Below are 57,671 nucleotides of genomic sequence, written 5' to 3'. Positions count from 1 at the left end.
AAGGCTGTCGAGGCAGTAGTCGCCCATCGCCAGGGTGTTGGCCAACAGCCCCTCGGCCTCGATGATCCGCATGTTTTCCAGCGCGGCCGCCGGGCCTGCGGTGCAGCCGCCAAAGGTAGAGATGTCGCGGAAGTAGCTCATCGGGTCAGCGGCATCGTCCTTGAACATCTCGAAGACCTTTTCGGTCGTCACGGTGCAGGAGATCGCCGCGTAGCCCGAGGCGACGCCCTTGGCCATGGTCACGAAATCAGGCTGGACGCCGTAATGCTGGTAGCCGAACCAGGTGCCGGTGCGGCCGACCCCGCAGACGACCTCGTCGATGTGCAGCAGGATGTCATACTTGCGGCAGATTTCCTGCACGCGCTGCCAATAGCCCGTCGGCGGCACGATCACGCCGCCGCCTGCGGTCACCGGTTCCAGCACCAGACAACCGATGGTGTCGGGGCCTTCGCGCAGGATGACTTCCTCGATGGCATCGGCGGCGCGTTCGCCGTAGTTTTCCACGTCCCACTGCTTGCGGTATTCCAGACAGTGCGGGACACTGACGAACCCGTCCGGGAACGGCCCATACTGGGCGTTGCGCTGCTGCTGCCCGCCCGAGGCGAGGGCGGCGATCGTGGTGCCGTGGTAATCCCGGTCACGATACAGGATCTTCCATTTCTTGCCGCCATGGTGGCGATGCGAGATCTGGCGAACCATCTTGTAGACCTTCTCGTTCGCCTCGGACCCCGAGTTCGAATAGTAGACGCGGGTAAGACCCGGCATCTTCTCGATCAGGCGCTTGGCGAAGATCGAGCCGGGGATCGAGCCTGCCGCCCCGGCGAAGTAGTTCATCCGCACCAGCTGGTCACGCACGGCGTCGGCGATGGATTCGCGCCCGTAGCCGACGTTGACCGTCCAGACGCCACCCGAGACCGCGTCAAGGTGTTCCTTGCCCTTGGCATCCCAGACCCGCATCCCCTTGCCCTCGACAATCACGCGGGGATCGACGGTTTCATACTGCTTGTGCTGTGACAGGTGGTGCCAGACATGGGCGCGGTCGGCCTCGACCACGGCACCGATGTCGTTCAATCCGCTGAAGCCTTCCATGTGGCGTCCTTTCATTCGAAGATTACCCCCTATATTCGGGGATTGCCGCCATCCGCCTTAGGGCCAGAGGCGGCCACACGCTATAGCCAGACCGCAGCATTCTGCGACATTCTGCGAAACCTTTCGTCAGCAAGACGGGTTGAGGCTGGCGATGCAACGCTAGATACCATGAACCGGGAGGCCAGAACAGGAAGACCGCTGTGCTGCATGTCAACGATGTCCGCAAATCCTATCCGACAGCCGAAGGGCTGGTGTCGGTGCTGGCGGGCGTCAGCCTTGACCTTGATGCTGGGCAAAGCCTGGCCCTGACGGGCGAATCCGGCAGCGGCAAATCCACGCTTCTGCACCTGGTGGCGGGGCTTGATGCGGTGGACGGTGGCACGATCTCTGTTGCGGGGACCGCGCTGGAGGGGTTGGACGACAAGGGCCGCGCAGAGTTGCGGCGCGACCGGATCGGGTTGGTGTTTCAGCAGTTCAACCTGATCCCCTCGCTGGACGTGGGCGCGAACCTTGCCTTTCAGGCGCGGCTTGCCGGGCGGCATGACCGGGGCTGGTCAACCCATCTGGCAGAGGCGCTGGGGCTGGCGGGTTTGTTGAACCGCTATCCCGAACAGCTTTCCGGCGGCCAGCAACAGCGCGTGGCGATTGGCCGGGCGCTGGCCGCGCGCCCCGCGCTGATCCTTGCGGACGAGCCAACGGGAAATCTTGATGAGGCGTCGGGCGATGCGGTCATGGGCCTGATGCTGGGTCTGGTGGCCAAGGCGGGGGCAAGCCTGCTGATGGTCACCCATTCCGAACGGCTGGCCGCGCGGCTGGACCGGCGACTGCATCTGCGCGCCGGACGGCTGTCGGATCGGGTGCAACCGTGATCCGCGCCAGCCTTGCCGCGCTTTTGTCGCACTGGTGGCGCCATCCGTTGCAACTGGCGATGCTTCTGGCCGGGCTGGCGCTGGCGACGGGGCTTTGGTCCGGCGTGCAGGCGATCAACGCCGAGGCGCGCGCCGCCTATACCCGGGCGGAAACTGTCCTGGGGCAGGACCAGCTTGACCGGATCGTTGCCACCGATGGCCGCCTGACCGTGGCGCGCTTTGCCGAGCTTCGGCAGGCGGGCTGGCCGGTGTCGCCGCTGCTGGAGGGGCGGCGGGCGGGCTTGCGAATCCTTGGGGTGGAACCCCTGACCCTGCCGCGTGCAGCGGCGGTGCCGGGGATGCCAATGCTGGGTTCGGATGATCTGGGGGAATTTCTGGCCGGGCGGCTGGTGCTGGTGGCTCCTGAAACGCTGGACCGGCCCGGGGTGGCCGAGGCTTTGGCCGGGCTGAAGCCACAGGCCGCGCCTGATCTGCCGCCGATGACGGTGCTGGCCGACATCGCGGCAGCCGAAACGCTGCTGGGCGCGCGAGGCGAGGTGACGGCGCTGCTGATCGACCCCGGCCGCCCCCTGCCGGGGCCGCTGCCTTCGGGGCTGGAACGGCGCGTTGCCGTTGCCGATCAGGGTCTTGCCCGGCTGACCGACAGCTTCCATCTGAACCTGACCGCCTTTGGCTTTCTGGCCTTTGCCGTTGGCATCTTCATCGTGCATGCCGCCATCGGGCTGGCCTTTGAACAGCGCCGACCGATGTTTCGCACGCTGCGGGCGCTGGGGGTTCCGGCGCGAACCCTTGGCGGGCTGGTGCTGGCCGAGCTTCTGGGCTTTGCGCTGATCGCGGGGCTTTTCGGGGTGGGGTTGGGCTACGGGGTGGCCGCGGCGCTCTTGCCGGATGTCGCGGCGACGCTGGGCGGGCTTTACGGGGCCGCGGTGCCGGGGGTGCTGGAGCTGCGCGCAGGCTGGATCGTGGCGGGGCTGGGCATGGCGGTGGCTGGCACGCTGGCCGCCGCCGGACAGGGCCTGTGGCAGGTCTGGCGCTTGCCCCCCCTTGCCAGCGCCACGCCGCGGGCATGGGCGGTGGCGGCAGGTGCCACGCGGCGGCTGCAAGCGCTGTGCGGCTTGGGGCTTCTGACGCTGGCCGGGGGGGCGCTTGGCTTCGGTTCGGGGCTTTGGGCCGGGTTTGCGGTTCTGGCGGGGCTTTTGCTGGGGGCGGCGCTGGTGTTGCCGGGGCTTATGGCGCTGGTGCTGGCGGCGGCGGGGGCGCGGGCGCGGGCGCGGGGCGTTCTGTCCCAATGGTTCTGGGCCGATGCGCGCCAGCAACTTCCGGGGTTGTCACTGGCGCTGATGGCGCTTTTGCTGGCACTGGCCGCGAATGTCGGCGTCGGCACCATGGTCGGCAGTTTCCGCGCCACCTTCACCGGCTGGCTGGATCAGCGGCTGGCCTCTGAACTTTACCTGACCGCCGAAACCCCCGCCGAAGCCGCCCGGCTGCGTGAGTGGCTGGAACCTCGAGTGCTGGCGGTCTTGCCGATCGTGTCGACCGAAACCAACCTTCTGGGCCAGCCCGGCGATATCTACGGGATTGCCGATCATGCCACTTACCGCGACCACTGGCCGCTTCTGTCGGCCCTGCCAGAGGTCTGGGAGGCGGTGGCGCGTGGCGAGGCTGCATTGATCAACGAACAGCTTTCCCGCCGGGCGGGCCTTGGCCTTGGCGCGGTGCTGGATCTGCCGGGCGGGGCCTTGCCAGTGGCCGGGGTCTATTCCGATTACGGCAACCCATCGCCGCAAGCGATCATCGGGCTGGAGGCTTTCGGGACGCGGTTCCCGGAGGTTCAGGTGTTGCGCTTTGCGCTGCGTTTGCCTGCGACCGAGGTGGAGGCCCTGGCCACGATCTTGCGGGCGGAATTCGGGCTGAGAGAGACGGCAATCGTCGATCAGGCCGGGATCAAGGCCTTTTCGCTGCGGGTGTTTGAACGGACCTTTGCGGTGACCGGCGCGCTGAACACGCTGACGCTGGCAGTCGCGGCGTTGGCGATGCTGGCAAGCCTTGTCACTCTTTCGGCGTCAAGGCTGCCGCAATTGGCGCCGGTCTGGGCCATGGGGCTGACGCAGGCGGGGCTGGCGGGGCTGGACCTTGCGCGCACCGTGATGCTGGCGCTGTTGACGGCGGTGGCGGCGCTGCCCCTTGGTCTGGCGCTGGCTTGGGTGCTGCTGGCGGTGGTCAATGTCGAGGCCTTTGGCTGGCGTCTGCCGATGCAGGCCTTTCCCGGCGACTGGTTGTGGCTGTTTGCGGCAGCGGGGCTGGCCGGGGGGCTGGCCGCGCTGTGGCCTGCCGTCACCCTGATGCGACGGCGGCCCGCCGATCTTTTGCGGGTCTTTGCCAATGAACGCTAAAACGATCCTTGTAGGGGTATGGCTGGGGCTGGCGCTGGCAGGTGCGGCCGTGGCGCAAGGCTTTGCGGATCTGGGCGCCACGGTTGAGGGCTTTGCCCTGCCGGACCGCGACCGGGTGCTGGAGTTTCCCGAAGATCACGCCGCGCACCCCGATTTTCGCATCGAATGGTGGTATCTGACCGCCAATCTGACAGGGGATGATGGGGCGGAATACGGGGTGCAATGGACGCTCTTTCGCAGCGCCACCGCTCCGGGCGAGACTGAAGGCTGGCAAAGCCCGCAAGCCTGGATGGGTCATGCGGCTGTCACCACCGCAGATGCGCACCACGTCGCGGAACGGCTGGCGCGCGGCGGGGTGGGTCAGGCGGGCGTGACGCTGAATAGCGGTGCCGCGTTCCGCGCCTGGATCGACGACTGGGAAATGCTGTCAGATACCGCGCCGGGCGAAGATGCGCTGGACCGGCTGGCCCTGACGGCGCGGGGCGATGATTTCGGCTATGCGCTGGACCTGACCGCCGAGGGGCCGCTGGTCCTGCAAGGTGACGGCGGCTATTCGGTGAAATCGGCGGACGGTCAGGCGAGCCACTATTATTCCCAGCCGTTCTACGCGGTGTCCGGCACGCTTGATCTGCCCGGCGGGCCGGTGGCGGTGACGGGCCATGCGTGGCTTGACCGCGAGTGGTCGTCACAGCCCCTTGCCGAGGATCAGACCGGTTGGGACTGGTTTTCCCTGTCCTTCGAGGGTGGCGAAAAGCTGATGGGCTTCGACTTGCGCGATGGTGGGGAAGGCTTCACCTCCGGCACATGGATTGCGGCAGATGGCACACCTTCCCGGCTGGTCCCCGGGGCGTTGCAGGCAGACCCCCTGGAATACGCCACCGTTGCGGGCCGCGAGGTGCCGGTGGTCTGGCGGCTTCGGCTGGACGACCGCGCGTTTGATGTCACGCTGCGCGCGGTAAACCCCGGGGCATGGATGGCGACCCTGGTTCCATATTGGGAGGGGCCGGTGCGGGTGACGGGCAGCCATACCGGGCGGGGCTATCTGGAGATGACCGGGTATTAGCTTGCAAGGCCCGGTTTTCGTGGCCTGGGCTGATGAAAAAGAGCGCGTGCCGCGCATGCTTTTTGTCTCGCCTCTGGCGCGTTCCGCGGCTACCGGCTCGGGCGTGCGCTCCGCGCGGGGAGTATTTGGGAAAAGAGCAAATGGGGCGCAGCTCAGGGCAGTCTGGCGGCGGTCACCTCGACCTCCACCAGAAATTCTGGGCGGGTGAAGCCCGAGACGATGACAAGGGTCGAGGCCGGAAGGCGCGTCACGCCTGTCAGCCATGCATCGCGGGCGGCCATGTAGCCGGGCATATGGGCGCGGTCGGTCACGAAGGCGTTGATGCGGATCACATCTTGTGGCCCCATCCCGGCCTCGGCCAGAATTGCGGCGCAGTTGTCAAAGCATAGCCGGGCCTGCGCCATTACCCCTTGCGGCACAGAGCCATCCGCCGCCAGCGCCAGTTGGCCCGAGGTCATCACCAGCCGCGCCCCCGCCGGAACCTCGACCCCATGGGCATAGGCGGCGAAAGGCGGGGCAATGGTGGGCGGCGTCAGCATACGCATGGCGGGTTTCCTTTACCGGAGGGTGGCGACACTGGCGCTGGCTGCACAGTTGTGCCGACGATTTCCTTGCCTTGCGAGGGGTTTTGCGCAAGTTTTCAGCACAGGATGAGAGGACTTGCCCAGTGTCAGGGCATTTCGCTCTGAATTGCACGCTGTAACGGCATCCACCTTCATTGTCCGCTCGCCTTGGCAGAGAGGTGTTCTAGGCTTTCGGTGAACCAAAAACCGACCAACCCGACAGGAGAACCGAACATGTCGCTGAAGGCCCGCGCTGCCTGCGCAACTGCCCTGACCGCCGGCCTTGGGCTTTGCGCCCCGGCGCTGGCCGAGAACGCCCCCGTCGTCTTCGGCTCCAACTGGCTGGCGCAGGCCGAACATGGTGGCTTTTACCAGTCGGTCGCTGACGGCACCTATGCCGCCTGTGGTCTTGACGTGACGATCCAGCCGGGCGGGCCACAGGTCAACAACCGCGCGCTGATGATCGCCGGCAAGGTGGACTACCACATGGGCGGCAACCTGCTTGAAACCTTCAGCGCGGCCGAGGAAGGCATCCCGATCGTCGCCGTGGCCGCAAGTTTCCAGAAAGAGCCGCAGGTCATCATCACCCATCCGGGCAAGGCCCAGACCTTTGAAGACCTGAAGAAACTGGACGAGATCCTGATCGGGGATCAGGGCTATGCCAGCTTTTACCAGTGGATGAAGGCCGCCTATGGCTTCACCGATGAACAGCGCGAGGTCTATACCTTCAACCCCGCCCCCTTCATCACCAATGAGAACTGGGGGATGCAGGGGTATCTATCGTCCGAGCCGTATTTCGTCGCCAAGGAAACCGGGTGGGAACCCGATGTGTTCCTGATCGCGGACGCAGGCTATTCGACCTATTCGACGCTGATCGAGACCATGGCCGACACGGTGGCGACGAAGCCTGAGCAGGTGACCTGTTTCGTCGAAGGCTCGATCAAGGGGTGGTATACTTATTTTTATGGCGACAACTCTGCCGCCAATGCCATGATCAAGGCCGACAATCCGGAAATGACCGATGAAGCGATCGCCTATGCGATCGACAAGATGAAGTCGGCCGGAATCGTGGATTCAGGCGATGCCGATACCTTGGGGATCGGGGCGATGACCGAGGTGCAGGTGAAGGACTTCTTTGACAAGATGGTTGCGGCGGGTGTGGTGTCCGGCGATATCGACTGGGCGGCAACCATCAACACGACCTTCGTGAACAAGGGCGTGGGGATGGACCTGAAGCCGAAGATGTAAGGATGGCGCAGGGTGGGCGGCCATGCCCATCCTGCACCCAGCCCGATGACAGAGCTTGCCCATAGACCGATCAAGCCACTTGGCACCCGACCGCCGCTGATGGAACTTCAGCAGGTCGGCAAGGTATTCAATGGCACGGTCACGGCGCTGCGGGACATGTCGCTCAGCGTGCATGAGGGGGATTTCATCTCGCTTCTGGGGCCATCCGGTTGTGGCAAGTCAACGGCGCTGCGCTTGATTGCGGGGCTGTCCATGCCCACGGCCGGACGGATCGCATGGGATGGCGGCAAGGCTGCGGGGGATCTGGGGGTGGTGTTTCAGGAACCCACGCTGATGCCTTGGGCGACTGTGGCCGAAAATGTCTTCCTGCCGTTCCGGCTGCGGGGGCGCGGCTTTGCCGAGGTGCGGGGCGAAGTGGAAGAGGCCTTGTCGCTGGTCGGCCTGTCGAATTTCGCCAGCGCCTACCCGCGCGAGCTTTCGGGCGGCATGAAGATGCGGGTGTCCATCGCGCGGGCGCTGGTGACAAACCCCCGGTTGATCCTGATGGACGAACCCTTTGCCGCCCTTGACGAAATCACGCGGCACAAGCTGAACACCGACCTTCTGGCCTTGCGCGAACGGATCGGCTGCACGGTGATCTTTGTCACCCATTCCGTCTTTGAAAGCGTGTTTCTTTCCGATCGGATCATCGTGATGGCCGCAAGGCCGGGCCGGGTGATCGAGGAAGTCACCGTGACCGCCCCCTATCCGCGCGACGAGGTGTTTCGCACTTCGGTCGAATATGCCGCGCATTGTCAGGTGGCATCGCAGGCCTTGCACCGCGCGATGGGAGAGCCGGCATGAGCCTGACCCAACCGACCCCGGCACCCGCCACGCCGACACTGGACGCCGAGGAAGCCCGCCGGCTACGCGATGCCCGCATCGACCGGGTGGCGAAGTGGGTGCTGCCGGCGCTGGTCTTCGTGATCATGATCGTCGGCTGGGATCGGCTGGTCGTGTGGAACGAGATCCCGCATTACATCCTGCCAAGCCCCGGCAAGGTGATCGAGACATTGATCAAGGACTGGGCCATGCTGTTCGAGGCGCTGCTGGTCACGCTTCAGATCACGCTGATGGCGCTTGCGGTCGCGGTCATTGGCGGGGTGGGTCTTGCCGTCCTGTTCAATCAAAGCCGCTTTGCCGAGATGTCGTTCTACCCCTATGCCGTCATCTTGCAGGTCACGCCGGTGGTGTCGATCGCGCCCCTGATCTTCATCTATGTCGACAGCCGGACGGCGGGTTTGCTTATGTGTGCCTGGATCGTGGCCTTCTTCCCGATCCTTGCCAATACCACGCTTGGCCTCAACTCCACCGATCACAACCTGCGCGATCTGTTTCGCATCTACGGGGCAAGCCGCTGGCAGCGGCTGCGCTATCTGCAACTGCCCTCCGCCCTGCCCAATTTCCTTGGCGGCCTGCGGATCGCCGGGGGGCTGTCGCTGATCGGGGCCATCGTGGCGGAATATGTGGCGGGAACCGGTGGCATCGGGTCAGGCCTTGCCTTCCGGATCCTTGAGGCAAGCTACCGGCTGAACGCTCCGCGCATGTTTGCGGCCCTTTTGCTGATCGCCGTTACCGGTGTGGTGATCTTTGCCGGACTGTCGTTCCTGTCGCACATGCTTTTGCGCAAGTGGCACGAAAGCGCACTGAAGCGCGAGGTCTGAGGGATGGCAAGGGCATTGATCGTCTATTGCCACCCGTCGCCTGTAAGCTTTACCGCTGCGGTGCGCGACACCGTGCTGAACCGGCTGGCCGCCAGCGGGGCCGAGGTCCGCGTCATCGACCTTTACGCCCGGGCCTATGATCCGACCCTTGGTCTGGCAGCGTGGGAAGGTTACCTTGACACCTCTCGCAACCGGGACGGCGTTGCCGAGGATGTGGCGGCGCTTTTATGGGCCGACACGCTGATCTTCATCTATCCAACCTGGTGGTACGCCCTGCCCGCCGCGCTGAAAGGCTGGCTGGACCGCACGCTGCTGCCCGATGTGGCATTTCTGATGCCCGATGGCGCGAACCGCACCATCCTGCCGGGGCTGACCCATATCAAGCGGCTGGGCGTCTTTACCACCTGCGGCGCAAGCTGGTGGCTGACCACCTTCGTCGGCGCGCCGGGCAAACGGATGCTGACCCGCGGCATCGGCCTTCTTTGCGCGCCCCGCCACCGCCGAGCGTTCGCTGCGCATTACCTGATGGACAGTTCCACCCCCGAAAGCCGCGCCCGCCATCTGGAGCGGGTCGCCCGGAAGACGGATCGCCTTCTGCGCTGACCCGGCCTGCGCTTTGATCAGCCTCTTGCAGGCGCACCGATCATCCGCTATCCCCACCACACTCATCGCGGCGGGTTGGCGGAGAGGTTACGCAGCGGATTGCAAATCCGTGAAGACCGGTTCGATTCCGGTACCCGCCTCCATTTCCTTCTAAATCAGTGACTTAGGCTAGCAGCCGTCGAGTGTGGCACCAAGTGGAGCACACGACCCATGAAGCTGTCAGCTTACCTAAGCCTATCCAGGCACGGCGTTTTCTACTTTCGCTGGCCCCTACCTCGCACGGATCGGGACTGCCGTCCCATGGTCCGCATATCGCTGCGGACACGTTGCCCGGATCGGGCGGGCACTTTGGCCCGGTATCTCGCATCTTGCGGCCAAATCACACGGGACAACAAAGAGTTGGCACGACTAAGGCAGGACAAGTTGCGAGAACTGGTGCGGGCCTTCTTTCAGGCTCAGCTCGACCAGTACCTTGAGTGGCTCAACAATCGCGGCTTAACCCCTAGAGCACTGGAGGACGCCCGTTGCGAGATGCTCGACCACCAAGACCACCTCGACAGTCATCGGCTGACGGAGATGTATCTTCCCATCGAACGCTTCAAGCGTAAGAGTGGTGTGTCTGATGAGGACTGGTTCGACAGCTTACCAAACGCAATCACCGAACTCCGCAAGGGAAGGCGGGACATGCTGCAACTAGTCCTAGAGGCAGTTCAGCAACTTGAACCGTATAACTACAGGGACGGAAAGTTGGCCCCTAAGGCCGAGAAGCCCGTCCCTCAGAGCAGCGCGCCCCCACCCTCCTCAACAACTCTCGGAACGGCAGTCAAAGACTTCGTTGCAGAGCATTCGAGGCAGTGGCCAGCGAAGACAGCACAGCAGGTACAGGCATACCTAAACATCCTACTTGAGCACTTTGGCAACGATCGGCCTCTCGCGACGATTTCAAAGGCTGACGCTAGCGAGGTCAAGAAGATACTGCAGTCACTACCGGCTAGCAGGAACACAAAGCCCTCATTGCTGGACCTGCCCCTGAGCGAGGTCATAAAGATTTCAGGGCACAAGACCATCGCACCCAAGACGATTAACGCACACATCGCCGCCTTCCGCCGTCTTTTCGACTGGGCGGAGCGACACGGGCATTCACCACACAAGCTTTTCGAGGGCATGAAGGTGCCAAAGGCCAAGGATGCGGCAACAGAGCGCAAACCGTTCACTAGAGAGCAAACACGACTTATGTTCTCTCACCTGACAGAGGACACTGCAGGTCTGATCCGGTCGGAAAGCCACAAGTGGGGATCGCTTTTGGGAATGTTCACTGGCGCAAGGCTCAACGAGATTTGCCAACTTGGGATAGCAGACGTGCAGCAAGAGGACGGGGTGTGGCTTCTAAACGTTACTGACGAAGGAGAAGACAACAACAAGCGTGTGAAGGCCAGAGCCAGCAGGCGCAAGGTGCCAATCCACTCGGAGCTTCTTCGCTTGGGCTTTATCGACTTTGTAACTAGCCGTTCGCATAACAGCCGCTTATTCCCAGACTACAGCTTCAACCAGAATGGCGGCTACGGTCGCAACTTGGGCCGCTGGTTTAACGAGACCACCTTCTTGCCGAAGCTTGGCTTAAAGGCTCCCGGTATCGTGTTCCACTGCCTGCGGCACACGATGGTGACACGGCTTGGGCAAGCCGGGGTAGCAGAACCTATCATTCAATGCGTTGTTGGACATGCCCGGGAGGGTGTAACTCAGCAGGTCTACTTGCGTGAAGGCTACACTGTTCAGCAACTAAAGGCCGCTATCGATCAGTTCACTCTATGAGTGGACTGGTAGTCCGCTACTTGGAAGCTGTAATACTCACTGCAGTACTATTAAACTACTAAGTTAGTTTTCAGCTTATCTCAGGCCGGATTTATAAGAGTAGATAGTTTCACTATAAACTCCGGCCTCCAGGTCCTTTGTTTCTCAATGCATCAACCTGTTCATTGTCTACTCTACCTATTAATGGCAGGTAATGCCGGGTGCTACCTACTGTGTTAAATTGCATCGCATAGATGCTAGATAAGCCGACCAAGACTAAGCTCTAATGTTCGTTTCTCATTCAGTTATATAGGTTACTATGTCGGCTTCATAACACTCGGCCTATACTCTACTCATGAGTTTCATTGTTATGTATACTTAGATAATCTACTCGGGTATGTATCTAGGAGGTAATCTATTTTGGAACAGATACCGTAGTCTTTATGTCTGATAGACGGAGGGGTAAGCAGTTAGACACAGCACATACATATTTACCTAGTATTGCAGTGGGGCCGCGAGGCTTCGGCTTTAGGCCTACGCATCGCAACCCATGTAGTTGGGCAGGCCGCGGAGCAGCTTTTCTAGGGTTTAATCTAGTTTGGAACAGATGCAGTTTCTTTGCTCTGATAGACGAAGGGCTAAGGACGCACTGGTATTGTCCGGCGCATCAAGGCCTGAGCCAAGCAGCAACAAGAAGCCTAGCATCCGGCATGTACGGACGATGTCCGCTTGCTGCAGAAGCGCCAAATGCGGCTGCGTTCGTCAGGCACTCCTTGCAGAGTAAAGCGAATAGATACCCTCATGGATATGCCCCACCAACAGTGCTCGAAATAGGCTCGCCAGTGGCCATCTAGGATTTGGCTACCTTGGTTACCTAGCGACAGCGAAAGGCCATGTGGCGGGCCTCCTGAGGTCTCTTCCGTTGCTTTCGTCCGGGACGGGCCGGAAGGGAATGAGTATCGGCAGAGCGCGGTCAAATAACGACCAATCGCGAAGACGAAGTCTGCCCCGCGTTGCGTGACGACATGGTGAGGGTTAAGCCCGAGATCTTCAACACGGATCAGGGCAGCCAGTTCACTCGACCGACTTCATCAAGGTGCTGGCCGCCCGCGAGATCAAGATCAGCATGGATGGCAAGGGCGCTTGGAGGGACAACGTCTTTGTCGAGCGCCTGTGGCGGAACATCAAGTATGAGGAAGTCTATCTGCGGGCCTATGCCAGCGTGTCCGAGGCCCGGGCCGGGATCGGCCGATATCTGAGCTTCTACAACAGCCGCCGCCCGCATTCAGCGCTTGACGGGAAAACACCCGATCAGGCCTACTTCAACCAGCCGATGCCCGATGCGGTGGCGGCGTAACCAAGGCGGAAAACCACTTAGAAATCGCCCGGAACCTGTTCAGATCAACCGAACCACCTCTTTCGCGCCACGCGATTATCCATCTCTGTCAGTCGTGTGCCACCTCGGCAGCTTCTCTTGCATTTTGGCAGTTTCGTGGCGGTGCGACCGCACTCCTTGTGGCTACCCTTAAAATGAGCAAAAATCCCGTAGAAAGAGCCAGTACCCGAACCATCAGTCACCGTCCGAGGTCATCCACATGGAACATTTGATAGAACGGCTAAGGAAGTTTCGAGATGAAAGGGACTGGGGCCAGTTTCACAATCCCAAAGACCTCGCGATTTCGGTTTCAATAGAAGCTTCGGAGCTATTAGAGTTGTTTCAATGGCGTCCGGAAAATTCGCCGATTGACAAGGAGTTGAAGTCAGCACTTGAGGGTGAAATTGCGGACGTATTCCTCTATCTGCTCCTCCTATGTGAAAAAGTTGGTGTAGATTTAGAAGAGATCGCGCGGAAAAAAATAGATCTTAACGAAAAGAGATTCCCGGTTGCCAACAGTCGCGGCATAGCCAAGCCGTAGGGAGACGTACATCATGCTTAATGCTGACCCTTCAGCCTTTGAAGTTTTCTCGCGCTGGAAAGACGCCCCTGCCAATGCATTTGGGAGTAAGAACAATCCCGGAGTAATTCCTGCGCAGGACAAGGCGCGCTACACGCTAATTTACAATGAGTTGATGAGTGCCGCTACGGCTGCAAAGGCCAGTCTCGCCAAGCCGGACACCACCCAAATCAAATCAATGAATTACTCATCGGAGTTTGGCTCTCGCGGGCACAGGCCCGTAGATATGTGGGTGTCATTGTGCGGCGCGGGGTCTGAAGAGTTTGCGCGTATGCCACAGATTTATGCAATAGCTTCTGATCGCGGCGTTGAAATTGGCTTCGCGATCAGCATCAACGAGGATGACTATCACGATATTTCGGTAAAGTTACGAAATCGGACAATAGTTCCTTTGATTAATCGAAAGCTACCAAATCCCAGTGATGAAAGCACTCTCGAACTCGCTGAGCAACTCAATGTGAATGGAGACTGGGTTTTCAACTCAAAGGCCCGACTGTCACCGGGAGACGATGGTTACGCTACATGGGCGTCGCTCGGAGAGATGATTGCCTCGATAAAGCAATCTGGGACAAGTAGGGGGGGTGGTTCCATATGCAAATTATTCCAGCCAAATCAAGTCCCCGAGCTAGACCTCGAAGGTGAGTTTACACGTGCAATTCAGTTGTTTTACCCAGTTCTTATGGGCTGTTTGCCAAGCGCATGGGAAAGTGAGCTTGTCTTAGCTCAGGTTTCTGTAGACAAGTTTGGCGATCAGGTCGCCTTTGACCCGACAAACCTAATAGATGCGCGTGACAAAGTGCTCAGGCAGATCGCACAGAGGAGAGGCCAGAGCAAGTTCAGGCAATCTCTTTTTAAAGCGTACAACGGGACATGTGCAGTAAGTAGAACGCAGGTGGACGCTGTCCTAGAGGCAGCGCACATTTCGCCTTATTTAGGGGATTATACTAACCACATATCTAACGGAATTCTCCTAAGAACCGACCTTCACACATTGTTTGATCTGCATCTGATGAGGATCAACCCCAATAACCATAGAGTTGAGATATCCCCAAGTTTATCTGAAACACCTTACTGGGTTTATAATGGCAAGAAGATACGCCTGCCAGAAAAGCCTGATGAGCAACCAAGCAAGAAGGCGCTGGAACAGCATTTCAGCTTTTCGAAGCAGGATTAGATGGCAGGACATTTTGGAAGCTGTAGGGTTACAGTGCTACCAACCAACAGTCACTGACCAGCGGGCAGAAAACCATGGTAGTACCCTCACTGGGTCCCCGGACGCCTTATCTTGTGATCACTGAACACGGGCGCGAACTGCCTAGATGGGCCGAGGCACAGGCCAGGACCATCGTTTCACCGACGCCCTTAACTATGCCGCGACATAGGTTCTCAACTTCTCCATTCGCATCGGCGATGCTGGCCAGACGTGCTCTACTGCAACGCTGGTCTGCTAGGTCACATTGAGGGCCTTTGCTCACCTAGGCGCTCCAGTATGCGCATGACCTGTGAAGCTTGCCACTGGCCGCCCCTTGCAGTTGGAACGCCAGCCCGGTTCAGGTGGCCCGCTATCTCTCTAAGTGGTGTCCCAGCTTTCCTCATTGGTAGGACAATGCCGGCCACCCGCTCAGCTCGTACTTCGGCGTCTGCCTGCACGACAGCGTTGCGCTTCATAGTCTTGTCCCGTAGTCCGCCTAGCTGTGTTCCTCGGGCTTTTGCCTCTGCCAATGCTGCCCTAGTTCGCGCCGATATGAACTCACGCTCTTGCTCAGCAAGGGCAGCGTAGATGTGAAGCTGGAACTTGTCCGCATAAGGCATAGCAGCCACCCTGAGCCTAACCTTGGGATCGTCCATCACAGCGGAAATGAACGACACCTTGCGGCTCAGGCGGTCTAGCTTTGCCACCAGTAGGTCCGCTCCTGTCTTGCGCACCAGAGCGAGGGCCTCCCCCAGTATCGGCCTATCATTGGCCTTCCCTGTCTCGATCTCTGTGTAATCAGCCAGCACTTCATAGGGAACTTCCGTAAAGCCAGTCAGGAAAAGCTGGATATCCCTCTCTTGTGCAGCCAGCCCTAAGCCAGACTTGCCCTGATCTTCTGTGCTTACTCGCTTGTAGATGACGTACTGCTTCACGACTTAGACCCCCAACACTCGCCTGCAGCAGTACATGGCACACCATGTTGCTAACGTCAACGATGGTTGTGCATGTAACACTGGGGCGAAAGTGGTGTGGCGACAGGGGGGGGTGCGGGGGGTTTGCTCAGCCAGCGACCAGTAAGATAGCCCCTCAAGAAAATGTGCCGAAAATTTATGTCAGCGTGCGCCCTACCTGACCTCATTTTTTGGTGGTGACCTTGTCAGGTATGGTCTTACTTGCTTAGGCAGATCTTGTAGGAGGCTCTTGCGTGCGTGTTTCTGACTACTTCAATCTCGGGCGTTCACAGCCAACACTTAGCTTTGTGGACGTAGATGTCCTTGGCGACACTCGTCTCTTCATTAGCCCCAGAGCTGTCCGATTGCTTCCCTCTCAATGGGGGGACGAGTGTGTGTCGCTCATTCAGAGTTTCTTTAGCCAAGTACTGCATTTGATACACTCTGGTGACGACGAGACAGCGGTTGGGTTGCTGGAGCAACTCAGAGAGCCAAATGAAACCCATTTGGGTTTGTCGCAGGGCAAATCCCAGGGTCGGGCGTTAGGTGTACAATCAGCTCGTTCGGTTTGGCGTGCCTTGTCAAAGAGCGAGGCTGCCAAGTCTGGCTTACTTGTCGATCTAGAAGATACGGTCCTAATGATAGATGGCATCTCCGTCGACGTAGTCTCCGACATGGTGACCAATATAATACGTGGCCCCCTCATTCAGTACACCCAAGAAGCAAGCGGGCAATATGGTATACCTCTGACTGAGGGTGTTGCGTCCGGACCACTATGGGACGCTAAGACCCGGTCTTGGCAGGAGCTTTTTGTTAGCTTGCCCCTCGTTGATGGCGAGAAGCTCCTATTGGTTCCGAAAGAGATTGTCCGCCAAGACATGGACTATGATGTTGACAAGTACTATCGCCACTTCATTCTCGAACACCTTCGACAGCAAGAGCTGGCGTCGAACTCCGAACTTGTTCATGTAATCAAGAGCGGCAAGAACAAGGGGAAGCAGAAGGTCTATATCAAGGACCTCAAAGAAAAATATGGCACAGGAAAAGCGGCTGTAGTCGAGCAGACCTTGGCAAACCCAGGCCTGCTCCAAGCCTACCGAGAAGAACTCAAGAACCCTAGTCGACCGCTTACGCATGCTACTATTGCTGACATCGAGGGAACTGATCAACCTGACTGGGACAGCCTTCTAGCGGACGTGATCAATGTACGCAGCGGCCCTCGAGATGCGCACGCTTATGAGAACGCTATAGAAAGTCTATTGTCGGCGTTGATGTATCCGGCCCTTGCACACCCAAGGGTGCAGCATGAGTTGCACGACGGTCGTAAGCGCGTTGATATCACGTACTCCAATATGGGGCACTCAGGCTTCTTCCATTGGCTTGCACAACACTACTCCTGCGCGCACATATTCTTTGAGTGCAAGAACTATACCTATGAACTCGACAATCCTGTACTGGATCAACTCTCAGGCAGGTTCTCACCGAGCCGTGGTCAAGTAGGGTTTATTGTATGCCGACAGCTTGAAAAGCTCGACCGGTTTTCTGCTCGCTGTCGAGATACGGCAAAAGACCAGCGCGGTTATGTGATGGTGCTGCAGGACAGTGACCTAAGAGAGTTGGTTGAGAGCAAGAAGCGCAACTCTCTTAGGTTTTTTGACCTACTGCTGATCAAAAACAAGTTCAGCTTCTTGGTGGATTAAGCTGGGTTATTCGGAAGACCAAGTGGCTGCGGCCTCATTCGGCGACAACGTACTTGACCATCAAGCAAGTGAGGCACAATGTGTGGCACACCGAAGCAACGTCACGCTGGACGGTTTAGCCCGGTCAATGGCTTAGAAGTATGGTAGCGGGTCCGGTACCCGCCTCCACTTTCCCCTCAAGAGAACCAGGTGTTTGGCCCGTTCACAGCGGCCGAAACGGCTGTTGCGCGGTCTGGCTGGCATTCCTTGGGTGCCTGGCTGTGGATGGCACAGGATTGGAACGGCTGAGAAAACAGACTGAGGCAAGACGTCCGGGCCTTGAAGCTGGCCCGACCGGACGGACCGCAAGCAAGGCGTGACAGGTTCATTACTGGCCTGGCTCATGATGGTCCTCCCCGATTGGAAGTTGAAGCCAACGGGAAAACTGGCGCGGCTCAAACCCGGCACGGTCTTCGGGCGATGTGGCCATATCGGTCGATAGAACGGGACCGAAAGGCACAGGGGGAAAGCCCCCCGTGACAGCGGCGGAAGATCGCTTCCCCGGTTCGATGCAGCGGACCTTTGGTGTTGCCCAAGGCAATCAACCCTTGATCAACGGGCAAGACCAAATACAGTTCAGATCAAGCATTGTATATATTGGAAGATTTGGATGCATTCGTCGGCAAATCCTTCGCTTGAGCCATCCGCGACAACCGAACGCGCGGTCATGATGGATACCTGGTCCCACGCTCCCTTGGCCGACGAAAGCAGGTTCGACGCCATCGTCGTCGGCTCGGGCGCGGCCGGGGGGGTGGCTGCCGACAGTCTGTGCCGGCAAGGACTCAGGGTGGCGGTGTTCGAGGCGGGATTTCCCGCGCCGCAAGCGGTTCATCCCATGACAAGGGCGTTGGGCGGGATGGCCCGGTTTCTGGCGTCAGTCGACGCCCAAAGACGGCTTCCCCCCCGCCTTGCCTACCTTGGAGAACGGGCGTTCCGCCTTCTTGGCAGGGCGCGGCAGCCCATTCAGTCAAGGTGCTTTGCCTGGGCGCTGGCACCGGGAACCTTTGTCGATGATGTCGATTGCCCCTACCGAACCGAGGCCGACAGCCGGTTCCACTGGTTTCGCGCCCGACAACCCGGGGGGCGGATGCTGGTTCCCGGACACGGCATGCAATACTACCGGCTGGCAGGGATGGAACGGACGGCACCCGACAGTGGCCTGCCCGGCTGGCCAATCGGGCTGGATGATCTGGACGCATGGTACAAGCTTGTCGAGGACCGCCTTGCGCTGAAGGGTAGCGCGCAGGCTTCCGGGGATCTGGCGTCCAGCAGTCTTTCCACGATCCTTGAGCCAACCGGATCGGAGCAAAGGATCATGGAGGTGATCCGCGCGAAATGGCCACAGGCCCGACCGATGCTGGGAACCCATGCACCAGCCGTTGCGTGGCTCGATGACGCCGCAGCATCGGGAAATCTGACAGGCCAGGCAGGGGCGGTCGTTCGACAAGTCCTGCGGGACGGAGCGGGGAACTGCAACGGTGTGGAGTGGTTCGACCGCAGCAGCGGCGTTGCGCGCAGGGCGATGGCACCGATCGTATTTCTGTGCGCGTCGTCGATCGAGACCACGCGCATACTGCTGTCCTCGCGTTCCGGCAGTTCAACTGTCGCCATCGGAACTCAATCAGAGGCTCTTGGCAGCTACCTGATGGATCACGCCGTCATGAGCGGATCAGGCTACCGGTCCGATCTTGCCGATGTCTTGCCGGAACAAAGTCTGCCGGGGCGCTGCATCTATCTGCCTCCACATGAGGCGACCGGCGGAAATGTGGGTTTCCAGATTTATGTTACGGCCAGAAAGGCGAATGAAGTCGGGTTCGTCATCGTCTCATTCGCAGAGATGCTGCCCGACAAGTGGAACCGCGTGACCCTTGACCCTACGCGCCTTGACAGGTTTGGCATGCCGATCCCGGTCATCCGTTTTCGACATTCGGACGAGCAGCACGCCATTGCAGGGCAGCAGGCCAGGATCATCCAGGAGATTGCCGAGGCGTCGAAGTTGACCGGGGTTGCCGTCAACGCAAGACTGTCACCCGGCGGCACCAGTATCCATGAGTGCGGCACCGCCCGGATGGGTGAAGATCCGGCAACCTCGGTCGTGGATCCGAACAACGAGTGCTGGGATATCAAGGGCCTCTATGTCACGGATGGTGCGTGCTTTCCCCGTCAGCATGTCCACAACCCCACCTTGACCATCATGGCTCTGACCGCACGCGCCGCGGCGCATGCTGCATCGAAAAAACGCTGAACGCCGCGCCGTCTAGCCGCGCCGTCTAGCTGACCAGCTTACGGGCGACCATTCGCATCAGCGGCGCAGGATATTGCAGGCCGAGTGTCACGACGCAGGTCCGCTCGAGGATATCGAGCGTCCGCTGGCACATGTCTGCCGTGTAGTTGATCTCACGTTTGGCCCAGTCCCACGGATTCATCTTGGGATGAAAGGTCCGCTTGGCAAGGATCGGTTCCCAATTCGTGTAGACATGCTTCGAGCTGTCGAGAAGCCGATTGTGAATGCCACGGCGCTTCGTCAGGGCGATGGCCTCTTCCCGGGTTGGGGCGATGATCGACAAGCTGACTGCCGTATCGGGGTCGTTGTGAGGAGTGACCCGGAAGCCGGCGCTTTCGGAAAGGATCCCGGCAAGCATCGCGCGGCGCTCTTGCATCCTGCGCATTTGTGGAAACAGCTTCTTAAGCTGGACCCGCAACATGGCCCCTTCGATTTCGTTCGACTTCAGGTTCATGCCCACGAACGACGGAACGCTCAGATTGTCGAGATGCCCGCGCATCGTGGCACCCAGATCGTGAAAGCTGCGCGCCCGAATGAAATAGCCTTCATCATTGGTCAGGACTGCCCCGCCTTCGCCAATGTTCATGTTCTTCATCCGGTTGAAGCTGAAGGCACCCAGATCACCGATCGTGCCACAGTAGCTGTTCCTGTAGCGCACTCCGACAGCCTGGCAGGCGTCCTCTATGACGACGAGACCATGTTCCCTTGCGATCGACATGATCGCCTCCATGTCGCAGGGCGCGTTGACCATGTGTACTGGCATGATGGCACGCGTGTGGGGCGTGATCTTCCTGAGGATGTCCTCGGGGTCGATGGTCAGTGTCTCGTTGATGTCGACAAGAACCGGCACCGCGCCGACGTGGATGGGTGCTGCTGCCGTGGCCATCCAGGTATAGGCCGGCACCAGCACTTCATCCCCGGGGCCGATGCCCGCCGCGGCAAGCGCGGCAATCAGCGCACTGGTACCCGAGTTGACCGTCAGCACATGCCTGGTGCCGATGGCTTCTCCCAGTTCACGTTCGAAGCGAGATGTCAGGTGTGCCTTGCCGGCGTAGCGCATCAAATGGCCATCCGTGATGGCGCGGCCAATCGCAAGCCATTCCCTGAAACCAACTTCCGGCATCGGACCCTCCAAAGACAATCGGCTGAGCATAAAGCATCAGGCGATTCTGCAAAGGCAACTTCGCGCCCGATCTTCCAGGAAACAGCAAGTTTCCGATACTAAAACAATACGATGGCCGTGGCGTACCATGACATCCGGGATTTTTTGCAGAGTCAGCGCGGTTCGAAAGGCAACGTTACCTGTCAAGCGCTCAAGACCATTTTTGCGGGCATGGCATCGAGCGGTTACAGCCCAGGAAAGCCAGGGTGGAGACAAGGCTTGGGCTTGCATCAGTGTTGGCATTGATTGTGTTTGTGTGCCGGTTTGCGAAGACCGTGTTGACCACTGGGGCGGGCGTAAAGCGCGCACAGGCGGGCTGGTTCACACCTTTGCCCTGTAGTGGTCAGGAATATCTGCGAAAGGAGGTTTCAGTTCTTGCCCAACAGTTTCATTGCATCGGCCACGGTCACGACGCGGATCAGATCCTGACCCTGCATTCGCCTGGCGCACGCAAGGATGCGGCGGAAATCGGCGATGGCGTATTGATATTCGCCCGGGGTCTGGCTGACGAATTCGTGGAACATCAGGACCAGCCAGACACCGTCACGCGCGGCTTTGGCAATTTCGCCGCAGATCTTCGCCGGGCTGACTTGATGTGAAACCTCCAGCCGTCCGATCTGGCTGGCGTCCACCCCTTGCATCGGATTGCGGCCATGATTGCCGCCCCATGCCAGGACGTGAAAGCGGTGGCGCTCCAGAACCCGTTTTACCGTCCTTTCGTTGAAATCCCCGAAAGGGGGCGCGAAAGACACCGGCGCGGTGCCGGTCCTTGCCGTGATGATCGCCTTGGCTGTGTCGATCTCGGCGACCACCTGGCTGTCAGTAAGTTGGGTCAGATGCGGATGCGTGTGGCTGTGTGACCCGATTTCCCATCCCGCGTCGCGGAATTTCCGGATCTCGGACCAGCCCATATACCATCCATCCTCCTCTGACGTCGCTTCCTCCGCGAAGGACGTGGCAACGAAGAGAGTGCCGACCAGGCCGTAGTCCTGTGCGGCGCGAAGCCCAAGGTCACGCTGCGATCTGGATGCGTCGTCAAAGGTGATGCTGAGCAGGCCTTTGCCCTGTGGCTCTGCCAGAGCGGGTGATCCCAAGGCTGCGACCGCTGCCATCGCGCCGGCAAGCAAGCCTAATCGCATCTTCTGCTGTCCATGCTTCTCTTCTTCAGCCTGTCCGGCGCGCGCCGGTTGCACTGGGCCGGAAACGCGGATTCATCAACCGCAGACCTGAAATTCAACCACGCCGGACCCGGACCCGAACCGTTCTTGCGTGAATTTCTCGATGTCGATCAGATGGCCATCGCCACCGAGATTCCTGGTGCAGCATCCATTGCAGTCCGAGTCGGAGCACAGATCAAGCACCTCGACGACAATCTCGCGTTTGCCCTGGCGCAGCCGCAGCGACTTGCCGCCAAATTTGCGCCAGTCCTTTTCGTGGACGGCAGCGATGTTCTTGCCTGCCACCCATTTCTCGGATTTCTTGCCATTCACGCCGTAGAACTGGCCGGCCCATTTGCAGCCGTTATACTTCACGCATTCCTCGCTGCCCGGATCAGGGTAGCTTTCGTAATTGGTCAGGGCGGCACGCAGCCAGTCGCCTTCGCAGGTCTCCTTGGCCGTTGCCGCCGATGCGAACAACAGCAAGGTCAGGAAAAAGATCTGTCTTGCGACCCTTGTCATCATCATGGTCCTCTCGTCAGCCAGGAAATCCGCTGGCTTTCGGTTGTCTGGTCGAAAACTGACAAGCGCGTGGGCTACCTGCCGTCCGGTTCACTTTGCGCATCGGCCTGATCACGAAGGTCAGGCCTTGCGGCCACCTTCGAAAGGCCCGTTCATGCGCCTGCCCCTCGCATCCAGTCATATTGCGAAAAACGAATGGAACATAGCGCAGACTCGACCTCCGCGCAAGCGACGCGTCCGCGTTGCCCGCGGATAGGCGCCCATATGCCGACTGGTGCTGTTCATCGTCAGGTCAATCCGAATTTCCAGCGCGGCGTTCGGCCCGTCTGCCTTGCAGAATGCTGACAGCCAATGCACCGAGGCCCGGTTCACGGAGTGCACTTCCGTCAGCCGGGAAGGGGCAGTGGAAAATCGGGCGCGGTGACGCGGCGACGCCGTCCGCGCAGCACGAAGGCCACTGTCTCCAGCACGATCGCATTTGTGTTCACGTCGGTATAGCCCGCCATCGGGTTGCCCGTTGCCATATAGATACCGGTCGAGAATCCTCCGCCCGCAATGCGCGCCCGGTCCCGGACGTATCCGAGCAGTCCCGCCGTATAGGCACCGGGGCGCAGCGCCCACCACAGGAAGGCGGCCTTGGTGCTGACCCGCAGCGTGGCCTGCATCGCTTCGGGGGTATTATATGCAGGATCGGACGAATTCGCCCGCGATTCCCAGCGTGTTGCGGCATCATTCAGCCGCAGGCCATCATAGGCAAACCACGGCGCCTGATCGAGCGGGCCTTCCGACACGGCATGGTAGATCCCGGTTGCGCCATGGGCGCGCCGCTGGGCGGCATGCAGCACATCGGCCAGAACGGACGCGGCGTCCGAGGCCCCCATCTCCATGATCTCCAGCAGCAGGGGCTCGGCCCCGAAGGCCCCGACTGCCGTGACCGCGGTCAAAAGGCGCATCTGCCGGTCAGTCTCGGAGCCGTCTGACGCAACCATATAGGGCGAGGCGGCGGCCAGTCCCCAAGCGCCGAAGGCGCGCGCCACATAGTGGGCCGCCTGCGAGACATGCGCCTCGACGGGGCGGCCCCGCTTGAACGAGTGGAGCCGTCCGTCGGTCAGTGTCCCAGCCAGATCCCACCGCGCCACCACAGGTGCGGCCTTCCCGTTTGTGGCCGGATGGGCATCGACCTCGGCCAGTGCAGACAACAGACGACCCGTGTCAAAGGCGTTGAAATCGGGCGACATCGGCTGGGCGGTGTCCGAGCTGATCAGCTCGCTCGGCAGGCGCTGATCACCAATGCGCGCCACCGGAAGCACCGACAAGATGCGCTCGATCCTTGCAACCATCACCGGGGCCTTGATCAGGCCCAGTTCGCCCGCCGCCAGAACTGCGCGCAGCAGGCTGCCACATTCCCACATCGTCAGCGTGCCATAGGCAATGCTGCCATCTGGCGTGCTGTGCATCGTGGCAGGGCAAAGTCCCGTCTGCGCGATGGTCGACGTATCGATCGCCATCCAGGCGTGGCGCGCGTCATCCAGCAGGCCCGCAGCATCGGGCGCGGTTTCCTCGGCCGGCGGTTCGGGCTGGCGCAGGGTGCGCCGCGTTTCGCGCAGGATCGCAAAGACGGGATCGGCGGGCAGGATATCGCCCGCCCAAGCGGCAAGATCCTGCATGATGGTGCGGCCATCCGTTGCTGCCGCCGTGATCTCGGCGAGCGTAACCTCCCGCCGGGCCGGATCGCGATAGCTGTCAGGCCCGAGCGCCAGGATCAGGTCGGCGCCGGGCGGGGTCGCGGCCAGAAGGGCCGCGTCGCGGATTTCGTCACGACGGATCAGGCCATGGTCGTCGAAGACGGGCGCGCCCGGCACCTTCGGCTCCACGAGAACCGACAGCCCTGCGGCGGCCAGCGCCCCGGCCTCGGCCGTGCTGGCGGGTGTGCCGACCGCACAGGGCATCGCGCCCCCGTCGGCCCGCGCCGTGGCCCAATCGGCCATATCCGCGACCGCATCGCCCAGACGCAGCACATCCTTCGGGCCGGTGGCCTCGGCGGCGGCGAGGGTCTGGGACACCGGCCAGCCCTGGGCAGCCAGAGCCTCGGCCATGGCGCGCAGACCCGCCTCGGCCTCGGTATCGCCCGGCTCAGGCGGGTCAAGGCGCAGCGCGATCCGCCGCGCGGCCTCGGGCGCGGCCCATCCCAGATGCGCGCGGGGTTGCACGGCGAAGGCAACCCCCGACTGCACGGCACGCGTCATCGTTTCGACCAGCGCCTCGGCCCGAATGCGCAGGTCCGGCAGGGGCAGCGAGGTCATGGCGGCGGCGTCGATCACGGCCAGAAGGGGGGTATCCCCCGCTTTCCGGTCGGACAGACGGGCCGCAAGCTCGGCGGCATCGCTGCCCAGCGCCACGCTGCCTTCAAGGCAGATGGCCGCGCCGTCGCAAGGCAGGATCCGCGACCCGCCCTTTTGCGCCGAACCCTGCTGCAACGGCCCCAACAACAGGACATTGCGCAGACCCAGCGCCCGCAAGGCGTCGAAGGACACAGGCCTCGCGGGCGCATCCGTCGCCAGTGACAGGATGACGGGCAGCGGCCCGGCAGGGACGAGAGCGCCTTCCAGCGCCGCCAGTTCACGTGCGACGACGCGCATTTGTGCGTAGGGAGACAGGCCTGCCAGCGCATCTACACGCAAGACCGGTTCAAACAGCGCCGGAAAGCCCGTCATCGCGCCGGAAAGAAGCGTCAGCAGATCAGGGCCGAACCCGTCCGGCCCCGGCCGCAGGCCAAGGGCCACCGGCGTCATTCGGGCAGCAAAGGGTTCGAGGAACTGGCGCAGGTGTTCGGCAGAGATGGCAGGACCGATCCCGTCGACCATCAGGAACAGGCCGCGCCCGCCCGGTGCCGCAGATTGGCCCGCAGTCTGGCCCGCAGTCTGGCCCGCAGTCTGGCCCGCAGTCTGGCCCGCAGCCCGACCAAGCGGCACGAGGGTTCCCAGACCCAGCGACCCCAGAAGCGCCAAAAGGCTGCGCCGATCCATCTGCATAAGCATTTCCCCTCTGCCCCGGATTCTGTCCGGGACCAACGTTAGAACATTTTTCCTTCAGTCAGCATTGCGCACCTTGATGTCGGTCAAGGTTTACCTTTCGATCAGGCATTCTAAAGAAGGAATGCGAATGACGCGAAAGCTTGGACGGATCAGGGTTGGATGCCAGTAAGCAAACAGCACCAGAATGATCCTGCGCCCATCTTCCTTGATCCCACGCGGCGCAGGGCGCGCATTGCCGGATGGCTGGTCACGCTGACCACCGGGACTGTGGCGGTGTGGGCCGCCGTCTTCTGGTTCAGCATCTATGTGCTGGGCACCTTGCCCCTTGGTGCTGATCTGACCAGTGTGGCGCAGCGACCGGATGCGGGCCCCGGCGTCCCCTTGCCAGAGCAACCCCAGTGCAGCGGGGTGCCGCTTGCCATGACGGATGCACTATCGCCCGCAGCAGGGCTGTCGGTTCACGCGATGGTACGGATATGGCCCGAGGGGGCGGTTGACACGCTTGCTCTGCATTGCGGGGATCTGGTGTCGGTCATGGTGGAATCGCATCGTATCGATCTGACCTCGGCACAGGTTCTGCCGGTCAGCACGGCCCTTGCCACGGCGACAAGCCCCTCTGGCCCGCTGCGCGGAACGGCGTTGCGCACGGTGGTGCGGCTGCCCCTGCCCCGGCTGCCCGGCGCGGATCCCTTGCTGGATCCGACCAGTCGCGGCCGGATCGTGGCGGGGTTGACGGGCATCGCCGCAACGGCAGGCAGCCGCGCCCTCTGCCTGAACCCCGAAGGCTATCTTCCCCGCCACCGCGAGGGCCTGCTGGCACTGATGCGAGAACTGCGCGCAAATCTGGGCGCTCTGGGGCGCGAAAGTTGCCTCGTGGCCGCAGGTGATGGGCCGCTGTGGCAGGACGAGGCCGCGATGGCCCTGACCGACCGGGTGATAATCACGGTCTTTCGCACCCCTGAGGCGGGTGCCGCCGCCGCACCGCCGGCTCCGCTCGACTGGACCCGCGCTCTGATCGGGGAAAGCGCTGCGCGGTTGGGTCCGGAGAAGGCGATCCTGGCGGTGGGAGCCTTTGGCACCTTCTGGCCCGCAGGCGGCGGCCCGGCGCAATTGATCAGCCATGCAGGTGCCATGCAGATGGCTAGTGCTACACCGGGGAGCGTGATGCAGTTCGACCCAGAAGCCGGCGCCACCAGAGCGGTGCTGCCGGATGGGGGGGTAATCTGGCTTCTGGATGCGGCCTCGGTCTGGAATACATTGCTGATCCAGCAAGAGGCCGGGTTGCGGGATGTGCTGCTCTGGCAGGTCGGCACCGAGGATCCGGGGGTCTGGCCGCTGCTTGTGTCCGGCCCGGGTCCGGCGGCGGCCCACGAAATCGAGACGCTGCGCTATGATGACGTGGTGGCCTACCGTGGAGACGGCCCTTTCATGCGGTTGGCAGATGCCGGATCCGAGGGGCAGCGGACGCTGTTCGTCGACCCCGACAGCGGTCAGATCACGGGGCAGATCCATGCCAAACTCGGGCGTCCCCCGATGCTGGAACGCTATGGCCGACCGGATGGGCGCGTCGTGGCGCTGACCTTCGACGACGGGCCTGACCCGGTGCATACCGCAGCCCTGCTGGACATCCTGCGCGACAGGGGCGTGCCGGCCAGCTTTTTCGTCATCGGGGACAATGCGCTGGCGGCACCGGACATGTTGCGCCGCATGTTGGACGAAGGCCATGAGATCGGCTCGCATACCTTCTTTCACCCCGAAACCAGCCGCATCGATGGCCTGCGCCTGCGTCTGGAACTGAATGCCGTGCAACGGCTTGTCGCGGCGATCACGGGTTACTCGATACGGCTTTACCGGCCCCCCTATGGGCGCAGCGACGGCCCGGTGACGGGCGCAGACCTGCGCGCCCTCCTGCCGGTTATGGCTGAGGGCTACATCGTGGTGGGGGCCGACAGCGTGCCGCGCGACTGGGAGAGTATCACGCCTGATGCGCTGGTGGACGAGGTGCGGCGCGATCTGGCAGCGCTTTGGGGCGGTGGCGTCGTGGTGCTGCATGACGCCGGCGGCGACCGGACGGCGACGCTTGCCGCGCTGCCGGCGCTGATCGACGCGCTGCGCGCCGACGGCTACACGTTCGACACCTTGGGCGGGATCCTGGGACTGGACCGGGCGGTGGTGATGCCGCCTGCCATTGACCCCCTGACGCGGCTGGACGCGCTGTCCTTCCGGGTGCTGGCAGTTGTGGGGCAGGCTTTGGTCTGGATCTTCTGGATTGCGGTCGCGGCAGGCACGCTGCGGGCGGTGGCGGTGCTGGTGCTGGCGCATCTGCGCCGCGCGCGCGTGCCGCCTGCGGGGCCTCTGCCACCGGTGACGGTCGTGATCCCCGCCTACAATGAAGCGACGGTGATCGTGGCATCTGTCCGGGCGGCGCTGGCATCGGACCATCCCGACCTGCGAGTGATCGTGGTGGATGACGGATCGACCGACGGCACGTCAGAGCGCCTGGCCGAGGCCTTTCCGGCTGAGCCACGGCTGCACCTGATCCGGCGGCGGAACGCCGGCAAATGGGCGGCGCTGAATGCGGCCTATGCTCTGGTGGACAGCGGCGTGGTCGTGGCGCTGGACGCAGATTCGCTTATCCTGCCAGATGCGGCAGCGCGCCTTGCACAGCATTTCAACGATCCGCGCGTCGGCGCGGTCGCAGGCTATGTGAAGGTCGGCAACCGCCGTGGTCTGCTGACCGCGCTGCAATCCATCGAATACATGACCGCACAAAGCATCGATCGTCGCGCTGCCGAACTGATCGGTGCCATACTGGTCGTGCCGGGTGCCATTGGTGCCTGGCGCGCGGAAGCGGTACGGGCAGCGGGCGGCCTGTCGGGCGACACGATCACCGAGGACGCCGACCTGACCGTTGCCATCCAGCGCGTCGGGTGGCGGGTGGTGTTCGAGCCGCAGGCCCGGTCCATCACCGAGGCACCCGAGGGCGCCCGAGCCTTCCTGCGCCAAAGGCTGCGCTGGACCTTCGGCATGATGCAGACCGGCTGGAAGCACCGTGGCGCCCTGCGCGAAAAGCGCGCTTTGGGTATCATCGCCCTGCCCGACTTGTGGCTTTTCGGCGTAGGTGTGGGATTGCTGGCACCCTTGGCCGATCTGGTGCTGTTGGGGTTGATCCTGCACCTGGGGATCGACTGGGCGCTGAGTGGTGCGGCACCCAGCGGACAGGGCGCCACAGCCAGGATGGTCGCGGCCTGGCTGGCGCTGCCTGCGCTTGAGATGCTGACACTGCTGGTCGCTTTGCGCTTCCAGCGCGACGAGCCGCGCTGGCTGCTTTTGTTGTTTCCGTTCCAGCGGCTTGTCTATCGGCCGCTGCTGTATCTGACGGCCTGGCGCGCCGTCCTTCTGGCGCTGATCGGGCGGTTGGCTGGCTGGGGCAAGCCTGTCCGATTGGGACGGATCCGCGCCCCGGTCTGACTGGGTCAACGGACCCTTTCCGCCAAGAACATGCAGATGACTGCCAAGACCCCGATTGGTGCCAGTTGAAAATCAAGGCCCGAACCGGCTCGGCCAGACCCGCTGCGTCATCTTCGATGTCGAAACAGGAAGCGCGGGAACGGAAATGCGCGGGCTTTCAGCCTATTTGCGGCCCAGTTTCTCGATGAAGCGTGAAAACAGTTCGCCCTGCGAACTGATCCGGAGTTTCGCATAGATGTTGCGGCGGTGGATCCGCACCGTCCCCGGCGAAATGCAGAGGATGCGCCCGACGGCATCGGCGGAGTGGCCCTTCAGGGTATGTTCGACGATCTCGCGTTCGCGCGCCGTCAGCACACCTTCGCCGAAGGTCTGGAAGGATTGCTCGATCTCGGTCTCGATGGTCTTGTCGCGATGGCTGCGCGAGGACTGGTCGAACCGTGCCGGCAGATCGGCCCAATGGCGGCGGACGCTGGGCTCGACTACGGGCCAGACCTCGCGCAGCGCCTTCATCTCACGCAGGGAAAAGGGCCGTTCGTCCCGCATCAGCGACAGCACCACGGTCGCCCCGCCGGGGATATCGACAAAGAAGCCGATCTCTTCGGCAAGCCCGGTCTGGATGTAGTAGTTGCGGAAGTATTCGCCCTGATAGAACCGGTCGGGCGCAAGATCGCGGATCCGGTAAAGACCGGCGGCAACCGGGCGTGTGGCCGCAAGGTAGAAAGGGTCCAGAAGGTAGGGGCCTTCCTGATAATCGGTCACGAAGACGCGGCGCTTGGACGCCGGAAAGTCGTCATGCAGGTCCAGCGGGCGCGCGGCCCCGCTGTAGCCGAAAACCACGGTGTAGGTATAGGGCGCGAGGCCCTGCAAGAGGCTGGTCAAGGCCGCGGGGAATGCGTCGGACCCGATGCCGGCGACAACGGCCCCAATGCGCGACAAGAGGCTGGACCTATCCAACTTGCCCCCCTTTGCCGATCAAATATGCAATTTGTGGTATATACATCCAACAGCATCATTTCTACGCTTATCAGGGAACAAGGGCATATATTCCGCGCCATGGAAAGCACTTCCTCGCCATCTGGCCAGTCCACCGACGCCCCGATCGCGGAACTGCGCGGCGCGACCAAGGTTTATGGCTCTGTCGTTGCGGCCGAAGGTCTGGACCTGTCGATCCGCCGGGGCGAGTTCCTGTCGTTTCTTGGCCCTTCGGGCTGCGGCAAGACCACGGCGCTGCGGATGCTGGCGGGGTTCGAAGCCCCTACCTCGGGCGATATCCTTTTGGACGGGCAACGGGTCAATGATGTGCCTCCGCACCGCCGCCCGGTGAACATGGTGTTCCAGCACTACGCGCTTTTCCCGCATCTGACGGTGGCCGAGAACATCGCCTACGGCCTGCGCCAGCGCCGCCCCCGCCCCGCGAAGGCCGAGGTTGCCCGCGCGGTGGATCAGGCGCTGGACACCGTGCGCCTGCCCGGCTTTGGCCCGCGCCGCATCTGGGAAATGTCGGGCGGCCAGCAACAGCGGGTGGCGCTGGCGCGGGCCATCGTGAACCAGCCGAAGCTCCTCCTCCTTGATGAGCCGATGGCGGCGCTGGACAAGAAGCTGCGCCGCGACATGCAGATCGAACTTCAGACCCTGCAACGCAAGCTGGGCATCACCTTCATCCTTGTCACCCATGATCAGGAAGAGGCGCTGTCGATGTCGGACCGCATCTGCATCATGCGCGGTGGCCGGATCGTGCAGGTGGGCAGCCCGCGTGAGCTTTATGACCGGCCCGCCAGCCGCTATGTCGCTGATTTCGTGGGCAAGTCGAATTTCTTCGCTGGCCGGGTCACCGCCGTTGCCGCCGGGCGAACCGAACTTGTCGCCGCTGGTCAGCACCGCATCGCGGGCGTGGCCCCGGTGGAAATCGCGGTGGGCCAGACGGCCACGGCCAGCCTACGGCCCGAACAGATCGCCCTGTCCCGCAAGGGGGAAGACAAGTGCCTGCCGGTGACGGTGGTGAACCGCATCTTCCTTGGCGAACACACCGAATATCTGGTGCGGAACGCGGATCTTGGCGAATTCCTCGTGCTGGTCTCGCGTCAGGCCGAGGCCGCCGAGGGCGCTTTCGAGCCGGGCGACCCGGCCTTTGCCCTGTGGCAGGACGGGGCTGCGCTGATCCTTGGGGATGACTGAACGACAACAAGCAACTGGGAGAATGACCATGACAGACCGGAATGACTTCCTCTCGCGCGAAAAATTCATGGCCGAGCTTTGGCGCTACAAGAAGGGCTCGGTGACGCGGCGGCATTTCCTTGGCGTGACCGGCCTTGGGGTAGCGGCGGGCGTTCTTGGCACCGCGATGCCGGGACTGCGATCCGCCGCCCATGCTCAGGGGTCGATTGGCGACCGGGTGGTGGTGGCAAGCTGGCCGAACTACCACGATCCGGCCAATTTCGACGCCTTCTCGTCCGAAACCGGGGCGGCGGTCGATCTGAACGTCTTCGGCTCGAACGAAGAGATGCTGGCGAAACTGCAAGCCGGCGGATCGGGCTGGGATGTGTTCGTGCCGACGAACTACACGATCACGACCTATGTCGAGGAAGACCTGATCGAGCCCCTGGATCTGTCGCTTCTGCCCAACTACGACCCGGCCAGCTTTGATCCGCGCTTTGCCGATGCTGGCACGGTCAATGGTGTGGTCTATGCCGTGCCGCGCAACTGGGGTACCACGGGCTTTGTGGTGAACACCGCAAATCTGGGCGGGCTGCCGAAGCCGACGACCTGGAAGGAATTCTGGGACATGACCAAGGCCGAGTTTTCGGGCCGGACGATGGTGCATGACTATCAGCTGACCACCATCGGCAACGCGCTGAAATACTTTGGCTATTCCTTCAACTCCATCGACCCGGCCGAACTGGCGGAAGCTGAAAAGCTGCTCTTGGAGGTCAAGCCGCATCTCTTTGGCATCACCTCGGACTATCAGCCCTCGATGCGGTCGGGCGACGCGTGGATGTCGATTGCCTGGACCGGCGACGGGTTGCAACTGCACCGCGACATGCCGGAAATCGACTATGTGCTGGGCAAGGAAGGCGGCGAATTGTGGAGCGATTTCTTCGCCATTCCGAAGGGCGCGCCGCACCGTGATGCGGCCTATGCGCTGATCAACTACCTGCTGGCCCCTGATGTGAACGCCAAGGAGGTGATGTTCCATGGCTATCCGGTGGCCGATGCGCGGGTGAATACGATCCTTCCGGCTGAAATGCTGAACGATCCGATCATGTATCCGGCCGCCGAATTGCTGGATGCCCTCGAATTCGGCGCCGCGGTCACGCTGACCGACCCAAACCGCGCCGAACTGATGGCGCGGTTCAAGTCGGCATAAGGCAATGCAGCGGCAGACCCTGAAGACATGGCTGTTCCTTGCCCCTGCGGGGGCATGGTTCCTGTGCATGCTGGTTCTGCCGCTGGTCGTCGTCTTCGTCTTTTCCTTCGGCGAAAGGGGGGCGGCGGGCGGCTATGTCCCCGCCTTCACCTTCGACAATTTCCTGAATCTTGGCGCACGCTGGGCCGCGTTCAAGAACACCCTGACCCTTGCGCCGACCGGCACACTGATCTGCCTTTTGATCGCCTATCCGCTGGCCTATTTTCTGGCGCTGAAGACCTCGCCCCGCTGGCGCACGCTGCTGTTGATCCTGGTGATCGTGCCGTTCTGGACTTCGATCCTGATCCGCAGCTATGCTTGGATCTACCTTCTGGGCGGTCAGGGAATCCCGTCGCTGTTGAACGCCCTGGGCCTTGGCAATCCACGGCTGATCAACACGCCTTTCGCGGTGCTGGTCGGCATCGTCTACGGCTATCTGCCGTTGATGGTGTTCCCGATCTATGTGGCGCTTGAACGGCTGGACAAGCGCCTTTTGGAGGCGTCGTCCGACCTTGGCAGCCCGCCCTGGCGCAGTTTTCTGCAAGTGACGCTGCCACTGTCGATGCCGGGGGTGGCGACCGGCTGCATGCTCGTCTTCATCCTGTTGATGGGGGAATTCCTGATCCCGGCGATGCTGGGCGGTGGCAAGGTGTTCTTCATCGGCAACGCGCTGGTCGACCTCTTCCTGCAATCGCGGAACTGGGCCTTTGGCTCGGCGGTGGCGGTGGCGCTGGTCCTGGTGATGCTGGTCACCGTGGCGGCCTATCTGCGGCTCACGCGCCGCTGGGCGGGTGGGCGCGACGATGTGTCGTTGATGTAGGGGGGGAGCGATGCGGATCTATGCGCTGGCGGTCTATCTGTTCCTTTACATCCCGATCGGGATCATCGCGCTGTTCAGCTTCAACGCCGGGCGGCATGCCTCGCAGTTTCAGGGCTTTTCGACCCAGTGGTATGGCAAGGCGCTGTCGAACCCCTTCGTGATGGATGCCTTCCAGACCAGCCTGACCGTGGCGCTGGCCTCGGCGGTGTTGGCCACGCTGTTCGGCACCATGGCAGCACTGGCGCTGCAATCGGTGCGAGGGCGGCTGCGGCTGGCCTTTGACGCGCTGATCTACATTGCGGTGATGGTGCCGGGGATCGTGATCGGCATCGCCACGCTGATCGCGCTTGTCACGCTGTTTGGCTGGCTGAACCCGATCCTTGCCGCGATCTGGCCCTTTGCGGCCAAGGCCCCGCAGTTGTCCTTGGGCTACGGCTCGTTGATCGCCGCGCATGGGCTCTTTGCGATGGCTCTGGTCATCATCATAGTCCGCGCCCGGATGGCCGGGATGGACCGCAGCCTGATCGAGGCCTCGGCCGACCTTGGAGCGACCCCTTGGGGAACCTTCCGGCAGGTGACGCTGCCGCAGATCTTTCCCGGCATCCTTGCGGGGTTCCTGCTGGCTTTCACCTTCAGCTTTGATGATTTCATCATCGCCTTCTTCGTCGCCGGGTCGCAGACCACCCTGCCCGTCTATGTCTTTTCCTCGATCCGCCGTGGCGTGACACCGGAAATCAACGCGATCGGCACGATGGTGCTGGCCGTATCGCTTTTGCTGCTGATCACAGCCCAGGCCATCCTGCAACGCGGGCGCAAGGCCGAGTGATGCCGAAGGAGTGTCAGATGCTGTTGCAACATCGCGTGGCCTTCGTGACCGGGGCGGGATCGGGCATCGGCCGGGCGGGTGCGCTTGCCATGGCGGCCGAGGGCGCGCTGGTCGTGGTGACGGACCGTGACACCGACCGCGCGCAGGCGGTGGCCGATGAGATCGCCCAAGCCGGCGGGCGGGCCGAGGCGCGCGCGCTTGACGTCAGCGACGACGCCGCCGTGACCGACCGGATCGCCGGAACCGCTGCCCGGCACGGACGGCTGGACATCCTCCATTCCCACGCCGGGATCCAGATTCCAGGCACTTTGGAGGAGGTCTCGCCCGAGGATATGGACGCGTCCTGGCGGTTGAACGTGCGGTCGCATTTCGTGGCTGCCCGGGCGGCAATGCCGGTGATGAAGGCACAAGGCAAGGGGTCGATCATCATCACCGCGTCGAACTCGGGTGTGCAGTATGACCGCGAAATGATCGCTTATGCCACGACCAAGCACGCGGTCATCGCGATGACGCGGCAGATGGCTGTGGACTATGCCCGCCACAACGTGCGCTGCAACGCATTGTGTCCGGGTTTCGTGGATACCCCCTTCAACAACGGGTTCGAGCGTCAGATGGGCGGGCGCCGGGCGCTTGAGGAGTACGTCTCCAAGGCCATTCCGATGGGCCGCTGGGGAACGCCGGACGAAATTGCCCAAGGGATCGTTTTTCTGGCCTCGGACCAGTCTGCCTTCATGACCGGCCATGCCCTGGTGATCGACGGGGCCGAGTGTCTTTGACAGGGTAAAAGCCGGATACCGGGCAGCCGCGCCGGCGACAAAGAACTTGATCTGGAGATGGCCACAGACGATCCTTGCGCGGCACGCCTTGTATTCCGGGGATTTTCAGATGCGCCCTTTCATTTCAGCCCTTGCCCTGTCCGCCGCCGCAACTTCGGCCCATGCCGATTGCCCGGCATCACCTGCCGATCTGGATGGCGGCATCACCGTCACCTTTGACGACGGGTCCGTCAGCAGACTGAACCGGGATGCCGACGGCATGATCGTCGAGCGCACCAACTATAACGACGCGGCAGGAATGGGGTTCGAAGCGCGGTCCAAATTCGGCTTTGCCTATCTAGAAAGCGCCGACACCGAGAAGGGTGCGGTGATCAGCGACCGACGCATCCTATACGACTACGGGCCGGGTGGGCTGGACCTTGTCACCGCGCCCGACACCGAGACGACCGGGTTCACCACCCAGCGCGCCCTGACCTTTTCCGACGGCTTCAAGCGCGACCAGCGGGTGACGTTCCGAACCCGGGAATATGTCGACAGGCAATGGGGCGATTGCAGCTACCGGGTTCTGCCGGTGTGGGTCAGCGACTCTGACTCCGACGATGGCCGGGCGCAGGCTTTCGACTACGTTCCCGATCTTGGCGTGGCGGTGTTCGTAAGCGTGAACGAGTGGGAAGTGCCTATCTGGGGCGCGCAACCGGTGTCGATCGTTCTGGGCCCTGGCCCGGCAGAGGAGTGACCCGAACCGGGCGCAAGGGCCGTCGACCGGATCAGGACAGGTGTTCAGCGTTTGCCAGTGCCATTGCAGACTTCGGTTTACTGGGTTGCCCCTTGCCGTAATCCGCGCTTAAACCTGCCCAAGAGCAGGATCTTCATTTCATGGCTTCACTGGAAATTTCCGCGCTGACCAAAAGCTTCGATGGGCAAGAGGTGCTGCGTGGCCTTGATCTGTCCGTTGGCGACGGCGAGTTCTGGGCGCTGGTCGGCCCGTCAGGTTGTGGCAAATCGGTCCTGTTGCGCAACATTGCGGGGCTTGTGACCCCCGACAGCGGCACGATCCGGCTGGCGGGGAGGGATGTTACCCGCCTTGCACCGGCCGAGCGTGACATCGCAATGGTCTTCCAGAGTTACGCGCTTTATCCGCACCTTTCGGTTGCGGGCAATCTTGGGATCGGGCTGCGGCAAGCGGGATTGTCGCGGGCGGACACCGCTGAGGCTGTGCGCCATGTTGCGGACCTTCTGGGATTGGGTCCGCTCATGAACCGGCTTCCACAGGAGTTGTCCGGCGGTGAACGTCAGCGGGTGGCAATCGGGCGGGCCATCGTCCGCAAGCCAAGCCTGTTCCTGTTCGACGAGCCGCTGTCAAACCTTGACGCGGCCCTGCGCGTTCACATGCGGATCGAAATGGCGGACCTGCATCGCAGGCTGGGCCGGACCACGATCTATGTGACCCATGACCAGGTCGAGGCCATGACGCTGGCCGACCGGATCGTCGTGATGAATGCGGGGCGGATTGAACAGACCGGTAGGCCGATGGATGTCTATCACGACCCGGCCAACATGTTCGTGGCCGGCTTCATCGGGTCGCCCAGAATGAACTTTCTGGATGCGGGCAGGCTTGGCCGACCGGGCAGGCATGTCGGCATCCGGCCCGAACATATCACCGTCAGCAGGGTCTCGGGGGCGGTGAGTGGAACAGTCGACCACATTGAAACGCTGGGCAGCGAAACCAATCTTCTGGTCAGGACGGCTGAACTGGGGTTCGTGACGGTGCGGCTGTTCGGCCATCAGGAATTTGCGGCGAACGAGACGGTCCATCTCGATTTCGACCGCCAGCGAGAGCTTTACTTTGACGCGGCCGGGCAGCGCCTCCGCTAGGTCAGGGGCCAGACCTCCGACCGGACGGCACCAGTTCGACCGGACCGGACCGGAAGGCCGCCCGATTGGCCCCGGAATTTGGCCCAAGGTCGCCCACGAACCTTTGCCGACCTGCGAAGGGGCCAGGGTTGCCCGTCCCGTGCAGCGTTTTTGCACAAATCGGTCATGGCAAGCGGGCCACGGACCGGCAAGTTATTGACGATGCCGACGAAAAGGGATGAACCTGCGCCAGCCGCGCGGTATAGTGGGCGGAGTTGAATGAACTGCGTCAGGCCCAATCCTTCCGGGCCGGACCCGAAACACCGGGGGCAGATCCCCGGCACTTGGGCAAGGCGGGACGCAAACTCGGAGGCGGCTGTGGTCGGCAAGTTCCTTTTCGGCATGCTTTCTGGCGGTTTGCTCGTCATGGGCGGTCTGGTGGTCGGATCAGCGATGTTTCCGCTGCGGACGACGGACGCGGCCAATTCAACCGAAATGCCTTCCGCAGGTAGCGAAGAGGCCGCAACCGCGCAGGCCGATACCAGTCAGGCCCCCGCAGAAGCGATCGAGCCAGAGCCGGTCCTTGGCGCTGAAGACACCAGCACGACAGATGTCGTCGTCGCAACGGTGGCGGGGGCAGGAAAGCCGACGGAGTGGGTCGAGCCAGACTCGACTGCCTTGACCGAACCAGGCACCGCGTCGGCCTTGCCCATAGCCGAGCCGTCAGCGCCCGCTGAACCCTTGTCGCAACCCGAGGCCGGGCCGACTGCGCCGGTCGATGTGGTTCAACCTGAAGTCCTGCCTGCTCCATTGGTCTTGCCGCAACCGGACACGGATTCGGTGCTGGAGACACTTGATAAATCCGCCGCGCCTCAGCCCGGGATCGCCAGCGAAGCCGGGCCGGAGCCCGAGATGGCCGAACAGACGCCAGTACCGGAACCGGAACCGGAACCGATGCCAGAGCCGGAACCCGCGCCGGAACTTGTCGAGGTAGAACCGGCACCAGAGGCCGATGTTCCGTCGGAAAGCCCGGAAACCGCCGGCCTTCCAGGCACCGAAGTTCCCGAGATGCCCGGACAAAGCCCGAACGCCTTGCCTGAAACGGAAATCTTGCCCGAAGCGGAAGCCGCCGAGACCGGCGATGGCACGGCAGAGGCTGCTCCGGAACCCGAAGTGGCGGCGATGCCCGAAATCGAGGCTGGCCCAACCTTCAAGCCCGCGCCCGGCGTCGGCCTGAAAACCGACGGGGTTATCGTCGGCAGACTGCCCCGGATCGGCGACGCCCCCGCCCCGGAGTCGGAAACCGCCGAGATTGATGCAGAAGCTGTTCCCGACGATCCACGCCCGATTGCCCGATTTGCGGCAGATTTTGAAAACGCCGATGGCAAGCCGGTTCTGGCAATCGTGCTGATCGACCCCGGAACCGCAGATCTGGACCGCGATATGCTTGCTGCGCTGCCTTTCCCGGTCAGCATTGCGCTGGATCCAACCGACCCCGCGACCCCGGACCGCGCAGCAATTTACCGCGCAGCCGGGAAAGAGGTGGTGATGCTGGCCACCGGCCTTGCCGATGGCGCGCGGGCGTCCGATGTCGAGGTGTCGTTCCAGTCGATGGCGCAGGGCTTGCCCGAAGCGGTTGCGGTGATGGACCTGCCTGGCGCGCAGTTCCAGAACAACCGCCCGCTGGCCAGCCTTGTCGTCCCGGTCGTGGGCGCGCAAGGCCGGGGGCTCTTGACCTGGGATCAGGGGCTGAACGCCGCCGATCAGGTTGCCCGGCGCGAAGACATTGCCGCAGCGGTGGTCTTCCGCGATATGGAATCGGCGGGGACAGACAGCGGCTCGATCCGTCGCATCCTGGACCGGGCCGTGTTCAAGGCCGGGCAGGATGGGCGCGTGACCCTTGCGGGGACCGCATCGCCCGCCACGGTGGCGGCGCTGTTGGAATGGACAGTAGAGGGTCGGGCCGCGACGGTGGCACTTGCACCGCTGACCGCCGCAATGCGGATCGATTGATCAGCCGATACCGGTTGCGAGGTCAGGTGTTTCCGCGCCGGGAAAATAGGCCCGCATCTTCGGCCGCGCGCCGCAGGGCGTTGGATTTGTTGACGGTTTCCTGATACTCGGCCTCAGGATCACTGTCATAGACCACACCGCCCCCGGCCTGAATGTAAAGCGTTTCGTCCTTGAGGACCGCTGTGCGCAGGGCGATGCAGAAATCCATCTCGCCATTCGCGGCGAAATAGCCGACGCCGCCGCCATAGACACCGCGCTTTTCGGGTTCCAGCTCGTCGATGATCTCCATCGCGCGGACCTTTGGCGCACCTGACACGGTGCCTGCGGGCAACCCGGCCAGCAAAGCGGAAAGCGCGTCTTCACCATCGGCAATCTCGCCCACCACGTTCGACACGATGTGCATGACGTGGGAATAGCGTTCGATGATGAAGGTTTCAGTCGGGCGCACCGTGCCGACCTTCGCCACCCGACCCACATCGTTGCGGCCAAGGTCAAGGAGCATCAGATGCTCGGCCCGTTCCTTGGGGTCGGCCAGAAGGTCCGCTTCCAGCGCGCGGTCTTCTTCGGGCGTGGCGCCGCGCTTGCGGGTGCCGGCGATGGGACGCACTGTCACCTCGCCGTCGCGCAGGCGAACGAGGATTTCGGGGGAAGCCCCGACAACCTGAAAGCCGCCGAAGTTGAAGAAGAACATGAAGGGCGACGGGTTGGTGCGGCGCAGGCTGCGGTAAAGCGCGAAGGGCGGCAGCTCAAACCGCTGCGCCCAACGCTGGCTTGGCACCACCTGAAAGATGTCTCCGGCGCGGATGTAGTCCTTGGCCTTTTCGACCGCAGCCTTGTAGCCGCCATGGGTGAAGTTTGACTGCGGCGGGCCGACTGGGGCCGCCTCGCCCAGATCGCGCGCGGCGGAGGGCGCGCGGTCAAGGTCACGCAGCGCGTCCATCACCCGTTCGGCCGCCTGCGCATAGGCCGCGCGGGCTGACAGGCCAGACCCGACCCAGGCGGGGGCGACAACCGTCACATCGCCCTTCACCCCGTCCAGCACCGCCACGACCGAAGGCCGCATCAGCACCGCGTCGGGTAAGCCCAAAGGGTCGGGGTTCACATCCGGCAGATGTTCCACCAGCCGGATCATGTCATAGCCAAGATAGCCGAAAAGACCGGCCGACACCGCTGGCAGGCCATCCGGCATATCGACCCTGCATTCGGCAATAAGCGCCCGCAGCGTTTCAAGCGGGTGTCCGGGCAGATCGACAAAGGCCTGCCGATCAAAGCGCGCCTCGCGGTTGATCCGGCTTTGGGTGCCGTGGCATTGCCAGATCAGGTCGGGCTTCATGCCCACAACGGAATACCGCCCCCGCACCTCGCCGCCTGTCACCGATTCCAGCATGAAGGTTTCGGCCCGGGCATCGCCCAGCTTCAGCATCAGGCTGACCGGAGTATCCAGATCAGCCGCCAGCCGCGCCCAGACGATCTGGTTCTTGCCCGCGGCCCATGCGGCTTCGAACGTGGCGAAGTCGGGGGAAAGCTGCATCAGGGCAGGCTCGCATGGACAGCATTGATCGCCGCCTGATCAATGCTGATCCCGGCTTCTGCCGTCAGAGCTGTGGTGAAGGCGTTGAAGGCATCGGCCGCGATGGCCTGTTCGGCCTGAGCGTCCAGCGCCGCGCGCAGCGCATCGGCGTCCGGTCCTTCGGTCGCTGCGGGCTGGATGCGGTCAAGCCGGATCACGGCCACAAAGCCTGCATCCTCGATCACCAGGACATCGCCCTCGGCCATGCTGAAGACGCCTTGAAGCAGGCTTTCCGGGGCATTGGCGATAAACCCGTCGCGGGCGATTTCCGGGGTCACGTCGACTATGCCGAAACTGCCGATCGATGCACCGCCCTCAACCACCGACTTGATTTCGATGGCGCGCGCCGACAGGGCCTTGGCCAGGGCGTCGCTGCGCCATGCCTCGGCCACCGCGTCGCGGGCCTCTTCGAAGGGGATCGGGGCTGCCGGAACAATCTCGTCCAGACGCAAGGCGACAAGCCCGCCATCTTCCAGAATGATCGCTTCCGGGAAATCGCCTTCAGCCACGACTTCAGCTGCGGCACGGAAGGCCGGATAGCCTTCGATCACCGTATCGCCCTGCCCTCCCGGGACAAAATCGACCACGTCCAACGCCAGATCCGCTTCTTTGGCAAGGTCTTCGAGCGTGGAGCCACCCGCCAGCAGATCGTCCACCAGTTCGACCCGGTCAGAGATCAGGCGCCTTGCAGCATCGGTCTGAATTTCGATTGCAAGCGTATCGCGCGCTTCGTCGAAGGTGGTTTCTTCCGCCGAAAGCACTGCGACGACCCGGAACAGCGCCGGCCCCAGGTCGGTTGGCATCGGGCCTGCGACCTCGCCTTCGTCCAGCGCAAAGACCGCGTCGCCGGCATCGTCGAGGTCTTCGCGCGTCAGATCGCCCATATCGACCGCGTCAAGCGTCAGGCCCCGTTCGGCCACAAGGGTCTCGAAGCCGGTGCCAGCGTCAAGCGCTGCCCGGGCCACATCGGCCGCCGCCTGATCCGGGTAGATCAGCCGTTCGACCAGCCGCCGTTCCGGCACCACGAATTCCTCGATCCGGTCTTCATAAAGCGCTTTCAACACCGCATCATCCACTGGCTGATCCGTGGCAATCGCTTCGGGGAGGAGTGCTGCATAGGTGATCCGCCTGGCTTCGGGTCGGGTGAAGCTGGCGATATTGGACGCATGGAAGGCTTCCAGCTCGGCGTCGGTGGGCTCGGCCAGCGGTTCTGCCAGATCAGCTTCGCTCAGCCGCAACATGGAAAAACCACGCCGTTCGGCAATCCAGGCGTATAGCGTGTCGGTCAGGGCTGGCGGGGCCGCAAAGCCCCCCGCAACCACGCCCTGCAACAGTTCCCGCGTGACATCGCGGCGCAGGTTGGTTTCGAATTCCGCCTCGCTTTGGTTGTTGCGGTCCAGCGTGAAGCGATAGGCTTCGCGGTCAAAGCTGCCGGAAACGCCCTTGAAGGCATCCATCTTGATCAGCTCGGCCGCGACAACCTCATCCCCAACCGACAGGCCAACCCTCTCGGCCTCGTTGTCGAGCGCCGCACGGGTTACCAGACCTTGCAGCACCTGCCGGTCCAGCCCGAAGGCAAGCGCCTCTTGCGCCGAGATCGGCTGGCCGATGCGCTGCGAAAAGGCATTGAGCTGGGCCTGAAAGGCGCGGGCGTAATCGTTGGTCGATATATCGACCTTGCCCACCTGGCCGACCGTGGTCACCCCACCGGTAAAGCTGGTCACGCCAAAGCCGCCAAGCCCAAGGATCAGCATGGCCATCATCAGCCAGACGGCAGCCTCTTTGGCCTTGCCTTTCGGGCGCTTAACTTCGTCGTCCGGGGTCTTCGCCATGGGTCCGCCTTTGGGTTTTCTTGGGCAAGTTGAATAGAGCGAAGGGGTCGGAGGGGCAAGGTCAAGATCACCCCGCCCGACCCAGGTCGAAATCAGGGAACATAGGCCGCAAGCCTGCGGAACATCTCGGCGATCCCGGCGGCGTCGACATTGGCAAAGGCGATGCGGATCTGGCGCTTGCCAGCGGCCGAGTCCTCGGGCTGGAACATCGTGCCGGGCAGCATCAGAAGCGAGGCTTCAGCCACCAGCCGCTTGCAAAGCGCGTCAGATGCCATGTCGAACGGGTGTTCGACGTAGGCAAAGTAGGCACCGCAGCCCAGAAGCTTCCAGCCGTTCAGCGCGGCGAAGCCTTCGACCATCGCGCGGCGGCGGGCTAGGATCTCATCCCTCTCCCCTGCAACCCACTGGCGCAGGTTCCGCATCCCCCAAAGCGCGCCGATCTGGCCCAGTTGTCCGGGGCAGATTGCGACGGTGTCCAGAAACTTTTCAACCTCGGCCAAGCGGCCTTGCGAGGCGATGACGGCCCCGACCCGATGCCCGGTCAGACGGTAGGCCTTGGAGAAGCTGTAAAGGTGGATGAAGGTTTCCGGCCAGTCGGGATCGGAAAACAGATCATGCGGGGTACCGGACCGGCTGTCGAAGTCGCGATAGGTTTCATCCACGATCAGCGCGATGCCATGCGCCCGCGCCAGATCGCGAAAAGCGGTCAGGGTTTCCGCCGGATATTCAACCCCGCCCGGATTGTTCGGGCTTACCAAGACGATAGCCTTGGTGCGTTGCGTGATCAGCGCCTGCGCCTCTGCGGCCGAGGGGATCAGCGTCGGCCCGGCATCCAGTGCGACGGCGGTGACCGAGGTCATGTCGAGCCACATCTTGTGGTTGAAATACCAAGGCGTTGGCAAGATCACCTCATCCCCCGGACCGGCAAGCGTGGCCATGATCGCGGTGAAGGCCTGATTGCAGCCTTGGGTGATGGCCACCTGCGCGGGGTCAATCGTGCCGCCATAGGCCGCCGACCATTGGACCGCGATTTCCTCACGCAGGGCGGGCAGGCCAAGGACGGGGCCGTAAAGATGCGCGTTCGGGTCGTTAAGCGCGGCATCGGCAATTGCCTGACGCAGGCCAAGCGGCGGGCTTTCCACCGGGGCGGCCTGACTGACGTTGATCAAGGGCCGGTCGGCGGGAAAGGTGACCCCTTGCAGCCAGCGCCGCGCCTCCATCACCGGCGGAGGGTCGGTCGCGGCAATGGCGGGGTTCAGGGGCAGGGTCATCGGTGGCAGTCCCTTGCTTTTGGCGGCAGAAGCGGGGGTTTCACACCCCCGCACCCCCGTGGGATATTTTTGCAGAGAGGAAGGGGTAAGGCTCAGTCCGTGCCGCGCATCGGCTGGACGTATTGCAGCGCCATGTCCCAGGGAAAGAAGATCCAGGTGTCTTGGGAAACCTCGGTGATGTAGCTGTCCACCATCGGTTTGCCCGAGGGCTTGGCGTAGACCGTGGCGAAATGCGCCTTGGGGTAAAGCTTGCGCACCAGTTCCAGCGTCTTGCCGGTATCGACCAGATCATCGACGATCAGGATACCCGTCCCGTCACCCATCAGGTCTTCCTGCGGCGCTTTCGTCACCCGCGCCTCGGTCTGCGCCTGATGGTTGTAGCTTTTGACGCTGATCGTATCGACAACCCGGATGTCCAGTTCGCGGCTGACGATCATCGCCGGCACCAGCCCGCCCCGGGTGATGCCGACAACAGCCTTCCAGGCCCCACCCTCGCCCGGTCCCTTGCCATCCAGCCGCCACGCCAGCGCGCGCGAATCACGGTGGATCTGGTCCCAGCTGACGTGAAACCCCTTTTCATGTGGCAGACGGTCGGCGGACATGGGTCACTCCTTCAGGTGGCGGCGATCTTGAGCCCCAAAAGGGCAAGCAGCCCGCCGAAGCTGCGGTCAATCACGGTCTTCAGGCTGATATACCTTGCCCGCGTCCGATCAAGCGAGAAGATGCGGGCGACAAGGCTGTTCCAGACGGTTTCAGAGGCAAAGATCACCGCCAGCAAGCTCAGGTAGACCCACAACGGTGTTCCCTGCGGCACGGTGCCAAGGAAGATGGCCGAAAACATCACGGCGGGCTTGGGATTGGCAAGCTGGGTCAATAGCCCCAGACGGAACGCCGACAAGGCCGAGCGCGGCACCGCCCGACCGTCACCGGTCGCAAGCGGCTGCGACGCGTCGCGCCAAAGGTTCCAGGCCATCCACAACAGGTAAGCCGCGCCACCGATCTTTAGCGCCCATAGCAGCGCCGGGGCGACCGCGAACACAAGGTTCAGCCCGAACATCGCCGCCGAAGCCCAGACCACCGCCCCTGCCCCGATGCCAAGCGCGAGCATGAATCCGGTGCGCATGCCTTCCGTCAGCCCGGTCCGGGCCGACATGATCACGGCAGGCCCCGGCGAGATCGCGGCAAAGATCACAAGGCCCACAAAGACCGCGAAGGTCGCAAGGGTCATGCGGTCACGCCGATCATTGGCCGTTGTCCTTCTTGCCGGTCACGATGTCGATGTCGGGCGCGTCGATCGCCTTCATCCCCACCACATGATAGCCGGCATCGACATGCAGGTTTTCGCCCGTGGTGCCAGACCCGAGGTCTGACAGCAGGTACAGCGCCGCCTTGCCCACCTCTTCCTGCGTCACGTTGCGGCGCAGGGGCGAGTTCAGTTCGTTCCAGCGCATGATGTAGCGGAAATCACCGATCCCGCTGGCGGCGAGGGTCTTGATCGGCCCGGCGGAAATCGCGTTCACGCGGATGCCGTCCTTGCCGAGGTCTTCGGCCAGATACTTGACCGACGCCTCTAGCCCCGCCTTGGCCACACCCATCACGTTGTAATGCGGCATCACCTTTTCGGCGCCGTAATAGGTCAGGGTCAGAAGGCTGCCGCCCGGCCCCATCATCGCAGCAGCGCGCTGGCAGACGGCGGTGAAGGAATAGACCGAGATATCCATGGCAAGCGCAAACCCCGCACGGGACGTATCGACATAGCGGCCGCGCAGTTCGTTCTTGTCGGCAAAGCCGATGGCATGGACCAGGAAGTCAAGCTGGCCCCATTCGGCTTGAAGGGTCCGGAACAGCGCGTCGATGCTGTCGTCACTGGCCACGTCACATTCGTAGAGCTGCGGCTTGCCAAGCGAGGCTGCCAGTGGTTCAACCCGTTTCTTCAGGGCTTCCCCCTGATAGGAAAAGGCCAGTTGCGCACCTTGTGCCGCCACGGCCTGGGCAATCCCCCAGGCGATGGATTTGTCGTTCGCAAGGCCCATGATCAGCCCGCGCTTGCCTTGCATCAGTCCGGTTGACATTCCTGACCCCTAGCCCACCTTTGCATCGAGTTCGACGTGTAGGCGAAGCGTGGCCGTGCTTCAAGGCAAGTCCTGTCGCCGGGGCAAGGAGTTTCCAGATGGACCGAAGCGGTATTTTCGCGGGCAGCGACCCGTTCGCCCTTGCCCAAAGCTGGTTGAACGAGGCCGAGCCCGTCGAACCGAACGATCCCAACGCCATCGCTCTGGCCACCGTGGACGCGGACGGATTGCCAAATGTGCGCATGGTTCTGCTGAAGGAAATCGAGCCTGACGCCTTTGTCTTTTACACCAATTATGGCTCACAGAAGGGTCAGGAGATTGAAGCGTCGGGCAAGGCCGCCTTCGTGCTGCACTGGAAATCGCTGCGCCGCCAGATCAGGGTGCGCGGCCTGACTGTGCGCGAGGAAGGCCCGAAAGCCGACGAATATTTCGCCAGCCGGTCACTGAAGTCCCGGCTTGGGGCATGGGCATCGCAGCAATCCCAGCCCCTCTCCTCTCGCGAGGCGCTGATGGCCGAGGCAGCGAAGGTCGCGGTGACCAAGGGAACGAATCCCCCGCGCCCGCCATTCTGGGGCGGCATCCAAATTCAGCCACTGGAAATCGAGTTCTGGGCAGATGGCGCGTTTCGGCTGCACGACCGCTTTCGCTGGTCCCGCGCGCAAACAACTGACAACTGGACAATCCGGCGCCTAAATCCCTGAGCCTTGCCTCGCAAGCGACATCGAGTGTCGGAACGGTCGGTTTTGTGCTTGCGCCCGGCACCCGAATGGCCCCATTTGTTCGTTCAAAAGGGCTCATTCTGGGGAGAAGGCTCTGCTTATGACGGAAGAACAAGAGGTCATGCAGGTCGTGCATGGTCGGGTCAAATGGTTTGATCCCAGCAAGGGTTTTGGTTTCATCGTTTCCGACGATGCTGAAGTCGACATTTTACTGCATGCAAATGTGCTTCGAAATTACGGGCAAGGCTCTGTCGCAGATGGCGCAGGGATCGTTGTTCGTGTGCAAAAGACGCAGCGCGGCGTGCAAGCGGTTGAGGTTGTAAGCATCGAGCCGCCCGAAGGCGTGGTCTTTCCGCTTGCCGATGAGGCGGGCCAGTTGCTCGGTGAGGACATTCTGGCACTGGCGATGGAGCCGGCGCGGGTGAAGTGGTTCGACAAGGGCAAGGGCTTTGGCTTCGGAAATGTTTTCGGCCGGGCCGAGGATGTGTTCATCCATGCCGAAGTGCTGCGTGTGTCGGGCTTTGCCGATCTTGCGGCCGGCGAGGCGGTTGCGCTGCGCATCATCGAAGGCAAACGCGGGCGTATGGCCGTGCAGGTGGTGTCATGGGAGGCCGCAGCGCGCGAAGCGACATGAGGGCGGGACTTGCCGCTGCGGCACTTTTCGCGGCCCTGCCGTGGCCTGCCGTGGCCGAGGCCGATTGTGCCGCCGATCGGGCCGATCTGCGCTGGCAGGGTGGTGGTGAGAGTTTCACCGTCGAACTGGCGGATGATCCTGAAGAACGCGGGCGTGGGTTGATGTTCCGCGAAGCCATGGATCCGGCGGCGGGCATGCTGTTTGTCTACGAAAGCCCGCGCCGGGCGCAGTTCTGGATGAAGAACACGCTGATTCCCCTGGACATGGTCTTTGCCGATGGCACCGGGCTTGTGACCCATATCCATTCCAACGCCATCCCCGGCGATCTGACGCCGATTGACGGCGGGCCGGGCGTGGTTTTCGTGCTGGAGATCAACGGAGGGCTGGCCAACACCCTTGGCATCGCCCCGGGCGCCGAGTTGCGCCACCCGGCGATCCCTTCCGGCACCGCTGTCTGGCCTTGTGAACAGTAGGGCTTTTCAATCCCGATGTTTCCCGCTAGGTGGTCGGTCGTCGGGGCGTAGCGCAGCCTGGTAGCGCGACGGTTTTGGGTACCGTAGGTCGAGAGTTCGAATCCCTCCGCCCCGACCACTTCCTTTCCATTCTTCAGCCGACAACTTGCCCGCGTGCCGGGCAGGTTCCATATGTCATGGGTGAACTGGAGCCGTCATGACCCTCGCCTTTGACAACAGCTATGCGCGCGACCTGCCCGGTGCCTATCTGCGGCTGGCCCCTGACCCGGCACCTGCGCCGAAACTTCTGGTCCTGAACCGGCCCCTTGCCGCGAGCCTTGGTCTGGACTTGCAGCCCGCCGAGGCGGAGAGCTGGTTTTCCGGGGCCGCGCTGCCGCCGGGGGCCGACCCTATTGCGCAGGCTTATGCCGGGCATCAGTTCGGCGGCTTTTCGCCCCAGCTTGGTGATGGCCGGGCGCATCTTCTGGGCGAGGTGATCGCACCGGATGGCAAGCGCTTTGACATCCAGCTGAAAGGTTCGGGCCGCACCCCGTTTTCGCGCGGGGGGGATGGCAAGGCCGCCATCGGCCCGATGCTGCGCGAATATCTGATCTCCGAGGCGATGGCCGCGCTTGGTGTGCCGACCACCCGGTCGCTTGCCGTGGTGGCAACCGGCGAGACGGTCTGGCGCGAATCAGCCCTGCCCGGCGCGGTATTGGCGCGTGTGGCCGCTAGTCATCTGCGGGTCGGCACCTTCCAGTTTTTCGCCGCACGGGGCGACAAGGCGCAACTGAAGGCGCTGGCCGATTACACGATTGCCCGCCACGACACCGGGCTTTCCGGGGCCGATCAGCCCTACCTTGCCTTTCTTGATGCGGTGATCGACCGTCAGGCCAAGCTGATCGCGCAGTGGATGGGCATTGGGTTCATCCACGGGGTGATGAACACCGACAACATGGCGGTCTCTGGCGAGACGATCGATTATGGCCCCTGCGCCTTCATGGAGGGCTATGCGCCCGGCACGGTGTTCTCTTCGATCGACCATCAGGGCAGGTATGCCTATGCCAACCAGCCGGTCATTCTGGGCTGGAACATCGCCAGACTGGCTGAAACGCTGGTGCCGCTGATCGACCCCGACCCGGACCGAGCAGTCGATCTGGCGAATGACCGGCTTCAATCCATCGCCGGGCGGTATCGGACCGAATGGCTGGCGGTCATGCGGGCCAAGCTGGGGCTGATCGGTGAAGACCCGGGCGATGCTGCCCTGGCAGATGATCTGATGACCGCGATGACGGGGGCCGACTGGACGCTGACCTTCCGCCGCCTTGCCGATCCGGCGGCGCTGCGCCCCCTGTTTGACGATTTCACCGTGATGGCGGCATGGCTGCCGCGCTGGCAGGCGCGCGCGGGCGATGGTGCCGCCCGGCGCATCGCCGCCGCCAACCCCGCCGTGATCCCGCGCAATCATCAGGTCGAAGCCGCCCTGACAGCCGCCACCGCCGGCGACATGGCCCCGTTCCACGCGCTTCTTGCCGCCGTGCAGGAACCGTTCGTGGAACGCGAGGGCTTCATGCTACCCGCACCGTCAGGCTTTGGCGACTATGTCACCTTCTGTGGAACGTGATCTGCGGGACATGAGTTGACGCAACGCCCCTGCCCCGCCACCATGCCCGCATGACCGCGCGTTCCGACATTCATGACCGGCTTGCCGCTTCCTTGCGCGCGGCAAGGAAGGCGCGCGGGCTCAGCCTTGATGCGGCGGCCAAGCTGTCAGGTGTCAGCCGGTCGATGGTCAGCCAGATCGAGCGCGGGGAATCCAGCCCGACGGTGGCCACGCTCTGGGCGCTGACCCAAGCGCTGCAACTGGATTTCGCGGGCCTTCTGGAAGGCCGCCCCGCCCCGGGGATCGAGGTCACCCGGGCCGGATCGGCCCCGGTCATCGACCGGGGCGGTGTCAGGATCCGCATCCTGTCCGCGCCCGAAAGCGTGGGGGCGCATGAAGTCTATGAACTGGCCTTCATCGCTGGCGCCCGCCTGATATCAGAGGCCCACAGCCCCGGCTGCCGCGAACATCTGACGGTCCTGGAAGGCCGGCTGTCGGTGACCTCGGGCGAGGCGGACGAGGACTTGGGTCCGGGGGACGTGGCCCGCTACCCGGCCGACCGCGCGCATGAGATTGCCGCCAAGACCGGGCCGGCGCGCGCGATCCTGATCGTGCAGGACAGCTGACCGCGCAGGAGCGGGGGTTTCACACCCCCGCACCCCCGTGGAGTATTTGGGAAAAGCGCAATTCCGTTTTGAAGGAATGTTATCCGCTATATTGACATAAACTTTGCTCGATGCGAAGTTCCGTGAAACTGGAGGATTTTCTGTCATGCTGGAATCACCTGACTTTCTGGAGCATATCCGGCAGAGCCTTGCCGGGATCGAGGCAGACGGGCTTTTCAAGCGGGAACGCCTGATCACCGGGCCGCAAGGCGCGCATGTGGCTATGGCGGGGCGGCAGATGCTGAACCTTTGCGCCAACAACTATCTTGGGCTGGCCGATGACCCGCGCCTGATTGCTGCCGCCAAGGCCGCGATGGACGATCACGGCTTCGGCATGGCAAGTGTCCGGTTCATCTGCGGCACGCAGGATATTCACCGCGCGCTTGAAACAAGGCTGGCGCACTTTCTGGGGCAGGATGACAGCATCCTGTTCGCCGCCTGTTTCGACGCCAACGGCGGGCTGTTCGAGCCGCTTCTGGGGCCAGAGGATGCGGTGATCTCGGACAGTCTCAACCATGCCTCGATCATTGACGGCATCCGGCTGTCAAAGGCGCGGCGCTACCGTTTTGCCAACTCGGACATGGCCGATCTTGAGGCGCAGCTGAAGGCGGCGCGGGCGGATGGCGCGCGGTTTGTGATGATCGCGACCGATGGCGTCTTTTCCATGGACGGCTATTTCGCGAAGCTTCCGGAAATCCGCGCCCTGGCCGATGCTTATGATGCGCTGGTGATGGTGGACGACTGCCACGCCACCGGCTTCATCGGGCCAGAGGGCCGGGGAACCCCTGCGCGGGCCGGGGTCGGGGTGGAGATCCTGACCGGCACGCTTGGCAAGGCGCTTGGCGGCGCGCTGGGGGGCTATGTCGCAGGACCACAGCCGGTGATCGACCTTTTGCGCCAACGCGCGCGGCCCTATCTCTTTTCCAACGCCCTGCCGCCTGCCGTGGTGGGCGCGGCGCTTGCTGCGCTGGACATTGTCGAAGCCGCCGATGACTTGCGCGCGCGCCTTTTCGCCAATGCCGACTATTGGCGCGCGGGGCTGGCGGACGCGGGCTTCACGCTGTTGCCCGGCACGCATCCGATTATCCCGGTCATGCTGGGCGAAGCGAGGCTGGCGCAGGCGATGGCGGCTGATCTGTTTGGCCGGGGTGTCCATGTGGCCGGGTTCTTCTTTCCCGTCGTTCCCAAGGGACAGGCCCGCATCCGCACCCAGATGAACGCGGCGCTGACGGTGGAAGACCTTGATTTCGCATTGGATGCCTTCCGCGCGGCGGGCAAGGCGGTGGGAGTGCTGGCATGACAAACGAGATGAAGGCGCTGGTGAAGGCGCGCCCGGAACCCGGCCTGTGGATGCAGACGCGCCCGGTGCCGGAAATCGGCCCGGATGATGTGCTGATCCGCATCAACAAGACCGGCATCTGCGGCACCGATATCCATATCTGGAACTGGGATGCCTGGGCGCAGAAGACGGTTCCCGTGCCGCTTGTCACCGGTCATGAGTTCGCGGGCGAGATCGTGGAAATCGGCCGCAATGTCGAAGGCCTGTCCATCGGCCAGCGCTGTTCGGGCGAAGGTCATCTGATCGGCAAGACCAGCCGTCAAAGCCGGTCGGGCAAGTTCCACCTTGATCCCGAAACCCGGGGCATCGGTGTGAATGAACCCGGCGCCTTTGCCCAGTTCCTGCGTCTGCCCGCCTTCAACGTCGTCCCCTTGCCCGACGCGATCGATGACGAGATCGGCGCGATCCTTGATCCTCTTGGCAATGCCGTCCACACTGCGTTGTCGTTTGATCTGATCGGTGAGGATGTGCTGATCACCGGGGCCGGCCCCATCGGCATCATGGCCGCCGCTGTTGCCCGCCATGTGGGCGCGCGGCATGTGGTGATCACCGACATCAATCAGGCCCGGCTTGATCTGGCCGGACAGGTGGCCGATGTGGTCCCGGTCAATGTGGCCAACACCGACCTGCGGTCAGTCTATCCGGCGCTGAAGATGTCGCAGGGCTTTGATGTAGGGATGGAGATGTCGGGCAGTCAGCAGGCGCTGGACCAGATGGTTGAACACATGGTCATGGGCGGGCGCATCGCGATGCTGGGTATCCCGCCGGGGAAATCCCCGGTGGACTGGAGCCGGATCGTCTTCAAGGCAATCACCATCAAGGGCGTTTACGGGCGTGAGATCTTCGAGACCTGGTACAAGATGATTGCCATGCTGGAAAACGGTCTGGATATCCGCCGCGTGATCACTCACCGCTTTCCGGTGGACCGGTTTGACGAGGGCTTTGCGGCCATGCGGTCGGGCCTGTCTGGCAAGGTAGTGCTGGACTGGACCTGAACCGGTCCGCCGCCAAAGGCCGACAACCTGTCGTCCCCACAGCGTTGAGTGTATGGCAATAGCGGTGCCGAGCCTGGCCTGATGCGCCCTGGACGGCAGATACGCCCGGGCATGCCCTCTTTCGTGCCCGGGAATCATCGACAGCCGTTTACCAGTTGGTAACCTTGTCTGCCCAGACTGGGCCGCGGTCGGGTAGCGTGTGACGGGGTGGAGGCGACATGGACGGCAACCTGCGGGACGACCATGCCGACATAGGACAGGCTGAGGTCGGACGAACTGATGCCAGCGCCACGGACCTTGGGCTGATCACCCCGGTGCTGCTTGCCGGGGGGGCCGGGACGCGGCTTTGGCCAGCGTCCCGCGCGCGAATGCCAAAGCAGTTTGTCCCTCTGATCGGCGAAGATTGCCTGTTTCAGGCTGCGGCCCGGCGTTTTGAGGCGGCAGGCTTTGCTGCACCCATTGTGGTGACCGCGGAAGCCTTCCGTTTCATCGTGACCGAGCAGTTGAACGCGGTGCGCATCACGCCTCAGGCCGTGCTGATCGAACCGGCGGCGCGCAATACCGCCCCGGCGGCGATTGCGGCGGCGCTGCTGCTGGCGCGGACGACCCCGGATGCGCTGATGTTGCTGACCCCGACCGATCACCTGATCGCCGACGCCGCCGCCTTTCGCACGGCGGTCGAAACCGGAGCAGGGGCGGCCCGTGATGGCCGTATCGTCACCTTCGGCATCGGCCCCACCCATGCCGAAACCGGCTATGGCTGGCTGGAATGTGGGGCGATCAGCCATCCCGGGGTCCGCAGCCTGACCCGTTTCACCGAAAAACCCCCGGTCGAGGTTGCCGAGGCTTTGCTTGCCAACCCTGATTGCCTGTGGAACGCCGGGGTTTTCCTGTTGCGCGCCGATGTGCTGATCGCCGCGGCAAGCTTGCATGCGCCGGCGATTGTGGTCGCCGCCAAGGCCGCCCTTGAGGCCGCGACCCATGACCTTGGTTTCGTGCGGCTGGACCCTGCCGCCTGGGACGGGATTGCTGCGATCTCGATCGACCATGCGATCATGGAAAAGGCGGATGGGCTTTCGGTTGTCCGCTTTGATGGCCGCTGGACCGATCTGGGCTCCTGGGCTGCCGTTTTTGCCGAGGCGGGGCGCGATGCCTCCGGGACGGCCCTGCAAGGCAATGCAACGGCGCTTGGCTGCGAAAACACGCTTCTGCGGTCGGATCATGACGGGGTGGAACTGGTCGGGATCGGGCTGAAGAATGTGATTGCCGTTGCCACGCGCGATGCGGTGCTGGTGGCGGATGCCGGGTCGGCCCAGTCGGTGCGGCTGGCGGTTGATGCGCTGAAGGCGCGGGGCGCGCCACAGGCCACTGGCTTTGCGCGCGAACACCGGCCCTGGGGCTGCTATGAAACCATCGGTGCGGGGGACCGCTTTCAGGTCAAGCGCATCCATGTCCATCCCGGCGCGGCGCTGTCGCTGCAATCACATCTGCACCGGGCCGAACACTGGATCGTGGTGCAGGGAACGGCCCGGGTGACGGTGGGCGAAACGGTCAGCCTGATTTCGGAAAACCAGTCGATCTATGTGCCATTGGGCGCGATTCACCGGCTGGAAAACCCCGGCCTTGTGCCGATGATCCTGATCGAGGTGCAGACCGGCGCCTATCTGGGGGAAGACGATATCATCCGCTACGAAGACCGCTACGCCCGGGTGCCGTGACACCTTAGGCCTTTGGGGCGCCAAAAGGGCGGGATTTGCAGGGGGAACCTTGCTGAATCCAGCGCTGGATACTGGCCCTCGATCCATGATCGGCCATACTGTCCTGCGGTTTACACCGCCCCCGGCATGCGCGATAACAGCCCCAACCCCGCCCCAACGGTTGCCGCGCCATGCTCCTACTGATCGACAACTACGACAGCTTTACCTACAACCTTGTCCATTATCTGGGCGAGCTTGGCGCCGATGTCGTGGTCAGGCGCAATGACGCGCTTGAAGTGCAGGATGTGATCGCCATGCGGCCCGAGGTGATCGTGCTGTCCCCCGGCCCTTGTGACCCTGCGGCGGCTGGCATCTGCCTGCCGCTGACCAAGGCCGCCGCCGTGGCAGATATCCCGCTTCTGGGCGTCTGCCTTGGCCACCAGACCATTGGCGAGGCGTTTGGCGGCAGGGTCGTGCGCTGCCACGAGATCGTGCATGGCAAGATGGGCAACATGTTTCATGCGGGCAAAGGGGTGTTTCGCGGCCTGCCCTCGCCGTTTCAGGCCACGCGGTATCACAGCCTGGTGGTTGACCGCGAAAGCCTGCCTGCGGACCTGGAAATCACGGCCTGGCTTGAAGATGGCACCATCATGGGTCTGCGCCACAAGCACCACCTGATCGAAGGCGTGCAGTTTCATCCCGAAAGCATCGCCTCGCAGCACGGCCACCAGCTTTTGCGCAACTTCCTTGATGAAGCCCGCGCCCGGGTTCCGGCATGAGCGAGACGCTGAAACCCCTGATCGGCATCGCCGCCACCCGCCCGCTGACCCGCGCCGAGGCCGAGGCCGCGTTCGAGGCTTTGTTCGAGGGCGAAGGCACGCCTGCCCAGATGGGGGGGTTCCTGATGGCCCTGCGCACAAGGGGCGAGACGGTGGATGAATACGCCGCCGCCGCCAGCGTCATGCGGGCGAAATGCAACCCGGTGAAGGCTCCCGAAGGGGCGATGGATATCGTCGGCACCGGGGGGGATGGCAAAGGCACGCTGAACATCTCGACCGCGACGGCCTTTGTCGTGGCCGGGGCGGGGGTCGTCGTGGCCAAGCACGGCAACCGCAACCTGTCTTCCAAATCCGGTGCGGCGGATGCGCTGACGGAAATGGGGCTGAACGTCATGGTCGGACCTGACGTGGTGGAACGCTGCCTGTCGGAGGCCGGGATCGGCTTCATGATGGCCCCGATGCATCACCCTGCCATCCGTCATGTCATGCCGGTGCGGGCCGAACTAGGCACCCGGACGATTTTCAACATCCTTGGGCCGCTGACCAACCCTGCCGGGGTGAAACGCCAGCTGACCGGGGCGTTTTCCGACGCGATGATCCGGCCGATGGCGGAAACGCTGCTGGCGCTCGGGTCGGAAAAGGCGTGGCTGGTGCATGGGTCGGACGGGACCGATGAAATCTCGATCGCCGGGGCAACGAAGGTGGCCGCCGTCGAGGCGGGTGCCGTGCGCGAGTTCACCTTGCACCCCGAGGACGCCGGGCTTTCCCCCCATCCGTTCGAGGCCATACTCGGCGGCTCTCCAGCAGAAAATGCCGCCGCCTTCCGTGCCTTGCTGGACGGTGCCGCCGGGGCATACCGTGACGCCGTTCTCCTGAACTCTGCTGCGGCACTGGTTGTTGCGGACCATGTCGCCAACCTTGCCGAAGGCGTGGAACAAGCCCGCGCGTCGATCGATTCCGGCGCTGCCCGCGCCAAGGTCGAGGCGCTTCGTCGCCTGACCAACGCCTGAGAGGGGCCAGGATGAGCACGATTCTCGACCGCATCAAAGCCTACAAGCTTGAGGAAGTGGCGAAAGCCAAGGCCGCAACGCCGCTGGCCGATCTGGAAGCCGCCGCCCGCGAGGCCCCTGCCCCGCGGGGTTTTGCCCGCGCGCTGCGCGACGCGGCGCACACCGGCTATGGGTTGATTGCCGAGATCAAGAAGGCCAGCCCGTCGAAAGGCCTTATCCGCCCCGATTTCGACCCGCCGGAACTGGCCCGCGCCTATCAGGCCGGAGGGGCGACCTGCCTTTCGGTCCTGACCGATGGGCCTTCGTTTCAGGGCGCGGATGAATTTCTGGTGGCCGCGCATGATGCGGTGACGCTGCCCTGCCTGCGCAAGGATTTCCTTTACGATCCGTGGCAGGTGACACAATCCCGCGCGCTGAACGCCGATTGCGTCCTGTTGATCATGGCTTCGCTTGAAGATGCGCAAGCCGCCGAACTTGAAGCTTCCGCCGTCGAGCTTGGCATGGATGTGCTGATCGAGGTGCATGACGAGGTAGAGCTGGACCGTGCCGCCCTGCTCAAATCCCCACTGATCGGCATCAACAACCGCAACCTCCATTCGTTTGAGGTCACGCTGGACACCACCCGCCGTCTGGCACGGCGTGTGCCGGAAGACCGGCTGATCATCGCGGAAAGCGGGCTTTATACGCCCGACGATCTGGCGGATCTTGCCCAATACGGCGCGCGTTGTTTCCTGATCGGGGAAAGCCTGATGCGGCAACCTGATGTCGAGGCCGCAACCCGCGCGATCCTGTCGCGCCCCCTGACTGCACAGGGTGGGCTGTGACGCGCCCGGCAAAACCTGAACTGTCGCATTTCGACGACCGGGGTCAGGCGCATATGGTCGATGTCTCGGACAAGCCTGTTACCGACCGGCTTGCGGTGGCCGAAGGCGTGGTGCGGATGACTGCCGAAACGCTGGCGCTGATCACCGAAGGCCGGGCAAAGAAGGGCGATGTGCTGTCTGTCGCCCGTCTGGCGGGGATCATGGCGGCCAAGAAGACCGCCGACCTGATCCCGCTGTGCCACCCCCTGCCGATCACCAAGGTTGCGCTGGAACTGACGCCCGATGCCGACCTGCCCGGCATCCGAATTGCGGCCACCGTCAAGACCTCGGGCCAGACCGGGGTCGAGATGGAGGCGCTGACCGCCGTGTCGGTCGCGGCGCTGACGGTCTATGACATGGTCAAGGCAGTGGAAAAGTCGATGGTGATCGACGGCATACGTCTTGTGCTGAAAGATGGCGGAAAATCAGGCCGTTACGAGGTGAAGTGATGATCTCGGTCGAAGAGGCGCTTGGCCATTGCATCGCCCTGTCCGCACCGCTTCCAAGCGAATCCGTGCCGTTGGCCTCGGCCGCTGGCCGCTGGATGTGCGCGCCCGCCGTGGCCCGGCGCGACCAGCCACCCTTTGCCGCCTCGGCGATGGATGGATATGCCGTGCAGGGGAATCCCGGCCCCGGTGACAGTTTTTCCGTCATCGGCGAGGCGGGAGCGGGGCATGCTTTCGCGGGGACTGTCGGGCCGGGTGAAGCGGTGCGCATCTTCACCGGCGCGCCGATCCCCGAAGGGGCGACGCGTGTGATCATTCAGGAAGATGTTGACCGCGACGGCCCCCCTGACGGCCCCCGTATCACCTTGCGTCCGGGTTCGGACAAAGGTCCGCATATCCGCCCGCAAGGCCAGGATTTCCGCGCCCGCGACAGCCTTCCCCCCCGCCGTCTGCGCCCGGCCGACCTTGCGCTGCTGGCCGCGATGAACATTCCCACCGTCACCGTGACCCGTCGCCCGGTGGTGGCCCTTGTCGCCACGGGCGATGAGCTGGTGATGCCGGGCGAAGACCCGCGCCCGGATCAGATCATCGCCTCCAACAGCTTTGCGCTGAAAGCGATGGTCGAGGCCGAGGGCGGCGAGGCCCGGCTTCTGCCCATCGCGCGCGACACCGAGGCCGAACTTGCAACCGTCCTGTCCCTTGCCTCCGATGCCGATCTGATCGTGACCATCGGCGGGGCCTCGGTTGGCGATCATGATCTTGTCGGGCGGGTGGCCGGGCTGGATCATGCCTTCTGGAAGCTGGCATTGCGGCCCGGCAAGCCGCTGATGGCCGGGCGGCTCAACGGGGTGGCGATGCTGGGCCTGCCCGGAAACCCGGTTTCAGCCATTATCTGTGGCCACCTTTTCCTGTTGCCGATGGTGCGCGCGATGCTGGGCCAGCCTGACCCTGCCCCACAGCCCCGCGCTGCCCGGCTTGCGCTTGATCTGCCCGCCAATGGCCCGCGCGCCCATTACATGCGCGCGCGGTTGACCCTTGCGGACGGGTTGCCCGTGATCACGCCTTTCGACCGGCAGGATTCGGCGCTTCTGTCCATTCTGGGCGAGGCAAATGCCCTTCTGATCCGCCCGGTGAATGATGGCCCAAGGGCGGCTGGTGAGACGGTTCCCTTTCTGGCGCTATAGGGCGACGGCGAAAAGGCTTGACACAAACCGGGAACACGGGCAGAACATTGCGTTAA

At 62.9% G+C, this 57,671-nt stretch carries 48 protein-coding genes, 2 tRNA genes and 1 pseudogene (1 of these 51 running past the window's edge); 37 read left to right on the top strand and 14 right to left on the bottom strand.

The features are described 5' to 3' along the window. Nucleotides 1-1,089: the 5' portion of a hypotaurine--pyruvate aminotransferase Tpa gene (gene tpa, locus QUV21_RS01355; RefSeq protein ID WP_300853455.1), read on the bottom strand. The gene continues 291 nt to the left of window position 1, outside the view; only the first 1,089 of its 1,380 coding nucleotides appear in the window; its start codon is at nucleotides 1,087-1,089; its stop codon lies beyond the left edge, outside the window. A 200-nt stretch (nucleotides 1,090-1,289) separates the two neighbouring features. Here tpa and QUV21_RS01350 point away from each other — a divergent pair, with 200 nt between their 5' ends. Genes QUV21_RS01350 through QUV21_RS01340 form a run of 3 tightly spaced genes read left to right on the top strand, consistent with a single transcriptional unit; the run spans nucleotide 1,290 to nucleotide 5,414 of the window. Continuing rightward, a complete protein-coding gene (locus QUV21_RS01350; RefSeq protein ID WP_300852632.1) occupies nucleotides 1,290-1,958 on the top strand; it encodes an ABC transporter ATP-binding protein in 669 nt (222 codons plus the stop codon). Further along, the gene (locus QUV21_RS01345; RefSeq protein ID WP_300853454.1) at nucleotides 1,958-4,351 is read left to right on the top strand and encodes an ABC transporter permease; all 2,394 of its coding nucleotides are present in this window, start codon (nucleotides 1,958-1,960) and stop codon (nucleotides 4,349-4,351) included. Before QUV21_RS01350 ends, QUV21_RS01345 begins: the two co-directional genes overlap by 1 nt. Continuing rightward, nucleotides 4,341-5,414: a lipocalin-like domain-containing protein gene (locus QUV21_RS01340; RefSeq protein WP_300852631.1), complete on the top strand. Its 1,074-nt coding sequence runs from the start codon at nucleotides 4,341-4,343 to the stop codon at nucleotides 5,412-5,414. The genes QUV21_RS01345 and QUV21_RS01340 overlap by 11 nt, the downstream gene beginning before the upstream one ends. Nucleotides 5,415-5,566: 152 nt before the next feature. Here QUV21_RS01340 and QUV21_RS01335 read toward each other — a convergent pair whose 3' ends face one another. After that, on the bottom strand, nucleotides 5,567-5,959 hold the full coding sequence (locus QUV21_RS01335) for a RidA family protein (protein WP_300852629.1): 393 nt from the start codon (nucleotides 5,957-5,959) through the stop codon (nucleotides 5,567-5,569). A gap of 252 nt (nucleotides 5,960-6,211) precedes the next feature. Between QUV21_RS01335 and QUV21_RS01330 the strand changes: the two genes are divergently transcribed. The 9 genes and pseudogenes from QUV21_RS01330 to QUV21_RS01290 all read left to right on the top strand — a co-directional run bounded on the left by QUV21_RS01330 (nucleotide 6,212) and on the right by QUV21_RS01290 (nucleotide 14,451). Then, nucleotides 6,212-7,225, top strand: coding sequence for an ABC transporter substrate-binding protein (locus QUV21_RS01330; RefSeq protein ID WP_300852627.1), 1,014 nt, complete (start codon nucleotides 6,212-6,214; stop codon nucleotides 7,223-7,225). A 99-nt stretch (nucleotides 7,226-7,324) separates the two neighbouring features. Continuing rightward, nucleotides 7,325-8,068: an ABC transporter ATP-binding protein gene (locus QUV21_RS01325; RefSeq protein ID WP_300853453.1), complete on the top strand. Its 744-nt coding sequence runs from the start codon at nucleotides 7,325-7,327 to the stop codon at nucleotides 8,066-8,068. After that, nucleotides 8,065-8,928 (top strand): ABC transporter permease, encoded by an 864-nt coding sequence (locus QUV21_RS01320; protein WP_300852626.1) that lies wholly within the window; start codon nucleotides 8,065-8,067, stop codon nucleotides 8,926-8,928. The genes QUV21_RS01325 and QUV21_RS01320 overlap by 4 nt, the downstream gene beginning before the upstream one ends. A 3-nt stretch (nucleotides 8,929-8,931) precedes the next feature. Continuing rightward, on the top strand, nucleotides 8,932-9,531 hold the full coding sequence (locus tag QUV21_RS01315; protein WP_300852624.1) for an NAD(P)H-dependent oxidoreductase: 600 nt from the start codon (nucleotides 8,932-8,934) through the stop codon (nucleotides 9,529-9,531). 69 nt (nucleotides 9,532-9,600) lie between these two features. Then, nucleotides 9,601-9,674 (top strand) — tRNA-Cys (locus tag QUV21_RS01310). 280 nt (nucleotides 9,675-9,954) lie between these two features. Next, complete coding sequence (locus tag QUV21_RS01305) at nucleotides 9,955-11,343, top strand: site-specific integrase (RefSeq protein WP_300852622.1); 1,389 nt, start codon at nucleotides 9,955-9,957, stop codon at nucleotides 11,341-11,343. Nucleotides 11,344-12,332: 989 nt separating this feature from the next. Beyond that, a pseudogene (locus QUV21_RS01300) lies at nucleotides 12,333-12,679 on the top strand (integrase core domain-containing protein); the annotation flags it as partial. Nucleotides 12,680-12,917: 238 nt separating this feature from the next. Further along, the gene (locus QUV21_RS01295) at nucleotides 12,918-13,238 is read left to right on the top strand and encodes a nucleotide pyrophosphohydrolase (RefSeq protein WP_300852620.1); all 321 of its coding nucleotides are present in this window, start codon (nucleotides 12,918-12,920) and stop codon (nucleotides 13,236-13,238) included. Nucleotides 13,239-13,251: 13 nt separating this feature from the next. Continuing rightward, a complete protein-coding gene (locus QUV21_RS01290) occupies nucleotides 13,252-14,451 on the top strand; it encodes an HNH endonuclease (RefSeq protein ID WP_300852619.1) in 1,200 nt (399 codons plus the stop codon). 278 nt (nucleotides 14,452-14,729) lie between these two features. On the opposite strand, the gene QUV21_RS01285 is transcribed toward QUV21_RS01290, so the two are convergent. Next, complete coding sequence (locus tag QUV21_RS01285) at nucleotides 14,730-15,404, bottom strand: recombinase family protein (RefSeq protein WP_300852618.1); 675 nt, start codon at nucleotides 15,402-15,404, stop codon at nucleotides 14,730-14,732. 272 nt (nucleotides 15,405-15,676) lie between these two features. Here QUV21_RS01285 and QUV21_RS01280 point away from each other — a divergent pair, with 272 nt between their 5' ends. Together QUV21_RS01280 and QUV21_RS01275 are read left to right on the top strand one after the other, a co-directional pair. Beyond that, nucleotides 15,677-17,122 (top strand): hypothetical protein, encoded by a 1,446-nt coding sequence (locus tag QUV21_RS01280; RefSeq protein WP_300852616.1) that lies wholly within the window; start codon nucleotides 15,677-15,679, stop codon nucleotides 17,120-17,122. 706 nt (nucleotides 17,123-17,828) lie between these two features. Then, nucleotides 17,829-19,406, top strand: a complete 1,578-nt coding sequence (locus QUV21_RS01275) for a GMC oxidoreductase (RefSeq protein ID WP_300852614.1) — start codon at nucleotides 17,829-17,831, stop codon at nucleotides 19,404-19,406. Between the two features lie 25 nt (nucleotides 19,407-19,431). On the opposite strand, the gene QUV21_RS01270 is transcribed toward QUV21_RS01275, so the two are convergent. From QUV21_RS01270 to QUV21_RS01255, 4 genes are all read right to left on the bottom strand, one after another. Beyond that, on the bottom strand, nucleotides 19,432-20,568 hold the full coding sequence (locus tag QUV21_RS01270; RefSeq protein WP_300852612.1) for an aminotransferase class I/II-fold pyridoxal phosphate-dependent enzyme: 1,137 nt from the start codon (nucleotides 20,566-20,568) through the stop codon (nucleotides 19,432-19,434). A gap of 407 nt (nucleotides 20,569-20,975) precedes the next feature. Beyond that, on the bottom strand, nucleotides 20,976-21,746 hold the full coding sequence (locus QUV21_RS01265; protein WP_300852610.1) for a polysaccharide deacetylase family protein: 771 nt from the start codon (nucleotides 21,744-21,746) through the stop codon (nucleotides 20,976-20,978). 75 nt (nucleotides 21,747-21,821) lie between these two features. Continuing rightward, entirely contained in the window at nucleotides 21,822-22,292 is a 471-nt protein-coding gene (locus QUV21_RS01260; RefSeq protein WP_300852608.1) for a hypothetical protein, read from the bottom strand. A 380-nt stretch (nucleotides 22,293-22,672) separates the two neighbouring features. After that, nucleotides 22,673-25,324, bottom strand: coding sequence for a DUF3131 domain-containing protein (locus QUV21_RS01255; protein ID WP_300852606.1), 2,652 nt, complete (start codon nucleotides 25,322-25,324; stop codon nucleotides 22,673-22,675). Nucleotides 25,325-25,480: 156 nt separating this feature from the next. Between QUV21_RS01255 and QUV21_RS01250 the strand changes: the two genes are divergently transcribed. Further along, on the top strand, nucleotides 25,481-28,792 hold the full coding sequence (locus QUV21_RS01250; protein WP_300852604.1) for a glycosyltransferase: 3,312 nt from the start codon (nucleotides 25,481-25,483) through the stop codon (nucleotides 28,790-28,792). A gap of 162 nt (nucleotides 28,793-28,954) precedes the next feature. On the opposite strand, the gene QUV21_RS01245 is transcribed toward QUV21_RS01250, so the two are convergent. Next, a complete protein-coding gene (locus QUV21_RS01245) occupies nucleotides 28,955-29,746 on the bottom strand; it encodes a helix-turn-helix transcriptional regulator (protein WP_300852602.1) in 792 nt (263 codons plus the stop codon). Nucleotides 29,747-29,845: 99 nt separating this feature from the next. Here QUV21_RS01245 and QUV21_RS01240 point away from each other — a divergent pair, with 99 nt between their 5' ends. The 8 genes from QUV21_RS01240 (at nucleotide 29,846) to QUV21_RS01205 (ending at nucleotide 38,484) form a co-directional block, all read left to right on the top strand. Further along, nucleotides 29,846-30,967: an ABC transporter ATP-binding protein gene (locus QUV21_RS01240; protein ID WP_300852600.1), complete on the top strand. Its 1,122-nt coding sequence runs from the start codon at nucleotides 29,846-29,848 to the stop codon at nucleotides 30,965-30,967. A gap of 28 nt (nucleotides 30,968-30,995) precedes the next feature. Next, complete coding sequence (locus QUV21_RS01235) at nucleotides 30,996-32,156, top strand: spermidine/putrescine ABC transporter substrate-binding protein (RefSeq protein WP_300852598.1); 1,161 nt, start codon at nucleotides 30,996-30,998, stop codon at nucleotides 32,154-32,156. Nucleotides 32,157-32,160: 4 nt separating this feature from the next. Continuing rightward, nucleotides 32,161-33,015: an ABC transporter permease gene (locus tag QUV21_RS01230; protein ID WP_300852596.1), complete on the top strand. Its 855-nt coding sequence runs from the start codon at nucleotides 32,161-32,163 to the stop codon at nucleotides 33,013-33,015. Between the two features lie 10 nt (nucleotides 33,016-33,025). Then, entirely contained in the window at nucleotides 33,026-33,841 is an 816-nt protein-coding gene (locus tag QUV21_RS01225; protein WP_300852594.1) for an ABC transporter permease, read from the top strand. A 17-nt stretch (nucleotides 33,842-33,858) separates the two neighbouring features. Then, entirely contained in the window at nucleotides 33,859-34,617 is a 759-nt protein-coding gene (locus tag QUV21_RS01220) for an SDR family NAD(P)-dependent oxidoreductase (protein ID WP_300852592.1), read from the top strand. Nucleotides 34,618-34,726: 109 nt separating this feature from the next. Beyond that, a complete protein-coding gene (locus tag QUV21_RS01215) occupies nucleotides 34,727-35,353 on the top strand; it encodes a hypothetical protein (RefSeq protein ID WP_300852591.1) in 627 nt (208 codons plus the stop codon). 140 nt (nucleotides 35,354-35,493) lie between these two features. Then, nucleotides 35,494-36,492 (top strand): ABC transporter ATP-binding protein, encoded by a 999-nt coding sequence (locus tag QUV21_RS01210; protein WP_300852590.1) that lies wholly within the window; start codon nucleotides 35,494-35,496, stop codon nucleotides 36,490-36,492. Between the two features lie 357 nt (nucleotides 36,493-36,849). Then, the gene (locus QUV21_RS01205) at nucleotides 36,850-38,484 is read left to right on the top strand and encodes a divergent polysaccharide deacetylase family protein (protein WP_300852588.1); all 1,635 of its coding nucleotides are present in this window, start codon (nucleotides 36,850-36,852) and stop codon (nucleotides 38,482-38,484) included. 22 nt (nucleotides 38,485-38,506) lie between these two features. Here QUV21_RS01205 and trpE read toward each other — a convergent pair whose 3' ends face one another. The 6 genes from trpE to fabI form a co-directional block, all read right to left on the bottom strand. Then, nucleotides 38,507-40,015 (bottom strand): anthranilate synthase component I, encoded by a 1,509-nt coding sequence (gene trpE, locus QUV21_RS01200; RefSeq protein WP_300852587.1) that lies wholly within the window; start codon nucleotides 40,013-40,015, stop codon nucleotides 38,507-38,509. After that, nucleotides 40,015-41,886, bottom strand: a complete 1,872-nt coding sequence (locus tag QUV21_RS01195) for a peptidylprolyl isomerase (protein ID WP_300852585.1) — start codon at nucleotides 41,884-41,886, stop codon at nucleotides 40,015-40,017. Before QUV21_RS01195 ends, trpE begins: the two co-directional genes overlap by 1 nt. A gap of 92 nt (nucleotides 41,887-41,978) precedes the next feature. Continuing rightward, nucleotides 41,979-43,157, bottom strand: coding sequence for an aminotransferase (locus QUV21_RS01190; protein ID WP_300852583.1), 1,179 nt, complete (start codon nucleotides 43,155-43,157; stop codon nucleotides 41,979-41,981). Between the two features lie 92 nt (nucleotides 43,158-43,249). Next, the gene (gene gpt / locus QUV21_RS01185) at nucleotides 43,250-43,759 is read right to left on the bottom strand and encodes a xanthine phosphoribosyltransferase (RefSeq protein WP_300852581.1); all 510 of its coding nucleotides are present in this window, start codon (nucleotides 43,757-43,759) and stop codon (nucleotides 43,250-43,252) included. 11 nt (nucleotides 43,760-43,770) lie between these two features. Beyond that, nucleotides 43,771-44,385 carry a LysE family translocator gene (locus tag QUV21_RS01180; RefSeq protein WP_300852580.1) on the bottom strand — a complete coding sequence of 205 codons (615 nt, stop codon included), beginning with the start codon at nucleotides 44,383-44,385 and terminating at the stop codon, nucleotides 43,771-43,773. A gap of 13 nt (nucleotides 44,386-44,398) precedes the next feature. Further along, on the bottom strand, nucleotides 44,399-45,229 hold the full coding sequence (fabI, locus tag QUV21_RS01175) for an enoyl-ACP reductase FabI (protein WP_300852579.1): 831 nt from the start codon (nucleotides 45,227-45,229) through the stop codon (nucleotides 44,399-44,401). Nucleotides 45,230-45,327: 98 nt separating this feature from the next. On the opposite strand from fabI, the gene pdxH reads away from it, so the two are divergent. From pdxH to QUV21_RS01105, 14 genes are all read left to right on the top strand, one after another. Beyond that, entirely contained in the window at nucleotides 45,328-45,930 is a 603-nt protein-coding gene (gene pdxH / locus QUV21_RS01170) for a pyridoxamine 5'-phosphate oxidase (protein ID WP_300852577.1), read from the top strand. Nucleotides 45,931-46,048: 118 nt separating this feature from the next. Then, nucleotides 46,049-46,582 carry a cold-shock protein gene (locus tag QUV21_RS01165; protein WP_300852576.1) on the top strand — a complete coding sequence of 178 codons (534 nt, stop codon included), beginning with the start codon at nucleotides 46,049-46,051 and terminating at the stop codon, nucleotides 46,580-46,582. Further along, a complete protein-coding gene (locus QUV21_RS01160; protein ID WP_300852574.1) occupies nucleotides 46,579-47,055 on the top strand; it encodes a DUF192 domain-containing protein in 477 nt (158 codons plus the stop codon). The genes QUV21_RS01165 and QUV21_RS01160 overlap by 4 nt, the downstream gene beginning before the upstream one ends. Nucleotides 47,056-47,096: 41 nt before the next feature. Then, nucleotides 47,097-47,173: transfer RNA gene (locus QUV21_RS01155), tRNA-Pro, on the top strand. Between the two features lie 78 nt (nucleotides 47,174-47,251). Further along, entirely contained in the window at nucleotides 47,252-48,658 is a 1,407-nt protein-coding gene (locus QUV21_RS01150) for a protein adenylyltransferase SelO (RefSeq protein ID WP_300852572.1), read from the top strand. Between the two features lie 50 nt (nucleotides 48,659-48,708). After that, the gene (locus tag QUV21_RS01145) at nucleotides 48,709-49,263 is read left to right on the top strand and encodes a helix-turn-helix domain-containing protein (RefSeq protein WP_300852570.1); all 555 of its coding nucleotides are present in this window, start codon (nucleotides 48,709-48,711) and stop codon (nucleotides 49,261-49,263) included. A 145-nt stretch (nucleotides 49,264-49,408) separates the two neighbouring features. Next, the gene (locus QUV21_RS01140) at nucleotides 49,409-50,602 is read left to right on the top strand and encodes a glycine C-acetyltransferase (RefSeq protein ID WP_300852568.1); all 1,194 of its coding nucleotides are present in this window, start codon (nucleotides 49,409-49,411) and stop codon (nucleotides 50,600-50,602) included. Then, nucleotides 50,599-51,636 carry an L-threonine 3-dehydrogenase gene (tdh, locus tag QUV21_RS01135; RefSeq protein ID WP_300852566.1) on the top strand — a complete coding sequence of 346 codons (1,038 nt, stop codon included), beginning with the start codon at nucleotides 50,599-50,601 and terminating at the stop codon, nucleotides 51,634-51,636. Before QUV21_RS01140 ends, tdh begins: the two co-directional genes overlap by 4 nt. A gap of 302 nt (nucleotides 51,637-51,938) precedes the next feature. Beyond that, nucleotides 51,939-53,354 carry a mannose-1-phosphate guanylyltransferase/mannose-6-phosphate isomerase gene (locus QUV21_RS01130; protein ID WP_300853452.1) on the top strand — a complete coding sequence of 472 codons (1,416 nt, stop codon included), beginning with the start codon at nucleotides 51,939-51,941 and terminating at the stop codon, nucleotides 53,352-53,354. A gap of 170 nt (nucleotides 53,355-53,524) precedes the next feature. Then, nucleotides 53,525-54,112 carry an aminodeoxychorismate/anthranilate synthase component II gene (locus QUV21_RS01125; protein WP_300852565.1) on the top strand — a complete coding sequence of 196 codons (588 nt, stop codon included), beginning with the start codon at nucleotides 53,525-53,527 and terminating at the stop codon, nucleotides 54,110-54,112. Next, nucleotides 54,109-55,122: an anthranilate phosphoribosyltransferase gene (gene trpD, locus QUV21_RS01120; RefSeq protein ID WP_300852563.1), complete on the top strand. Its 1,014-nt coding sequence runs from the start codon at nucleotides 54,109-54,111 to the stop codon at nucleotides 55,120-55,122. Before QUV21_RS01125 ends, trpD begins: the two co-directional genes overlap by 4 nt. An 11-nt stretch (nucleotides 55,123-55,133) precedes the next feature. Beyond that, nucleotides 55,134-55,946 (top strand): indole-3-glycerol phosphate synthase TrpC, encoded by an 813-nt coding sequence (trpC, locus tag QUV21_RS01115; protein WP_300852561.1) that lies wholly within the window; start codon nucleotides 55,134-55,136, stop codon nucleotides 55,944-55,946. Further along, complete coding sequence (moaC, locus tag QUV21_RS01110; protein WP_300852560.1) at nucleotides 55,943-56,434, top strand: cyclic pyranopterin monophosphate synthase MoaC; 492 nt, start codon at nucleotides 55,943-55,945, stop codon at nucleotides 56,432-56,434. Before trpC ends, moaC begins: the two co-directional genes overlap by 4 nt. Beyond that, on the top strand, nucleotides 56,434-57,615 hold the full coding sequence (locus QUV21_RS01105; protein ID WP_300852558.1) for a molybdopterin molybdotransferase MoeA: 1,182 nt from the start codon (nucleotides 56,434-56,436) through the stop codon (nucleotides 57,613-57,615). Before moaC ends, QUV21_RS01105 begins: the two co-directional genes overlap by 1 nt. The last annotated feature ends 56 nt before the right edge of the window (nucleotides 57,616-57,671 follow it).

This window comes from Tabrizicola sp., assembly GCF_030373185.1.
Taxonomy (GTDB): domain Bacteria; phylum Pseudomonadota; class Alphaproteobacteria; order Rhodobacterales; family Rhodobacteraceae; genus Tabrizicola.
The sequence above is the reverse complement of the archived record's forward strand: the minus strand, read 5'-3'. Positions and strand labels throughout refer to the sequence as shown.

Bases quoted from the DNA above. Each gene is read 5' to 3' on its own strand.
- QUV21_RS01325 (WP_300853453.1), top strand. From the start codon at position 7,325: ATGGAACTTCAGCAGGTCGGCAAGGTATTCAATGGCACGGTCACGGCG.
- QUV21_RS01340 (WP_300852631.1), top strand. From the start codon at position 4,341: ATGAACGCTAAAACGATCCTTGTAGGGGTATGGCTGGGGCTGGCGCTG.
- QUV21_RS01150 (WP_300852572.1), top strand. From the start codon at position 47,252: ATGACCCTCGCCTTTGACAACAGCTATGCGCGCGACCTGCCCGGTGCC.
- QUV21_RS01220 (WP_300852592.1), top strand. From the start codon at position 33,859: ATGCTGTTGCAACATCGCGTGGCCTTCGTGACCGGGGCGGGATCGGGC.
- QUV21_RS01140 (WP_300852568.1), top strand. From the start codon at position 49,409: ATGCTGGAATCACCTGACTTTCTGGAGCATATCCGGCAGAGCCTTGCC.
- QUV21_RS01265 (WP_300852610.1), bottom strand. From the start codon at position 21,746: ATGCGATTAGGCTTGCTTGCCGGCGCGATGGCAGCGGTCGCAGCCTTG.
- QUV21_RS01165 (WP_300852576.1), top strand. From the start codon at position 46,049: ATGACGGAAGAACAAGAGGTCATGCAGGTCGTGCATGGTCGGGTCAAA.
- QUV21_RS01230 (WP_300852596.1), top strand. From the start codon at position 32,161: ATGCAGCGGCAGACCCTGAAGACATGGCTGTTCCTTGCCCCTGCGGGG.
- QUV21_RS01180 (WP_300852580.1), bottom strand. From the start codon at position 44,385: ATGACCCTTGCGACCTTCGCGGTCTTTGTGGGCCTTGTGATCTTTGCC.
- QUV21_RS01105 (WP_300852558.1), top strand. From the start codon at position 56,434: ATGATCTCGGTCGAAGAGGCGCTTGGCCATTGCATCGCCCTGTCCGCA.
- QUV21_RS01255 (WP_300852606.1), bottom strand. From the start codon at position 25,324: ATGCTTATGCAGATGGATCGGCGCAGCCTTTTGGCGCTTCTGGGGTCG.
- QUV21_RS01195 (WP_300852585.1), bottom strand. From the start codon at position 41,886: ATGGCGAAGACCCCGGACGACGAAGTTAAGCGCCCGAAAGGCAAGGCC.
- QUV21_RS01290 (WP_300852619.1), top strand. From the start codon at position 13,252: ATGCTTAATGCTGACCCTTCAGCCTTTGAAGTTTTCTCGCGCTGGAAA.
- QUV21_RS01225 (WP_300852594.1), top strand. From the start codon at position 33,026: ATGCGGATCTATGCGCTGGCGGTCTATCTGTTCCTTTACATCCCGATC.
- QUV21_RS01210 (WP_300852590.1), top strand. From the start codon at position 35,494: ATGGCTTCACTGGAAATTTCCGCGCTGACCAAAAGCTTCGATGGGCAA.
- QUV21_RS01190 (WP_300852583.1), bottom strand. From the start codon at position 43,157: ATGACCCTGCCCCTGAACCCCGCCATTGCCGCGACCGACCCTCCGCCG.
- QUV21_RS01330 (WP_300852627.1), top strand. From the start codon at position 6,212: ATGTCGCTGAAGGCCCGCGCTGCCTGCGCAACTGCCCTGACCGCCGGC.
- pdxH (WP_300852577.1), top strand. From the start codon at position 45,328: ATGGACCGAAGCGGTATTTTCGCGGGCAGCGACCCGTTCGCCCTTGCC.
- QUV21_RS01275 (WP_300852614.1), top strand. From the start codon at position 17,829: ATGATGGATACCTGGTCCCACGCTCCCTTGGCCGACGAAAGCAGGTTC.
- QUV21_RS01160 (WP_300852574.1), top strand. From the start codon at position 46,579: ATGAGGGCGGGACTTGCCGCTGCGGCACTTTTCGCGGCCCTGCCGTGG.
- tdh (WP_300852566.1), top strand. From the start codon at position 50,599: ATGACAAACGAGATGAAGGCGCTGGTGAAGGCGCGCCCGGAACCCGGC.
- QUV21_RS01260 (WP_300852608.1), bottom strand. From the start codon at position 22,292: ATGATGATGACAAGGGTCGCAAGACAGATCTTTTTCCTGACCTTGCTG.
- trpD (WP_300852563.1), top strand. From the start codon at position 54,109: ATGAGCGAGACGCTGAAACCCCTGATCGGCATCGCCGCCACCCGCCCG.
- trpC (WP_300852561.1), top strand. From the start codon at position 55,134: ATGAGCACGATTCTCGACCGCATCAAAGCCTACAAGCTTGAGGAAGTG.
- QUV21_RS01240 (WP_300852600.1), top strand. From the start codon at position 29,846: ATGGAAAGCACTTCCTCGCCATCTGGCCAGTCCACCGACGCCCCGATC.
- fabI (WP_300852579.1), bottom strand. From the start codon at position 45,229: ATGTCAACCGGACTGATGCAAGGCAAGCGCGGGCTGATCATGGGCCTT.
- QUV21_RS01215 (WP_300852591.1), top strand. From the start codon at position 34,727: ATGCGCCCTTTCATTTCAGCCCTTGCCCTGTCCGCCGCCGCAACTTCG.
- QUV21_RS01315 (WP_300852624.1), top strand. From the start codon at position 8,932: ATGGCAAGGGCATTGATCGTCTATTGCCACCCGTCGCCTGTAAGCTTT.
- QUV21_RS01145 (WP_300852570.1), top strand. From the start codon at position 48,709: ATGACCGCGCGTTCCGACATTCATGACCGGCTTGCCGCTTCCTTGCGC.
- QUV21_RS01320 (WP_300852626.1), top strand. From the start codon at position 8,065: ATGAGCCTGACCCAACCGACCCCGGCACCCGCCACGCCGACACTGGAC.
- trpE (WP_300852587.1), bottom strand. From the start codon at position 40,015: ATGCAGCTTTCCCCCGACTTCGCCACGTTCGAAGCCGCATGGGCCGCG.
- QUV21_RS01125 (WP_300852565.1), top strand. From the start codon at position 53,525: ATGCTCCTACTGATCGACAACTACGACAGCTTTACCTACAACCTTGTC.
- QUV21_RS01295 (WP_300852620.1), top strand. From the start codon at position 12,918: ATGGAACATTTGATAGAACGGCTAAGGAAGTTTCGAGATGAAAGGGAC.
- QUV21_RS01335 (WP_300852629.1), bottom strand. From the start codon at position 5,959: ATGCGTATGCTGACGCCGCCCACCATTGCCCCGCCTTTCGCCGCCTAT.
- QUV21_RS01235 (WP_300852598.1), top strand. From the start codon at position 30,996: ATGACAGACCGGAATGACTTCCTCTCGCGCGAAAAATTCATGGCCGAG.
- gpt (WP_300852581.1), bottom strand. From the start codon at position 43,759: ATGTCCGCCGACCGTCTGCCACATGAAAAGGGGTTTCACGTCAGCTGG.
- QUV21_RS01270 (WP_300852612.1), bottom strand. From the start codon at position 20,568: ATGCCGGAAGTTGGTTTCAGGGAATGGCTTGCGATTGGCCGCGCCATC.
- QUV21_RS01250 (WP_300852604.1), top strand. From the start codon at position 25,481: ATGCCAGTAAGCAAACAGCACCAGAATGATCCTGCGCCCATCTTCCTT.